This window comes from Thalassospira profundimaris, assembly GCF_003326755.1.
Classification (GTDB): domain Bacteria; phylum Pseudomonadota; class Alphaproteobacteria; order Rhodospirillales; family Thalassospiraceae; genus Thalassospira; species Thalassospira profundimaris_B.
In genome coordinates this window covers 1-57,671 of the sequence record NZ_JPWH01000024.1, presented here as the reverse complement: position 1 = coordinate 57,671, position 57,671 = coordinate 1, and the positions used below count along the sequence as shown (strand labels likewise).

Below are 57,671 nucleotides of genomic sequence, written 5' to 3'. Positions count from 1 at the left end.
GAAAAGCCACTTGAGAAGGAGACGGAACATGACACGCAAGACCACAAACAAGCAGGACGTTTACACCCGCGTCACCAACAAGATCGTTGCCGAGCTGGAAAAGGGCATCCGGCCCTGGATCAAGCCCTGGAGCGCCGAACACGCCGCCGGAAAAATCAACAAGCCCCTTCGCCATAACGGTCAAGCATATTCCGGAATCAACATCCTGATGCTCTGGGCATCGGCCATGGAGGCTGGCTTCAGCGCCCCGATCTGGATGACTTTCCGCCAGGCCAAGGCGCTCGGTGCCACTGTCCGCAAGGGCGAAAAGGGCGCGCTTGTCGTCTACGCCAACACGCTGACCCGCACCGAAGAAACCGACTCCGGCGAAGAGGTCGAACAGCACATTCCCTACATGAAAGGCTACACGGTCTTTAACGTCGAGCAGATCGACGGCCTTCCCGACCACTACTACAGCAAGCCCGCACCGCGCATGGATGCGCCGCAGCGGATCGAACATGCGGAGAGCTTCTTTGCTGCCCTCAAGGCTGATGTCCGTCACGGTGGCAATCGCGCTTACTACAGTATCACCACCGACTACGTGCAGATGCCTTACTTCGAAGCCTTCCGTGATCCCGAGAGCTATTACGCTACGCTCGCCCATGAGCTCACGCACTGGACTCGTCACGAGACACGCCTCGACCGGAGCTTTGGTCGCAAGCGTTGGGGCGATGAAAGTTACGCCCGCGAGGAACTTGTCGCCGAACTGGGTTCCGCATTCCTCTGTGCCGATCTTGAGATCACGCCGGAGGTCCGTGACGACCACGCCGCCTATATCGGAAGCTGGCTTGAAGTCCTGAAGAACGACAAGCGGGCCATATTCTCCGCTGCCGCACATGCACAGCGGGCCGCCGATTTCCTTGCCGCAAAAGCGGGCAAGGCCGCCGACGCCACCTCCGAGAAGGAGGTGGCGTAATGGCCGATCACAACGCAGACAAATACGATCGCCAGATTATCGACTGGCGCGGCTATCGGATCGAGATCGCTTATTGCCGGAGCTGGTCGCCGAGCTTCGAGGACATCTACGGCTATGCCATGTCCCATATAGAAGTGAGAACAATCGAGCCGGAGCGTGCGCCGCTTCCCATTACCGAAACCGGCTACCGGTCTCACTTCATTCATGAGCCCGTCGTCGCCGAGCATGGCGGAGCTGAAGCGGTTGTCCGGTTGATGCTTGAAGACGCCGCAAAGAGTCGCGAATGGCGCGAACTCGAAGAGAGCAGCAAGCAATTCTCGCTGTTCTAAAATGATGGCCGGACAGTTTCCTGTCCGGCCATCGGTGATCTACCCCTTTATGTGCTGTTCCCATTCCGCCTCATCTTCGCGGCTTAGGCGGTTGGGATCGTCGGCTTCTTCCATCGCTCTGCCGTTACCGGCGGGAAGAGCCTTCTGGTCGGCGGGAAGGGTTGTGGTCGTTCCCGCCGTCACCTGCCTTACGTGACCTCCTTCCATTTCTCTCAGCGCGAAGATCACCTTTCGCACCTGACCGAAAGACATCCCGTCAATGTCGGGGTCCGTCACGTTCCGTCCGTCCATTGCATAGGCAAACAGCATCAGGAGCATGATCAGCACCACGGGCATAAGGTCGAGCCCCATACCACCTGCCCAGTAGGGGAGCAGCTCACCCGCGTACAGCACCACCGCCTTGGCGACGCCGATCCGTTCGAACGCTTCGACTTCGATCCGGTCAGCTTTGCCGATCGCATCGGCGGCCTTGGCAATCCGTTCACCGGTTTGCGCAAGCTCGTCACTGATCCGTTGCAGCGCGGCATTCTGGGCCTTTGCGAGCCGACCGTTACTGATCGACGTACTGAAGAGACCTGTGCCGCCCTCCAGTCCGCGCATAGTGCGGGCAATGACATCGGTCAGCTCTCCGCTTCCCAGCTCCCCCACAATCTTCGCGACCTTTGCGGCTTCGGCGCTAAAGGCCGACCGCCGGGTTTCAATCGCATCGTTGCCGGTGATTGCGCCTTCCATCTCGGTGAGGGCCTTGCGGCCTTGGAGATGGAGGTCCTCGAACCGTTTGAGCTCGTTGCGGATGGCGCTTGCCAGTTCTCCGAAGGTCTTCTGCGTTGCGAGAAGACTGTCCGAAACACCACCGGCTCCTGCCGCACCCGTCAGAGCACCACGCCGGATTTCGCTGTCCGCAAGATCACGGTAACGCTTGGCCGCGAGATCAAGGTCCGAAACCAGTCCGCCGACAGCGGTTGCTCTCACATAGGCCTTGGTCAGCGCCGCATCGTGCTGCTTCAGGCCAACCCGCATATGGGCCTCGAACGCACCCGCCCCGGCCAGAGCCATGACATTCATCCAGGAGCTCAATGCCACAATGAACATGCAGCCAAGCCCGATGATCGCCATACCCATCCGCCGCGTCTTGTTCGTCGGCATGATCGGCACGATGCCGAGCGCATAGCGCCAGAACAGGAACAATGCCGCCGAGACGCCGGTCGCAAAGATCAGGGCCGAAGTGTTAATTGCGGCTTGCGCACTGTCCTGATCGAGGGCCAGCACTGCACCCTGATAGGTGAAATACGCGCTGACGCCGCTTAAGACCGCAAGAACAAGGTCGGTCGCGAGCTTGTTCGCGGACAAGAGTTTCTGAATTGTCTGGTTCATGTCTTACCTCACAATCAGCCCGTTGTTGATCGGGCGTCTGATGGCGAGGTTAGTGAGGATTAGCCGCGCTATTCCTCGCGGCTTCCTCGTTTGTCACAAGTACAACGTTAATAAATCGCGCACAGGAAAAATTTGGCGCACGGCTACTCGGACGATGCTTTTTCCTCATTTTCGAGCGCATCGAGGCGCGCTCGAATATTGTCGTTTGCTGCGCGCAACATTTTGATTTCGGCTCTGAGCGCATCGCGATCATCGCGTAGCTTGTCGATTTCGTCTTGCTGATTGTCGTTCGCAGCTTTGAGATCTTGAACAGATTTGACGATCAATGGCGTCAGGCGTCCATAATCAACAGACCACGGATCTTTATTCGGCTCTTTGCCTCCAACCGTCACAGCTTCTGGGTATACCTTGTAAAGTTCCTGCGCAATAAAGCCTTGATGTGATTCCTTTTTTGGATCGGCTATAAAGTTAAAATCCCTCACTTTGATTTTAAGAAGATCGGCCAGCCCGTCACCGCTGTTGACGATGTTCTCCTTCAATCGCCGGTCGGAAGTTGTATTATAGGAAACACTCGTCGCTCCTGTTTCTTCAACAGAACCAAGAAAAGTACCATTTGGTGAGTTGAATTCGATCATCCTGCCGCCTGTCGTGCCGTTATGGTTGTTCCCATCCGTCCCGGCCACGATCTTAATGCCCTGCGAGCCGGTGCCGCCGCCGTTTGACGTATTGAAAAAGCGCGCCACAAAATTACCGTTGTTGTTCGTTTGGACGTCAAGTGGATAGTTAGGATTTGTCGTGCCAATCCCAACATTGCCATCCTGATTGATAAACATGCGTGTGGTATTGGAAACACCGGCATGATGCGTGACAAATCCGATGCTATTGCTAGAGTTGTCTGATTCAGTCTTGAAGTAAATGTTACCCGTACCGCTATCATCGGCAAATGAACCGGCCGGGCTTGGTAAACCGATATAGTGATAAGTAGAGGCGCCACCGTTTTGTGCACCAAGGGCTATGTTTCCATTCGCACCTACGTCGAGCCTGGCGAGAGGACTCGTAGTCCCGATGCCGACATTGCCGCTGCTGTAATGGATATCATTGCCGCTTGAAAGCCACATAGACGAGGCGGAGCTGGAACTAGCAGCAGAGCCGGAAAAGGTGTACGTGCGTCCCTGCGCACTGAGATCATCGATCGACCAGGTATTAGAGACGCAATCGTAGCCATCCAAATTCAATTGGCTGCTATAGGTTCGAGCGGTAGCATCATAGGCTATGCGCCGATCAGCAGGCGCGTAGACGTGACGGTAGCCAATTTCAGTGGCGTTTTGCCAACTTAGGAACAAATATAGTTGGCCGCCGGATCCGTTGTCACACTGAATGACATCAGGCCAGCCATCGATCATGGTTCTAGACGATCCGGCATCCGTAGCCAGCCATTTTCCAGAGGCTGAGTCATACGTGATGACTTGGCCATCAATGGGCGAGGTGATATTTATATCGGACAAATCAGCAAGGCTAGATACTCCGCCGTTTGCGGCTTTCATATCCCACCAACTCGTGCCGTCGCAAAACTGCATGGTTTTGTACGACCCATTATAGACCTGCTGCCCTTCTTTGCCGCTCGGGATGGTGCAATCGGCTAAAGATGATTTCGGAAAAACTGCCGAAACGCTTAACAATAAAAACAAAAATGTGCAAAATATAATATTCTTACTCAAATCAACCCCGCTCAATATTTTAGTGTAATATAAAAATATTAATAATATTCAAATAATACTCGCATACCGTTTAATATTAAAAGGGAGAGAATCGCTTCTCTCCCCAGATTAATTTTTAGCTGTCCTGCCGGTTTCGATGCTCGATCAAATCAAGAAGTGCTGATTGGGCATCCTTCCACTTCCTCTCTGATGACCGGTCGACTAGCGCCGTATCGACAAACCCGGACTCTGACGCATGCGACCCTCTCATCGTGCGGAGCGGATAGGCTTTGTCGCAGCCCGGACAATGGTGCTCGAACTTTGAGAGATCGGTGCAGGACAGGAACCCGCATTTCCGGCAATGAAAGACTGCCTGCTGGCCGCAATAGGGACACCCCCGGTGGCTGTCGGTCCGCCGGATCGGCAAGTCGAGACCGACAACCTGGTCGCGCTTGGACCGCTTCTTCCCCAGCATCTCGTGATAGCGAAAGGGCAGACGCTCGATGTTCGTGACGACGGCGAAATCGTCGAACACGGCGACTTCGCGCAAGAACGATCGGGCCTTTGTCTTGCTGCACAAGATGATCTGATTGAGCTGTTGCATGACATGCTCTCCTTTGCCTCGGCCTATCAATCCGGGATTTGACCGGCGGACTTGCCTTTGTATTGGAACTGCGGATCGACGACCGTGCCCGCACCTGTGGCACTCCGGCCTTTCATGAACTGGATGGTCGTGTTCAGGGCGTCGGCGATGTTGCGCGCCTCTTCGAGCCCGAACACCGCGCCGAGACTGACCTGACCGAGAGTGGTTTCGAGCATGAGCTCGGCACTGAAGGGCTGTTTCAGTTGCGGATTCCGTTGCTTTCGATAACGCCGCCGTTCCTTGTCGATTTTCTGCTGATCGACCGGTTGGCGCTGCACGCCCACGACTTGTGTCATCGGGTAGGTAAATGTCCCCTCGGTCCGCTCGATTGTGAGCTCATCCGTTGTCACGGTGCAGACACGTCGTTCCGCCATGCCATCATGAAGGTAGTAAATGGCCAGCCCGGCCAGCAGGAACACCGCCCAGAATCCGAGCCACCCCGCACCGGCGGGAGTCACACTGGCGAAACATGCCAGAATGATCTTGGCGAGGAGCTTCCAGGCGATGAAGGCACCGACGATGGTGAAAAGAACCCGTCGCCAGAACCGCTCGACGCTCTCGGCCGATTTGGCGGAGCCATCGACGACGAGATAGCCGAGTGAGCCATCGGCATTGCTATGCCAGCACTCGATCAGGTCGTTTCCGGTGATCTGGTCCGGTAAGGGCTCGAAATTCTGCGATTTTCGTGCAAAAAGTTTCATATCCAAAGGGCTCCGGTGTTTGGTTTCCGGTGAGTCCTTTATCGGCTGAATAGGGAGAGGCGCTCCGCGTGGATTCCTCGCGTACGGATTTTGTCGAAGAGTTTGTCATCGGGCGCGATAGCTTCAGCCCGTGGCAGGTCGGTCGGTTGCGGGACCGGCTGGCAAACTACAAAAGCTCGGTCCGGCTCGGCTGGGAGCGAATTGCGCTCGATATTCTCGACGATGGCGACCAGGATGAGGACTACGTCGATGCCGAGGATGTACGGCCATTTTCGGAGTCTTTGCGCCGCCTCGTGGCCGGGTCACAAATCCCGACCGATGAGCGCCTCAATGCCATCCGGATTTACCTGAGGAACATCGGTTATCTCAGCCCGGGGGACTTGGACGAGGCGCGCGGCAGCCTTCAAACACCGGCGGCATTTATGGAATTTGTCGCGGGTGGTGACGCGAACGCGAAGAAAGCCGTAGAGGCGCTCAAGGTTTACGAAGGGACGTATTCCCAGATTCAGGAGGGCGGCCCGCTCTCCGAAAACCAGTATTTCCACCAGTGCCTGTCGCTGGATCACAGTGGCGGGGTGATGGCGGCACGGTTGACCGACTCCCGGCTCAACCGGATCGATACGCTCCGGCGGCTCAAAAACGATCCCAAAGTCAGAAAGCGCGCTTTGCAGGCCGAGTTCGTCCAGAACGGCTTTCTGGCAGGGCTGCCGGATGGGCGCTTCCTCGTCATTCTGCGGCCTGCCGTTTATGACGAGTTTTATCGGTCGAAAGTGCTTTTGCTTTGGGCCGTTCCTGAAGGGAATGATCAGGCGGCTTCAGTGTCCTCGATTCTCCTGATGGACTATCCTTGGGTCAGCAAGGTGAAAGACATAAACGAGGCAAAGGAAAAGCTGGCCGATCCGGGGGAGCTCGTTATTTTGTCCCCCAAGCGGCCGGATTTCTTTATTTTTGATCGCGACTAAGGCGTTTCGATGGCGGACAAAGACGATAAAAATTTACGGGAGCGGCAGGCCGAGCAGGCCGGTCGCGTTCGTCGTCCTGTCCGGCCACCGGACGACGATAGTGACATTGATCTCAATCTTGTCCTGTCTGCCAGCCATGGAAATTTACGGCAGGTAAAGCTCCTGATCGACAAAGGGGCGGATGTGAATTTCCGGGAGCCGACGACCGGCGCGACGGCGCTCCATTTCGCGGCCTCGCTGAAGGCCCGCGCCATGATCAATCTCCTCGCCAAGTGCGACGGGATCGATTTTCTCATTAAGGACAATGAAGGGCGGTTGCCTTCGGCACTCGCCTTCGAGGCCGCTGACGATCCAGCAATCGGGCGTTACCTCACCAAGAAGCAGGCCGAGCAGGCACGGGCGCGGGGGATCGACCTGAAGACCGTTATCAGCTCCTGATCAATCCCCGCGTCACTCAATCGTATTTTCCGGCAAACCATCCGTGCCCCGCACTGCCGGGATCGAAGTATCGAACCCGTTGCAGCACCATCGGGGCCACGTCCGGCCAGATCACCATTTGGCGCCCCATCGGATCGCTTCGCGCGAAATACATCATGACCTCTTCCGGCGTCATGAGCGGGTGCATCTCCTTCATCTGCACCTGCACCGGCTTGCCGTCCCGCAATTCGGTACGGCTCGTATCGACCGGTGTGTTGCCGAGACGACGGGATAAATAGTCCGCCGTCGTCCAGTCATTGACGGCAAAGGCCTGTACAATCCCGGCATTGGCCATGAAGGTTTCCCAGCGCGTGCCATACAGGTCCTTCAACTGGTTGAAGTCCTGAATGATCGTCCAGAGCTTGATGTGGTAGGGGTCGCCAGCCACGAGCCCTGCCGCCGTCTGGATGATGTTGAGCTTGCCGATGGCCGCCGCGAACTCGTCCAGTGCCACGAGTACCTGCACGCCGGTTGCGGGCATCCCGCGCACTTTCTCCATCTCGCTGAAGAACTGGTTGACCATCAGCCGGAACCAGCGATGGCAAAGGCCAAGCCGTCCGGCAGGCAGGCAGAGATACACACTCACGCCTTGCGCTTTGGTTTTCAGGTCACGCAGCGAGAAATCGTGTCCGGCGAGGACTTTCCGGATTCCGGCATAGGAGAGGAAGCGCGTATGCCGCCTGACCGTGGAGAGCACACTGCCACGTTCGTTGATGCCTTTGTCATAGAAGTCCCGCGTCGCGCCCTTGATCGCGCTGGCAACGACGGAGTCCCCATCCACCCGGAATAGCCTCTCCGCGTTTTCCATCATCTCGCGATCAAGCGCGATGACCGGATCACCGAAATCATCCGTCTCGCCGGGAAGCGGTGTGAGGGCTTCCTTGATCTTCTCATCGACCGTGACAAGCGTGCGCCGTCCCTTGAACGAGGGCGCGGTGATCACATGAAGGATCACGCCTTCGATGAAGTTGCGGGCGGACTCGTCCCAATGCGGGTCCTTTTCCGCACCAGACATAACGACCATCGCTTCGGCGATCGCACCGGCATCCTCGATGATGTTCACATCATTCGCATCGAGCGCGGCAAGGGGATTGAAGCGGGCGCGCCTCGCTGCGGCGATGCCGGTTGTGATGTCGAAGGGATCGAGGACGTAAACGTCTTGTCCCATTTCGATCCGCCGCCGCGCCGTTCGATTGGCAAGCTCGCCTTTGATGTCGGTGCAGATGACACTCGCATGCGTGGCCAGAAGATTGGCCGTCAGCATGACGGACTTGCCGGTCTGGGAACCGGCGACCGTCAGGACGTGCCGGGGATCTTCTATGCCGATGAGTTTCGGCCCGAGCGCGCCGACCAGAATGCTGCCGCCCGGATTGTCGGGCAGGTAGGTCATGGCACGACTCGCGGCGATATCCGCCGTGGACGCCCAGGTTGCCTGCGGGATGGTCTGTTCCTTCAGGAGAACCGAATGCACGCCGCGCGGCAATTCCGATTCAAACGCCTTGATAAATTCTGTCTTGCTCATTCCAAAGACCTCCGATCTGGCCTTTGGTTCTAGCCGGGGCCGCTTTAGCTGATCCTCGCGCGATCCTCGCGGCCTGACCGCTTTAAGCTCGGCAGGGTGATTCCCGTTCAGTGTCGTCGGAAGAGCCGCCTCCCTTGTCCTGGCTGCTGGTCTCCATCCCAGCCCCTACCCATGAAGCCGTGTAGCAAACAGCCATTCGCCGAAGCAGCCCATAGCGAAGCGCGAAAGCGCGTGCGCTTTCGTTGGGCTGCGTGGCGGCTCATTTCGGGAATGCCCTGACGGCGCGTCAATGGCCTGCCCGCTCCATTCGCCCTGCAAGCAGGGCTCCCGTGTTGGCCATGACTCGTTCCCGCCTGCCTGCAAAACGGCGGGTAAGGCTGGAACGGGTCCAGCCGCTAGACAAAGAAGGAGACTTAAAATGACGACTCAAATGAACGAAAACACTGCCACCAACCAGCCGGTCGAGAAGGCTACGAACAAGCCGGCGATGATCGCCAAGCAGCGCGTCGGCCGTGGCAAGAACGCCACCTACGAACGCCTTGGCGTCGCATGGCTGAATGACGACGGTTCGATCTACATCAAGGTGCACGGCACGCAGGTCATCACCGGTGGTTTCGTCCTGTACCCCATCGGCGAGAACGATCAGGCGGAGAATTAATCTCCGCCACCCTTTCCTCGACCACCGACAAACGGCTCCGGCATTCCGGGGCCGTTTTTCTGTTTTGCCGAAAACCCATTGATCCACTCGTTGCGCGTTTTGCGAGGCATGTCTTCGCCCCATCCGTCTCCCGTTCGTGTGCCGTCCCTTCGGCAGTGACGCGACGTTCGCGGCGTCCGCCTTGCCGTCAATGGTCTGCCCGCACCGGACCGGGTTGACCATGACGGCGTCGGCTTGGGTCGCCCGCTCCTTCGTTCCGCGTCCCTCGGGACGATCAACAACGAACGAAAGGAGACTTGAAATGGGACTTGATATGTATGCCTACGCAACGGACGAACTTCCGGCACGCCCGGTCGATTTCACGATCGACGAAAATGCCGAGCTTCACTACTGGCGCAAGCATCCGAACCTTCATGGTTGGATGGAAGAGCTCTACTACGAGAAGGGCGGCACGGCGGAATCCTTCAACTGCGTTAATGTCCGCCTCACGGTCGAGGACCTCGATCGCCTCGAAGCCGACATCAAGGACGGTGATCTTCCATCGACCAGCGGCTTCTTCTTCGGCGCATCGGATGGCACCGAAACCGAAGGCGATCTGCAATTCGTGGCCAAAGCCCGTCAGGCAATCGCCGAGGGCAAGGTCGTGTATTATTCGTCCTGGTGGTAACCCCCTTCACCGGGAACGAACCCGCCCGGCGCTCTTCGGAGCGCCGGGCTTTTTTTGTGTCTTGCTGCGATCGGTGTCGCGGTCCGGCATAGCCTCAATTAGCCCCGGTTCGGAATGTTGTGGAGAGTTTGATCCGGCGCGTTGACGCGGTGTCGGGACGGGGCGGATGATGGTCGGAGCGGGACAGGTCGGGCCGGTGCGGGTCGCGAGGCCGCCTGTTTAAAACCGCATTAACCACACTTCGATAGAATTATCGTAGGGCCAGAGGGCGCTTAAGTTTGAGTACAAGGTGTGCGCGGTAGTACCACGCCCACCTTGCTGAGGGGACATCCTGTCCCCCGCAGACCCCCCTTGGTCTCCCTAAGCTTATTCGCCGTTTGTCGCCGTCTTCGCTAAGGGAGATGTGTGGCGGGCTGAGCATCGAGCTCTTTCCGCCACAGGCATCGTTCCGCCGATGCATCACGGCCAGACCTGCGCGTTCTGGACTTGCGGCAGGAGCGTGTCCCTGCCCCTGCACCCTGGACCAAAGGGAGATTTCGACTCTCCCCTTGGACCCCCATCGACCGGTGTTTCGGCACCGGATTCGACCAAAGGGCATTCAGCGCCCCTTGGAACCCTCGACCAAGATACACGCGATCTTGGAGGCGCGGACCGCCGCACGAGGAAAGCGCGAGGAGGAACCGGCAGCAAAACCTTCATAAGAGGTGGCATGTCGGACAAAACGAAACATAAGCGTGAGGCTCCTATTTCGTATCGCCCGCCGCAGGCGTTGCGCGAGGAATTTTACGTCCGCGCCGACAAGTCCGGCCTCTCTGTTTCAGGTTTCATTACCGCTTGTGTGTTTGGACAAGGCGAAGGCCGTTCACGGCGGAAACCTTCCATCGAACGGCGCGAGCTTGTCCAACTCCTCGCCACTTGCGCGGCCATTCGTGACCAGCTTTCCCGGTTGGAGGACATGGCGCAGGACAGCGCTGACGTGCAGGTCGCCTTTGAAGACATGCATCGTCAACTCGGTGAGATGCGGGCGGCCTGTTTCAAAGCGCTGGGGAGGACGCCATGATCCCTTTCGCTTCCCAACGTGCTCTCGGTCAGGACCTGGCAACCCATCTTCTGAACGCGCAGGACAATGAGCAGATCGAACTCGCGCACGTGCGCGGATCGATTGCTCGGGACCTGCATGGCGCGTTTGCCGAGTGGGAGTTGCAGGCCGAGACCCTGACCAATTGCCGCAACTATCTCTACAGCCTGTCCATCAATCCCGATCCGGCACAGAACCGGCTCAGCCGTGAGCAATATCTCGACTATATCGAGAGGATCGAGAAGGCGCTCGGATTGGAAGGCCAGCCGCGCGCGCTCGTGTTTCACATCAAGCACGATCGCGAGCATGCGCATGTTGTCTGGTCACGGATCGACGCGATGCAAGGCAAGGCCGTCCATCTCGCCTTCGATCATGAAAAGCTGATGCGCGTGACCCGGCAGTTTGCCCGCGATCACGGGATCGAACTGCCCGACGGGTATTTCAAGGACCGCGAGGACCTCGAAAAGTCCGGCCAGCTCTCGCTCTATGAGAAGCATCAGCAGGAAACGACCGGGCTCACCAAAGAGCAGCGCGTGGAGCTCGTTACCGAGCTTTGGCGGAAGAGCGATTCCGCCAAGGCTTTCGTACAGGCACTCGGCTCACACGGATACATGCTTGCAACCGGCAATCGTCCTTATGTGCTCGTCGATATTTACGGCGACGTGAACGCGCTGCCCAAGCTCATCAATGACAAGCAGGTGCGGACCAAGGACGTGCGCGCGTTTCTGGAACGTGATTTCCCGCCGGAATCGTTGCCGAGCATCGAGGAGGCCAAGAAGCTAGCCGCCGACGATCGCAAATCGATGGAGGCCTTCGAGAAGGCGCGCGCCGACGAGCAAAAGGCGGATGAGGTGCAGGCGCGTGAGGCAGTGCGGCGGAAGGAGGTGCTCGAAAAGCTGCGGGCGACGAAGCGCCGTCAGCTCGCCGAGAAGCGCAAGTTTGAAGCCGCGCAGAAAAAAGAACGTATGGAGCTAAAGCGACAGCATCTCGCCCAGGCCAAGCGCATTCGGGAATTGAGGGCGAAGGCCAAGATCGGCGGTCTGGCCGCCTTTCTTGGTCGCGTCACCGGTATGGACAAAATGATCCATAAGGTGCGTCGTTTGAACGACAAGCGGCGCTTCGACAAATACAAGGCGGCGCGTGAGAAACTTGCCGAACGTCAGGCCCGCGCGATGGCTGTCTTGCGTGAACGCCATCGTATGCAGTTTGCCGATGTGAAGCGGCAGGTGCGATCGGTCGATAAAGTCGAGAAGCGTGAGCGGCGCTCGCGTGATGTCAGGCGTCTGAAGGAGGCCCGGCTCAAGGATCGGGCGCGCAAGGGTGTCGAGCATATGCAGGCGATCGACATGAAACGCTATGATGCCTTGCGGAAGCCTGTGCCCGAGAAAGAGCGTGAGCTTCAGACGGACCGCAAAAAGCAGCGCGGTCGTAGTCTCGATGATTGGCGCGGTGGTCGGACCAGGCTGTCACAGGTTTTTGCCGAAGCCGCCGATGAATTCGGGCAAAGCCGGAAAGGCGAGGGCGACGGGAAATCGCGAGATCAAGAGCTCAAGAGGCGCGAGGAAGCCGCGAGGAAGCGACGGCGCGACCGGGACCATGATCGGTAGGGCGGCGATATCCGCTCTACCGATTGCATGGAGGCTCTTATGACCGACGACGAAATCAATGAACTTCGCGCGCTCCTACGCGCGGAAGCGGAGGGGAATTTTTCCTTCGACCGTCTCTACAAGCCCGATGCCGAGGCTGTGTGTGCCGATTTTGACGGCTATGCGGTCACCGCTCATGAAATGAATGTTTTCCACCTCAACCCGGAATCGGTCCCCCGTCTGGCGGTCGCGCTCATGTATTACGAGGATATGTGCGAGCTCTGCACGCCGCCTTTGACGGAAGGCCGGACGCTTGAGCTGATCATGAAGGCAAAGGCGATTGCGCCGGTGGAACCCTTCTATGGGCAGGAATTGGCGTTCGACGGGAGCCTGTTCCACTTCACCTGGTTCCTGTGGTTTGCGAAGACGTTCGCCGACGTGTCCATGCGTGAGGCTTATGCCTTCTTCCGAAAGTACGAGGCCGCAAGTCTGCACCTGATGCAGTTTGCTGACGGATCGTAAGCGGGCTATGCCTTAGAGGTCTGGCGAATAGACTGTGGAACTTACAACTTACGGCTTAACAAATGTGTATCCATTGGGTACACTCGTCCGATGAAAGATGTGGGGCTACGTATCCGCGTTCAGCGCGAACTTCGCGAGCAATTCCTTGAGGCGTGCAAGGCGCAGGATAAACCTGCGGCTCAGGTCTTGCGGGAGTTTATGCGGGATTATGTGGCCAGTAATCCTGCGCCCGCCGCGGATACAGATAAACCGGTAAGGAAGAACGACTAAGTGAACGCCGTCGAAATCGAAGAGGCTATCTCCCTGCTAGCGGATCAACCTTTTGATCCGGAAAACTTCCCCTATGCGTTTTTGGAGGCGTTTGGGAACAAGGTCACGACGATCAAACGGCTGCGCTCGGGTACGTCTAACAAGTCGGACGTCGGTGGCGTTCTCCAGACCAGCAATATCCATATCAAGGTTGCCGACGAAGGTGCGGTGGCCGAAACCCTTGCCGCCCTAAAGGCCAGTCCGGCCACGGTGAGGGCACGCGCCAAGTTCGTTCTCGCTACTGATGGGAAGGAGTTTCAGGCCGAAGACCTGAATACCGGCGAGGTCATCGTATGCGACTACCCTGATTTCCCGGATCATTTCGGTTTCTTCCTCCCGCTCGCAGGTATCAGCACTGTAAAACAAATCCGCGAGAGCGCCTTTGACATCAAAGCGACTGGTCGCCTGAATCGTCTCTATGTCGAGCTTCTGAAAGACAATCCCGAATGGGGTACGGCTGAGCGCCGGCACGACATGAACCATTTCATGGCGCGGTTGATCTTCTGCTTTTTTGCGGAAGATACTGATATTTTTAGAGAAGCGGATCAGTTCACGGCGACTATCGATCGCATGAGCGAAAAAGATAGCTCGAACACGCACGAGATAATCAGTGAGCTCTTCCGATCAATGAACACCAAGATTGCGGATCGTGAGAAAGAGGGCATTGCCCGTTGGGCGAATAATTTCCCCTATGTGAACGGGGGCTTGTTCTCCGAGAGAGTTGATGTTCCCCGCTTCAGCCGGATCGCACGTTCTTACCTGCTTCACATCGGCAACCTCGACTGGACTAAGATCAACCCCGACATCTTCGGGTCGATGATCCAGGCCGTCGCCGACGATGAGGAACGCGGCGCGCTCGGGATGCACTACACAAGTGTCCCAAATATTTTAAAGGTGTTGAATCCGCTCTTTCTCGATGACTTGCGTGAGAAGCTCGAAGAGGCGGGAGACAATGCCAGAAAGCTGCTCAATCTTCGAAATCGCATGGCTAAAATCAGGGTCTTCGACCCGGCCTGCGGATCGGGAAACTTTCTGGTGATTGCTTACAAGCAAATGCGGGCAATCGAAGCGGAAATCAACAAACGGCGGAGTGAAGCAGATCGACGGTCAGAAATTCCTCTAACCAACTTTCGAGGAATCGAGCTCCGCGACTTCCCTGCCGAAGTAGCGCGGTTGGCTCTCATTATCGCCGAGTATCAATGTGACGTCCTTTATCGTGGGCAGAGGGAGGCGCTTCGGGACTTTCTTCCGCTCGATGCGATGAATTGGATCACTTGTGGTAACGCACTCAAATTAGATTGGCTGGACCTTTGGGGTAGTACTGGCGCGCCAGTTAAGGTCCGTTCTGACGATTTGTTTGGTTCTCCACTAGACCAAGCCGAGATCGATTTCGAGAACGAAGGCGGAGAAACCTATATATGTGGAAATCCGCCTTACAAAGGAACGAAGAACCAAACTAAGAAAGAGAAAGAAGAGCTGAAGCAGATTTTTGGCTCGTACACGAACCGTAGTGGAACACTTGATTACGTATCGGGTTGGTTTCTAAAGGCTGCACAATTCATGCAGCATTCCAGATCCGAGGCCGCGTTTGTCTCGACTAACTCAATATGCCAAGGGGGACAGGTTCCAGTTTTATGGCCTCTACTTTACGAGCTCGGCGTTGAGATCAATTTCGCTTATCACTCATTTAAATGGAACAACCTTGCTTCCAACAACGCGGGTGTAACCGTCGTTATAGTTGGCTTTTCAACGATAAATCGAACGAAAAAGTTACTCTTCCAGATTTCTTCGGAGGGGGAACATTACTCTACGTTCTCGACAGAGATAGGCCCCTATTTGATTCCAGGAAACAAGGTCATCGTTGTTGGCTCAACAAATCCATTGTCAAAAATTTCGCCGATGTCTTTGGGGAATGCTCCTTACGAGGGCGGGTATCTTATTTTCGAAAGTTCTGATGTTGAGAATCTTCCTTTGGATAAAGGTCGGTGGCTTCGGCCTTTGCTAGGCTCTACAGAGGTGATTAGTGGAACTAAACGGTATTGTATCTGGATAGATGACATCGATCTTGAGGCCGCAAATAAGAATGAATTTTTGCGTGAGCGAATTGAAGCTGTTCGATCGTGGCGCTTATCCAGCAAGGATGCTGGAACCAGATCAATGTCGGATCGTCCGCACCAATTTAGAGAAATGAAGCGCGGAAATAGGTCGTCGTTGATCGTTCCTATCAGAAGCTCAGAAAACAGAGAGTATCTGCCCGTCGATCTGTTTGATAGCCGCTGCGTTGCTACCAACTTGGCTTATGTGATTTATGACGGGCCTATAATGAACCTGGCGTTGATTGCATCCAGGATTCACTTGGTATGGGTCTCGGCAGTTTGCGGAAAGCTTGAAACTCGCTTCAGCTATTCAAACAAGATGGGTTGGCACACTTTTCCGCTGCCACTGTTAACTGAGAAAAATGTCGCAGATTTAACCAAATGCGCTGAAGATATTCTTCTGGCACGGGAGGCCCATTTTCCAGCGACTATTGCTGATCTTTACGAAGTTAAAGACGGCGTTAGCAAGATGCCCGACGATTTGCGCGCGGCTCATGACCGCAACGATGAGGTGCTGGAGCGCATCTATGTCGGCCGTCGTTTCAAGAATGATACCGAACGTCTCGAAAAGCTGTTCGAGCTATACACGAAGATGACTGGCGCAAACAGTACGGCGAAGAAGGCGGCAGGTGCGTCATGAGTGAGGCTGTGAGCTACAAACAAGGGGGTGACGCCAGAGCGATTAGTAAAATTGCCACGGAGGTCTATGGCGGCTTTCGCCCGATGTTTGACGCCCATGGTTGGGAGGCTGCTGGTGAGAAGCTGATGACGTCTGCGCCGAGGTTGATCGTCGAGCACTATGGAAGCATTCGCGCGTTCGAAGACGCTCATCTGGGCGGACAGCGCGTGGACGATAATTTGCCCGACGATGTCTGGGGTCAGGGGTACAGCGTTCTTTTTACGTCCTTTTGGGGATGGTCGCCCGAGACGTGGGGAACTGTCGGGTGGTCTGGCGATCGCGGTCTTTCGCGCCGGAGCAATTTGCTCGCGCAGCTGACCGATCCATTCATCACTGTCTGCTACGTCACAAGCAATAAGAGCTATATCGACACTGATCTTAAAGGGAAGATCGCGGGCTTCTACCTTGTCAGCCATCAAACCGGGGATCGAGACGAATTCACTCATCCGATTCATCACGGACGTGACACTGATAAGTGGCGTCATTCGCTGAAAGCCTTGCGCGCTTTCAGTTATCTTCCCGAACACCGCCTGAGTGTCAGCGATCTTGATCCTGAGCTTCTGGCGCGTGCGCGTTCCGTGTCGGCAATGGGTGAAATCCTCACCGATGCGCAGCAGATAGAGCTCTTGCGCAAGACCCCTTTTATGGAGGTCGATGTCTATACATCGCCAAGCAGTTCAGAGGCGAAGCCAAATGAGGCGGCGAGCCCGAAAGGCATGGTTCAGGCTGGGCCAGCCAGCAATGAAGGATACGTGGTGTCGGGGGGCACTCAATGGCTGCCGCGCGAGCTTTATATCTTGCGGCTGAGCGGAGACATCGGCGCTTATCTCGGGAAACCCGCCGACAATCGGGCAATCATTAAGGTCGGGCTTTCGGCAAGCCCCGAAATTCGCCGCCAAAGCATCCAGAAAGCCATGCCGCGCGGTTCCTTCCAATGGAAGGTTGACCGCACGACTACCTCATCCGGACACGCGCGCTATCCAAGTCATGCGATAGCCGTGCAGGGGGAGAATGCGATGAAGAGCCATTTGGCAACGCATGCAGAATGGCTCGGCGGGGAATTTTACCTCGCTTCAGAAGAAGACATTGAAACGGCGTGGCATCTCGGGTGCCTGGCGGCCGAGAAAGATATTGAGAGGCAATAATGACAAAAACCGTTCCCTCCGTTTCCGTTACTTACGCCCAGAATGGCGGCTCGACCAAATCGAACGAGCTTGGCATGCGCCCGATGCAGGAGCGCGCCTACGAGAAACGCGGCGAGCAGTATCTTCTGATTAAGTCGCCGCCGGCCTCGGGCAAGAGTCGTGCGCTGATGTTCGTCGCGCTCGACAAGCTGCACAATCAGGGCCTCAAACAGGCGATTATCGTCGTGCCCGAGAAGTCCATCGGGTCGAGTTTCTACGATGAACCCCTAAGCCAATTTGGCTTCTGGGCAGACTGGCATGTCGAACCGAAATGGAACCTCTGCAATGCCCCCGGTTCCGAAGGCGGCAAGGTCAATTCGGTCAAAGCGTTCCTCGATAGTGGCGATCAGGTGCTTGTCTGCACGCATGCCACCTTCCGCTTCGCCGTCGACAAATTCGGAATCGAGGCTTTCGACGATCGCTTGATCGCCGTTGACGAGTTTCACCACGTCTCGGCCAATCCGGATAACAAGCTCGGAGCCCATCTTGCCGAGTTCATCGCTCGCGACAAAGTGCACGTCGTCGCCATGACCGGATCATATTTCCGGGGCGATGCCGAGCCAGTGTTGATGCCACATGACGAGGCGAAGTTCGATACCGTCACCTACACCTATTATGAGCAGCTCAACGGCTACAAATATCTGAAGCAGCTCGACATCGGCTATTTCTTCTATTCCGGCGCTTACGCCGACGACATTCTGAAGATTCTCGATCCCAACGAGAAAACGATCATCCATATCCCGAGCGTACAGTCCCGCGAGAGTACCAAGGACAAGCACCGTGAGGTCGAGCACATCATCGACGAGCTTGGCGACTGGCAAGGCACTGATCCCAAGACGGGTTTCCAGCTTGTAAAGTCACCCGATGGCCGCGTTCTGCGGATCGCCGATCTGGTCGATGATGAACCTGCAAAGCGGGATAAGGTTTCCGCCGCCCTGAAGGACCCGACGCAGAAGGACAACCGCGATCATGTGGACATCATCATCGCTCTCGGTATGGCCAAGGAAGGCTTCGACTGGGTGTGGTGCGAACATGCGCTGACTGTCGGCTATCGCGCGAGCCTGACCGAGATTGTGCAGATCATCGGACGCGCAACGCGGGATGCGCCGGGTAAAAGCCGCGCCCGCTTCACGAACTTGATTGCGGAGCCCGATGCGTCCGAAGACGCTGTGACCGAAGCGGTCAACGATACGCTGAAGGCCATCGCGGCGAGCCTCCTCATGGAGCAGGTCCTTGCGCCGCGCTTTAACTTCACTCCGAAGAGGCCCGATAGCAGTCCGGTCGAAGGTTTCGACTATGGCGAAGGCGGTTACGATCCTGATAAGTGCAACATCGGATTTAGCGATGTCACCGGCCAGTTCCAGATCGAGATAAAAGGGCTTACCGAGCCGAAGAGCAAGGAAGCCGAACGCATCTGCCAGGAAGATTTGAACGAGGTGATTGCCGCCTTTGTTCAGGACAAAACAACCATCGAGCGCGGCCTGTTCGACGGGGATCACGCGGGCGGGGAAACGCTGCCCGAGGAGCTTACCCAGGTTCGAATGGGCAAGATCATCAAGGATAAATACCCAGAACTCGACGACGAGGATCAGGAAGCGGTACGCCAGCATGCGATTGCGGCCCTCAATCTAACGCAGAAGGCCAAAGAGACCGCCCTCGGTATCGATGAGGAAGAGAGGACTTCCAACACAGCACTGATCGATGGCGTGCGGAAATTCGCGATGGACGTGCGCGACCTCGATATTGATCTGATCGACCGGATCAATCCGTTCAGCGAGGCGTATGCCATCCTCGCCAAGACCATGAGCGAGGAAAGCCTCAAGCAGGTCGCAGCCATCATCTCGGCGAAGAAGGTGCAGCTTTCGCCCGAGGAAGCGCGCGATCTCGCAAAGCGCGCCTTGAAATTCAAACAGGAGCGTGGACGCCTGCCTTCGATCACCTCTCCCGATGCTTGGGAGAAGCGCATGGCCGAAGGCGTAGCCTATCTTGCCCGCATGAAGGCGGAGGCTGCCAATGGCTAAGCAGTTCACCGATGAAGATGATGCACTTCTTTCCGAGCTTGGTGTCGAGGTCGAAGCCAAAAAGGTATCTGCGCGCACGCCGCAGGAAGAGCGTGTCATTGCCGGGTTCGAGGAAATCCAGCGTTTCGTGGAGGAGCATGGGCGTGCTCCCCAGCACGGAGAAGACAGGGACATATTCGAGCGGCTTTATGCCGTCCGTCTCGATCGGTTGCGGGAGCTCCGGGAGTTCCATCCGCTTCTTGAGCCGCTCGACCACCAAGACCTGATAGCGGGAGTTGCTCCGGTCGCGCCTTCAGTCGATGAAGAGCTGGATGATGACGCGTTGCTCGCAGAGCTAGGAGTGGAAGCTGAAGCTGCTGCCATCACCGAGCTTCGCCATGTCCGTTCTAGTGCTGAGAAGAAGGCTGCAGAAGAGATCGCCAATCGACAAAAGTGCGAGGATTTCGAGCGTTTCAAGCCGCTCTTCGATCAGGTTCAGGATGAACTCGATACGGGCTTGAGAACGACACGTCCCTTTGAACGGAAAGCCGAAATTGCGCCAGGTAGGTTCTTCATCGTGGGCGGTCAAAAGGCTTACGTCGCGGAAATGGACGAGGCGTTTCTGACGGCTCAGGGCATGACCGACGCGCGCCTCCGCGTAATCTTCGATAACGGGACCGAGAGCAACATGCTGATGCGCTCGCTTCAGCGGGCTTTGCATAAGGATGACGCCGGTCGGAGGATCACTGACTCCTCGGCCGGACCATTGTTTGCGGATCACACTGCCGATGGAGATGAAGCGAGCGGCACGATTTACGTGCTTCGCAGTAAGTCCGACCTTCCTGTCGTGAAGGAAAATCGGCAGGTCCTGCATAAGATCGGCGTCACCAGCGGGAAGGTCGAGCGTCGCATCGCCAACGCCAAAATCGATGCCACGTTCCTATTGGCCGACGTTGAGGTCGTTGCGACCTACGAGCTTTACAACATTAATCGTACCAAACTCGAAAACCTTATCCACCGTATCTTCGATCCGGCCCGGCTCGACATTGAAATCAAAGATCGGTTCGGAAATCCCGTCGTGCCACGCGAGTGGTTTCTAGTCCCGCTCGCCGCCATTGACGAAGCCGTCGAGAAGATTAAGGACGGGACCATTACCACTTTCAAATACGATCCGAACTCCGCAACCCTTGTAAAGAGAGCGGGGTGAGAGATGAAGTTTCTCAAAGGAAATCGAGACGAATTCGAAAAACTCAAGGATGAGAGCTCTTTGGAAGACAAGGCCGAAATCATCCAGCGGCAGATGGCGGAGGTGTTCGGCTCCAAGAATCTTTCCTTCCTATTGGGTTCGGGGTGTTCATCCTTACGACATGACAACGCGGAGCTGGGAATTCCTACGATGAAGTTCCTGGCGGAAGAATTTCAAGCGTTACTTGTCGCTGACGCAGAGCAAGAATTCGTCAGCGCGGCACAAAAGACAGAACTCTACGACAAGCTCGGAATTGATCTTTCCGCGAATGACGTGAAAGGCAACTTGGAGCAGATGATGGCCGTTCTGATAAACGCCCATCAGTTCTGCAAAACAAGTGAGAAGGAAGAGCTGAGTTCCGTTGCCCCTCTGGTAGAAAATATCATCGTCGGTATTAAGGAGTTCGTTCTTCACAAGTGCACAACAGGGCCATTTTCCAACGGAGACGAAAGCGTCGTTGCCCTCTATCGTCGCTTCTATCAATCGTTGGCGACACGTGCGCGCGGTCTGGCGCCGCCGTGGGTCTTCTCGACCAATTACGATCTCTTCAATGAACGGGCAATGGATCGTTCAGGCATACCATACTCGAACGGTTTCTCGGGAACGGTCGAACGCAGGTTCAATCCTGCCACCTACAGGCTGGCGCTGGCAGAGCAGTTGGACATTACTTCTCGCCGCTGGGCCGCCGTTGATGGCTTCGTGCACTTCTGCAAGCTGCATGGTTCTGTAAACTGGATTGAAGAGGATACGGGTCTCTATCCCATCCGCGAGTCGCATACGCTGCTCGATCCCTCCAACGATCGAGTCATGATCTACCCCACCCCATCGAAGCAGACGGCGAGCTTTGGATCGCCATACTCAGATATGTTCCGCGAATTCCAAAGGCAGGTTGTGCAGGATCAGAGCGTTCTGGTGATCTTGGGGTTTAGCTTTGGAGACGAGCACGTCAACAACATCATATTCCAAGGACTGACCCTGCCGGGCTTCCGGGTCGTTGCCTTCATGGACCCCGAAACGAATGACATTACGCGTGAGCTTGCGGCGCTCGGCGACCCGCGCATCTGGTTCATTTGGGGCGATGGGGACGCAGCGGGGAAAAAGGCTCATTACTTCGAAAGCGTTGTTAATCATCTAATGCCCACTAGCGCGGATCAGAAGATTGACCAGACAATAGAGAGGGCATTGCAGGCACTTCTTGCCAAGGAACAGGACACTAAAGATGGCGAGGGATGATTCGAGCCGCGCCATCGGGAAGATCGTCAGCGTTTCGGCTGACCGATTGGTTGTCGAGCTGCACGGGGGCAGTGACAATTTCACTATCGTCGGCTTTGACGATATCCATTACGTGGCAACCCTTGGATCGTATCTTACGGTTCCGATGCAGGCTGAATATGTGGTTCTAGAAGTCGTCGGTCTTCGCGAAAAGGATAGCGCACAGCCCCACACCTCTCAGACCGAATTAGACAAGGCCTCTTCTGCCAAGTTCCTTGACGTAGTGCCGGTAGGCTCAATGCCCATACAGGGCGGGAGCTTTCGCTTTGGGGTTTCGACATTTCCGCCGCTCTATGCAGACGCGCTTTATGCGCGGGATGAAGATCTCGATCGTATCTTCAATGTCGAACTGCCGTCTAAAATCGAGACGAAAAAGGACGCAGCGGGCAACGAGCAACAGGGTAGCGTCCCGCATAACATCGAAATCGGTACGTCCGCTGTTTTCAAAGACTATCCCGTAAAATCGCGCCTCGATGAACTGTTCGGTGGTCATGTAGCCGTGCTTGGGAACACGGGAAGCGGCAAGTCTTGTACCGTTGCATCTATCTTCCAGTCCGTGTTCATGAAGCCTGAGGCATTTGCCGCACTGGGCGCAGCTTTCGTAATCTTCGACGTAAACGGCGAATATCGGCAGGCGCTCGACAACGTCCCTGCTTGGATCAAGTCCTGCTATCTAAAGGCGACAGAGCCGGATATGCCGATTCTTGATCCTTCTGAGAAGAGGCAAGAGGCAGAGATTAAGGACAGATTCAAACTGCCGCACTGGTTCATGAGTGTCGATGAATGGGCCTTGCTCTTGCGGGCGAGTGATAGATCGCAACTCCCTGCTCTTCGAACCGCACTTGGTTTAACGACTCTGTTTCAGGAAACGCCTGAACAAGAAGCGGTAGAAGGCGAAGGAGCTGCGGAAAATCTCCAAACGATACGCAATCACGTCTTGGCGAAGATAATTCTTTCCATTTTGCATAGTGATGCTAGCTCCCCGAGCAAAGCAGATCGTATTCAGGCGCTTCTGAATACGTTTTCGACCGATGAGATATCGAAGGAAACGGTCTCGGCGGGGTTGACTGTATATTACGGCCAATTCCGGGATGGGCAGCACCAAGAAACGACAGTCAACTATGATGCGCTCTTAGAACTTCTCAAGGGGCACGAACAAGACGAACCCGTGCTTCCAGGTTACGGGAATACACCGTTTTCATTCGAGAGGCTTCAGGCCGCGCTCGACCTTGCGCTTTTCTACGAGGAGGCGAACGGTAACAAGCAGATTCGAGAATATTGCTCGCAGTTAGTCACACGGCTCAAGTCTGTGATCGACAATCCCGATTATGAGTTTCTGCGGGCTGATATTGGCGCATTGCAAGACCATGATCGTGAGCCGACGCATTATGTGGATCGCTTGCTCGGGATCGCAGTCGACGGCGGTCGCTATAAAAAGGAGCGCCAGATTTGCATTATCGATCTCAACGATGCTTCTGACGAGATCGTAGAGCTTGCCTCAGCGGTTGTTGCCCGCCTGATTTTTGATCGCATGCGCCGCGCTGATCCGCGAAACACGATGCCGGTTCATCTGATTTTGGAAGAGGCGCACCGATATATTTCGGAGAGGCCAAGTCGCTTTGCAATTGATGCGGGCATCACGTTCCAAAGAATTGCAAAAGAGGGAAGGAAATACGGTGCTTTTCTGATCGTGGCGTCCCAGAGGCCGAGCGAACTTTCGAAGACGGTTCTATCTCAGTGCAATAATTTTATTATTCATCGCATTCAGAACCCAGACGACCTTTCCCAAATCAGGCAGATGACCCCCTTCATTTCGGAAACGGTGCTGAGGCGGTTGCCGTCATTGCCGAAGCAGCATGCGCTCATTTTTGGCAACTCGGTGAATATTCCGACTACGTTCCGTGTGCGGAACGCAGACCCGACACCGTACAGCAATGACACCCAAGTCAGGGACATCTGGTACGTGCCAACTGACCCAAAAGTCAGTTGGACGGTGTGAGTTATTCGAAAGCTTCGAAGTTTCGCTCGCCCTCTATTTGCAATTTTGCGCACCCTTTGGGCCGGGCTGTCGTGAATCGAACGCCGTCTTCTAAAAAATGTGTCGGGTTTCGGCCATTCGGCTTCGATCCCTCGCGCAATGAGTGGTTTTGGACATTACTTACTTGTAACCTCACAGCACTAAAAACTTGCGATTCCACGGTCGGTGTTTGAAGCCGATGGCCGCCTTTAGTCCGTAGATTGCAGCGGAATTCAGGCCGTTCGGGTCCATTATGTATTAGAGGTTTCGGTGATGACGAGGCTATCGAGCCTCTTCTCCATCGCTGCTTTCACCGAAGCATGGATGGCTTCCGGAAAATCATTCGGCAGCGTGGTTTCGATCTGGTCGATGGCGATCCCGGCGGCATCCGCTATTTCGTCTATCGCTGATTGAATCAGGGTTTTCGGCAGTCCGGCGCGGTCGCTTGTCTGGACGAAGTGACGGCCCAGGATTTGGTCGATCCGGTAGTGCCGGTTGTCACCGACCGACATGGCAAGGCGCATTTGCTTGCGTTCGATCTGTCTTGCATCAAGGCTCGGTTGTGCGGTCAGGACATCGTAAAGCGGCGTCATTGAGAAGCTTCCGCCCGGCCGCAGAAAGACGCTGAAGTTTTTGGCGTGTCCGTCAGTTGCACCAATCAGCCAGAACAGAATTTGCGCCTTCAGGAAAAGCTTCTGGTCGTCAGCAGGCGTGTCGCTGCCCCTCAGGAAGGTCAGGATATCGACCATGCCGGGGCCGTGATCGCTCTGATATTTTCGCGATGGCGGGATCGAAAGCGCCTGGCAGCAGTCTTCCTGTGGTAGTCGCAGGAGTCTTCCGTCCTTCGCCTTCAGGCGGTCGAACCTCTCGATCACAAGGGCTTTGGTTTCGCCGAAGGTCAGGATTTCGGCCTTGTTGACGGGAAGGCCGAAAGCCTCGAACAGCTTCAGGCAATAAAATTCATTCTCGACGCTATTCGAAAGGTCGATCCCGTTCGGCAGTTGCCCGATCTGGGTCTTGAACAGATGCGTCGTCGGTGTCGTGCCGTGCGGTTTGAGCCACTTGCCCTTATGATAGAGAAGGGCGGTTTTTTCCTGCGCGCCCGCGACCGAAATCCGGAATTCGTCCTCGCGGTCTAATCCGAGAGGGGCCAGCGCAAGGTTGCGGAGGATTTTTTCGATCGCCGCGTCATCGACCGGCTCGCCGTCGATTTTCGTGCTGTCGGTATTCGGCTCTGCGTCGCCAGCTATAAATTGTAGCGCACCGACGCAATCATGGCCGATTGCTTCCAGTAGGCTATAGGCGTCCGTCCCCCGTGCGCCGACTTTTTCAGCAACGCGGCGGCGTAAGTTGTCTGAATCAGGAAGCAGGTTTTCGAATACGGCGACCACCGGTTCGCCTCTGTATGTATCTTCCTGAAGGGGCAGGGATAGTGAAACCGGAAACGCGTTTTCCCAATCGAGCCAGCTCTGGTCATAGCGGAATTCGATAGCTCCGCTTGGTTCCTTCAGAAGGTGTCCGACAAGCCGGTTATTCAGGTAAACGCGTAAGGGAGCGTATTTGGGACGGCGCGGCATCAGAAGATATCCTCGATATCCGAGGACTGTCCTTTGGAGCGGGGGCAGACCCGTAATTCGAGGTCGAGCGCGGCCAAAACGGACAGGATGGTTTCCAGCTTTGTTGCCGGATTACCGTTTTCGATCAGTGAGATGGTCTCCTGGCGCAGGCCAACCCACATCCCTAGTGCGCTCTGGCTCCAGCCGAGTCGCTTACGGGCCCGGCGGACGAGGTTACCAATCTGCTTCGGTGTGCGGGCTAAATCATTCATGGGTTTATTATGCGTTGAATCCGATAAAATGTCAATATCGGAATTGTCGCATAAATTTGAAATATGCGGCGAAAGCGATAAATATGATTTATCGGGATTGACTCATAAAAGCCTTGTCAATCCTTCAGACCGGTTGTGGACAGATATCCCTTAAGGGTTGTGCCGGTGGCCATATCCTCGGATTATTGTACTTATGGGGCTTAAAGTTGAAACTGAAACTAGGCGTGGGGGCGTCGAAGAGATTTATGTCTTCGACGATGAAGACGAGGGCGGAGAACGGCCTCTCGTCTTCCGCATCCGAAAGCGCGCGAAGGTCGTCGAGTACTATCCCCAGGGTCGCTTCTTCCCAATAGACCTCATTACCTTCGAGGGATTTGCCCAGCGCCCGGATGAGTTGAACGAAAAGGGCTTCTTCAAAACAAACGCTCTGCGGTCGGCTCTATCGAGAAAACTCAAAGAGGGCAATGTGTCAGAGCTGACGATCAGCCGGAGCAAGCCGTCCAATGCGCGCCGGCACAAGAAGGGTATGCGGCTTGTCCTGAGCTATGCCGACTTTCAGCGCCTCGCCACGCAGGTGCGTACGATGAACACTGCTTTGCAGTCCGACATGCGGGACATGGCCGACGGCCTGTTTCACGACTTGTTGCCCCGGCATTTCTCGCGCAGCTCTTCCTCCCCGCGCAGCCGTTTGACGCGCCTTCTGGCGTCCCTTGATGACACGATCATCCCCGAGATGAGTAGTCAGGAGATCGAGCGCCTGATGGATTTCTCGTCGCGCGTCGTCGAGCGCCGCTACGTTAGGGCCGATCACAAGAGTCGCCTAATCAGCTCAGCGAAGTTGAAGATTGACGATGTGGCCCTGTCCCAGGTTATCGACGAATTCGAGGCTATGCAGGCGGGTAACCACAATGAAGCGGAGTGGGGCCGCTTTCTGCGGCGGAACCTCTATCTCGTCGAATCCCGCTACGTACACGTCTTCGATCGCTTGAACGTCATTACGGGCACGTCCAGAGAGGTCGATTTCGGACTGGTAGATACGCACGGCTTTCTCGACATCTTCGAAATCAAGACCCCAGAAACGCGCCTTCTCTCCGCCAGTCAGGATCGGGGCAATTACTACTGGCATTCCGATGCAACGAAGGCCGTCACGCAGGCCGAGAAGTATCTTTACAACGCAGAGCAGCGCGGACTTGCTCTGGAGCAGGACATTCGCCGCGAACTGAAAACAGACGCGCATGTGACGCGACCGCGCGCCTTGCTTCTGATAGGCCATAGTAAGCAGCTCGATAGCCCGGAGAAGCGTGAGGATTTTCGTGTCCTGCGCATGTCCCTCAAGAACATCGAGATCGTGCTTTACGACGAGCTGCTCGATCGTCTGAAAAACCAGAAGAGCAAAGGGATATTGTGACAGAAGCTTTTTGCCCATAGCCACGGGGCAGAGCAGACCGAGAGCGACGAATGGTATTTGGAACGGACCCCTATATTCAGCGGGCGCAGGATCATATTAAAAGCAACGATCCGGATCGGTTGCCATATGCCTGTCTTGAACTCCGCTATGCGCTGGAGCGTGTCGCCTATCAAAAGCTTCAGCTTCGGCTAGACAAAATCACCATAGAAGAGATCGGTGCATGGCAGCCCCGCCGGGCCATGGATCGCCTGATGGAGTTAGTGGACGAGCATCTGACCAAAGATTCGACGCTCAGTGTTGCGTCTGAATCCGAACCCGGGACACCCGCCACGGACGGCTTTGTGACTGTCGGCCAAACCAAGGGCATATCGCCACGCGAGCTCGGCAAGCACTGGCAGAAGCTGAGCTCGTTCCTGCATATCCAGATGCCGAAAAAAAAGGGGCAGCATGCCCCCAAGACGGATGAGGCCGCGTTGCGCACTTATCTTGGAGAGGTGATTGAGTACGTCGAAGCGGTAACCAGTACCGCATTCGATGCTCATTTTTCCGAGACCGTGACTTTCACTTGCGGAAAGTGCGGTCAGAGCATCGTCCGCAACAGTGAACTGCTCAAGGAGGAGACCGTCGTCCAGTGTCAGAACGAGCAGTGCAACGCGTCCTACGTCACACATGTCAAAGACGACGAATTTACGTTCGAACCCTATTTGATCCCGCTGGATTGCAAGAGCTGCGGCCATAGAGATCGCATCGAGGCCAATGCTTTTATGAAGATGAAGACCAATGAGAGCGTCATATATGTCTGCGACGATTGCGGGACGCGGCATATCGTACGCTGGCTTTTGAAATACGGCCTCGAATCTGAAGCCTTGAAGGAGGAAGAATAAGCGCGCGCGGCCCGGTGCGTGCGCAAAAGGAACAGAGAGATAGCGATGAGCGATGAGGAAGATTTTGAGCCGGACGATGCGGACCAACCCCGCTACAAGCCGCTTTCGGAAATTGATCCGTCTGCAATAAACCAGGCGCTTTCCGGTCTCACGTTGCTGGGAGACGATCCTTATCTGCGCATGCAAGCCATGAATCTCGGGGCCGTCGATCCGTTCATTGCCGATCTTGAAGAGCGTCTACTCAGGAGGTTGATAGAAGAAGAGCGGACGCCGCTGCCCGACGCTCTATTTGTCTCAGCGCAGTCGCAAATGTGGATATTCGCCGCCTATGAACTTCTGCGAACATGGCGGCAACGCGCTTCCGACATGATTAAATGGCACGACAATAGCGGCCTTGAAATCAAGCTTCGCGCTCTTGAGGAAGATCAGGGATATAGACATTTCGGACGTGCCTATCGCGCTTCCCAGATCAAGAAAGTAATCGAGGACCCTTCGATGATTCCCCGTATCCGCGACGATCTGCGGCGGGTTCATATCCTTTTCGGCCGTTTGGAAGCCCTCCGTGTTTCGTTGGCTAAACACGAGGTGCGCGGGCGGATCGGATCGGTTGCATTAGCTCCCGGGTATGGACGGATCAATCAATGGTGTGGTGCGCTGGATTACGAACTGGAGAACGGCCGGTATTCCATGGGTTACGTCAATCGACGCGAAATTGCCGACGATATTCGCGGCCTTCTCACCATGGACGAATTACCAACCGGCGAGGAGCTGGCCTCTTTCGATGAATATATGAAAGGGCCACCGCATGATCTGCTTGATTAGTGACGCGTCCGCTATTGCGGACCGGGCTCTCGTGAACCGAACCCCGTGAGCGGGTTTCGGCCGTTTGGCTTCGATCCCTCGCGTGTGGGACTTTGACACCTACTGACGGAGGAGTGCCGGAACGGCTACCGTTATCGAGCAGTTGTTCAATCCTGCCTTCCGTAGGTGGTACAGCATCGCTGCTATCGTTTTTCCACTTGCGAAGGAGTCGTCGACAATCAGGAGATTTCGAAATACCCCTTCATCACCTTCGGCCATATAGGTTATTGCATCGACAACGTCTTGCTGGCTGGAACCAGACGAACCTGATTGTGTTGATTTTGATTTCGAGAACCTTTCGCTGATATCTGTGGCACAGAGGCGGTTCATAATGCACTCATGGTAAGGCACAGCATCGTCGCGGCTACTAGGAGCCATAGCGACGACGTCAAATTCTACCCCGGTATGGACTACGAAATCTGCCAATCGCTGAGCGTTAACGCTCAGCATCGCTCTGTATGAGACTGCGATGCTGGAATTCTCATCGATCCTCCCAGACCTAATCGACTGGAGATACAGCAAGTCTCCGAGGTTTTTCCAGTCCCGCAAAAATACGAGGTCAATCCCCTCTCCATTGGGTAAAGCTTGATTGGTACAGGGCAATAGGAATTCCTCAAATTCGTTCGTTTTCAAAATTTTATAGGATTCGGAAGGCGTTGAGCAGCAAAGAGTAGATAAAATTGGTTGCGTGCCCCCGCAACCAACGATACTTGCGAAACCTCCAAGGCTCCCGCCGCGGAGGTTTTTGCATTCCAGGACCCATTCCGCAGAGATCGTTGGTTGCGCCCTCCCGCAACCAACGATCCCTGCGATAGCAGGTTGTCAAAAGCCTCGGCCTCCGAAAGGAAGTCGGGGTTTTTCTTTCCTGCAGCAAAGCGCAGGATGGCACCCAGATCTCCACGCAGTACAATGGCAAGTTCGCCGTCCTCCGGGATAAGGGTCACCTGATCCACAAGGGAACGAAACACCTCGGCAGCTTGTGCTCGCTCTTCTTCGCGCTGGAGATTCTCATAGAGCTGTCTAATTCGGTCCTGGTAGATCTGCGCCATGTTCGGGTGCAGAAAGGGCGGTGGCTCGTCGGCATTGGCCAAGAGTTCGGTTAGTTCGGCTTTGCGCGCCTCAAGCTTCTCGGCCTTGTCCTTCAGCTTGGCTGGCGGAAATCCCTGCAAAATGGCATCTACCATTTTGTCCAGCTCCCGATCGGTGCGCTCCAGCTCACTCTTCCATACTTCCAGATCAGCTCCGCGTTCCATGCGAAGGCGGTTTACCTCCTTTGTGAACTCGGCACAGAATTCCTTGAACAGTTCAGGTCCCATCAGATGCTTCCTGAGGCCGTTCAGTATGGAAGCCTCCAGTGCATCGCGTCGGATGTTCACTCGGTTGTCACAAGTGCCCTTGTTGCGGGCTGTTGAGCACCCCATGAGGTCTTTTGAGATCATCGAGTACCCCCCTCCGCAGCAGCCGCACTTTATCAGCCCCCCGAACAGGTGCTTTGGGCGACGCCGGTTGTTCATAGGGTTTGAACTCTTCTCGGATTTGTCAAAGGCAAGGCTGGCTTGCCGCGCCTTCACGGCATCCCATAGGGACCGGTCAATGACTGAGAGCTCCGGCACCTCTTGAACGACCCATTCGCTCTCCGGGTTTGGGCGCGAGACGCGCTTGCCGGTATCCGGATCCTTCATGTAGCGCAGGCGATTCCAGACCAGCTTGCCGATATAGAGCTCATTGTTCAGGATACCTGTGCCACGCTTGGGGTTTCCGTGGATTGTGGAGGGCCCCCATTCTTTGCCTTGCGGCCCAGGGACGCCCTCACGATTCAGCGTCATGGCAATGGTGCGGGAGGACTTGCCTTCAAGATAATCCTTGAAGATGCGCTGGATGATGCTTGCCTCGGCGGTGTTGATCTCCCGGTGACCGCGCTCGTCCGGATCGGCGGTGCGTACGACGTTATATCCGTAGCAGAGACCGCCTCCGGATTTTCCGCTCTCAACCCGGCCGCGCAGGCCACGGCGAGTCTTGTCGGCGAGATCCTTGAGGAACAGCGCGTTCATTGTACCCTTAAGGCCGACATGCAGATGCGTGACCTCGCCTTCGGAAAGGGTAACGAGCTTCACATCAGCATAGGACATGCGCTTGAAGATACCGGCGATATCTTCTTGGTCCCGGGAGAGTCGGTCCATCGCCTCTGCGAGGATCACATTGAAGCGGCCGTGTGTGGCATCGGAGATTAGGGCCTGAATGCCTGGACGGAGCAGTGAGGCGCCCGAGATTGCATGGTCCGAGTATTCCTCGACGATCTGCCAGCCCTGCTTCTCGGCGTAGAGCCGACACATCCGGAACTGATCTGCGATCGAGGCATCGCGCTGATTGTCGGACGAATAGCGAGCGTAGAGCGCGACCTTCATACGGCGGCCTCCTTACTTGGGGAGGCGGTCCTGTTCATGATGGGCCGTCTCGGCGTTGACAAAGTCGCGGGCGGCCTGACGGGCCAAGAGGCGGACCAGATCGCGGAGGCGGGCATCAGGCTCGGCGCCCGCGAGACACGCGGCGTCGGTGTCCGCCGCTTCGACGGAGAGATGCAGTGTCTCCGCTTTGGTTTGTCGCTGTCGTGCCAAGAGGTCGCCATCCGTTTCTCGCGCGTTGAGGTGCGCAAGACAAAGAATGACATCTCGAAGTGATCGCTCAAGGAAAAATAGTATGTAAAAACAGCGTGTTGTCGGTTTTTCTGGCGCATTACGTCGTGCCGGATCGTAGAAACGGATATAGCCTCGTCGTGAATAACGGCGGGCAAAATCGCTATTGTCTGTTTGATCGCGATGTACATCTAACCCATGCTGCCTTGACGTCGGACCCTGTGGCACATTCCGGGCTCGCGTCCATCTTGGCGTGACTGCTTGCTCTTCGGCACGGCAGTTGAAAAGCCAATGTTTCTTGGTATATATATCCTGATATAGCATGGAGATCGGCGATGAGCAACGCTGCACAGAAACGAGCGATCAAGAATTACCGCGCGCGCCTGACACAGCGCGGCTTCAAACGTTTCGAAGTCATGGCTCTCGAATCCGACCGCGAACTGATCCGCTCGCTTGCTCGCCGTTTGGCCGAAGAGGGGCCAGAAGCGGAAGAGGCGCGCGCCGCGGTGAAGGCCGTCGTGGCGGAGGAGCCGCCGAAGTCCGGTAGTATTCTGACCGCCTTGCGCCGTTCGCCCCTGGTTGGAGCCGAAGTCGAGTTCTCGCGCTCGCGCGATGAAGGGCGAAGGGTCGATCTGTGAGCCGTTACCTTCTAGACACCAACATCATCAGCAATATCGTCAAGCCGAAGCCATCTGAACTTCTGATGAAATGGATGGCAGCTCAGCGGGATGAGGACCTCTTCATCGCATCGCTGACCATAGCCGAAATCCGACGCGGCATTCTGGAAAAACCACGTGGCAAGAAGCGCGATGCACTTGATGCTTGGTTTTCAGGGCCGGAAGGCCCGCAGGAATTGTTCATGGACCGAATCTTAGCCTTTGACGACAAGGCTGCCTTGATATGGGCACGACTTATGGCGGATGGGACGTCTACGGGTCGTCCGCGGAGCACGTTGGATGTGATTATCGCCGCCGTCGCGGGAGCCAACGATTGCGTGGTGGTAACAGAAAACGAAAAAGATTTCTCCGATATCCAGTTCATCAACCCGTTACGCGGTACTGACTGATGTGCTGCCGGAACGATGAATGCGCGGGAGGCCGACATGGCTGAAACACAGATTGAATGGACAGATGCCACGTGGAATCCGGTAGCGGGGTGTTCGATCGTTACAGCCGGCTGCACCCATTGTTATGCGATGGAAATGGCCAAGCGGCTCGAAGCGATGGGTGTCCAGAAATATGCAGGACTAACTCGCAAGACGGGTCGGAGGACCGTTTGGAATGGAGTCGTGCGTGAGGATCGGCAGGCACTGACGATTCCCCACAGATGGCGCAAGCCCCGAAAGATCTTCGTTAACTCGATGAGTGACCTCTTCCATGACCGGGTGACTGATGAATTCATATTGGACGTTTGGCAAGTCATGCGTGAAACGCCACGCCATAACTACCAGATTCTGACTAAGCGTCCCGAGCGTATGGCAGAGTTGGTCAGCGACCGCATCGGAGAGGTCCTGCCCAACGTTTGGCTTGGTACGAGCATCGAAAACGCTGAAGTCGTTGATCGCATCGATGACCTCCGCCGGTCACCTGCAGCGATCCGCTTCATTTCTTTTGAGCCGCTGATTGGTGCCGTTGGCGCAATTGATCTTCAGGATATTCACTGGGCGATTGTGGGCGGCGAAAGCGGAAAGTCCGCCCGTCCAATTCGCGAAGAATGGATTGATGAAATACATGCCCAATGCCTTAAGGCAGGGACGGCATTTTTCTTCAAACAGTGGGGAACTTGGGGCAAGGACAACAAGAAGCGCTCGAAGAAGGCCAACGGGCGAGAATATCGTGGACGCACCTGGGACGAAATGCCTGCCGCCCCGCAAGCGGTTGTGTAAGAGTTTAGAGATAGGCGGGGAGGCAACATGGTCGAAAAAAGATACGAATGGGCAGATGGCGCGAAGCTCGAAGAGCATTCGCGGCGCAAACACAAGATTCTTCGTGAGTACGTCTTTGATTATCTTACCGTTCGCTGCAAATTACCCCAACAGGAACGTTTCAGGCTTGCAATAGTCGATGGTTTTGCTGGTGGGGGGCGTTACCAGTGCGGAACGCCCGGGTCCCCGCTGATTTTCATTGAAGAACTCAGGCGCGCGACTGAAGCGGTCAACACACAGCGGGCGGCGCAAGGCTTGGGCGCTATTGAGGTCGAGTGTCTTCTCATTTTTAATGATGCCAGTCGGGATGCGATTGAACTATTGAAGACCCATGTCGCACCACTGCAGGCAGATATCGCGGAAACATGCCCGAAGCTGCATCTTCGCGTAGAGTACTTGAATGAGTTCTTCGAGAAAGCTTACCCGAAAACCAGGGCGTTGCTGGAGCAGGGCCGTTATCGAAGCGTATTGTTCAACTTAGACCAGTGCGGGGATAGCCACGTCGAGCGTGACACGATCGTCGACATCATGCGGACCTATCCAGCGGCTGAGATCTTCTACACGTTCATGATCAGTTCTCTTTTGGCCTTTTTGAAAAAGGACCAACCAGATCAACTCACTGCCCGACTGGACTATCTTGGGCTCAAGACCACCGATATCGGTGAACTGAACGGGGTCATGAGCAAGAATGACTGGCTCGGCACGGCTGAAAAAATCGTTTTTGACGTCTTCAGGAGATGCGCTCCCTATGTAAGCCCGTTCTCGATTAATAACCCTGGTGGCTGGCGGTATTGGCTCATTCACTTCGCCAACGCTTGCCGTGCGCGGCAGGTCTACAACAACATCCTGCATGACAATGCAACGATGCAGGCACATTTCGGTCGGTCTGGCCTCAACATGCTGTCTTATGATCCGCGGCATGACGAAGGCATGCTCTATCTGTTCGACAGTGATGCCCGTGCGTCCGCGAAGAGCCAACTCCTGGGAGATATTCCGCGTCTTGTGACTGAGACTGGTGATGCGATGCCCGTCATGGATTTCTACGAGAGCATCTACAACGTCACACCTGCTCACGCTGATGACATTCATACGGCGATTATCGAGAACCCCGATCTTGAAGTCATTACACCTGCAGGCGGTGAGCGACGGAAAGCAAACACGATTGGGGTCAATGATGTCATCAAGGTGAAGACACAGCGCAGCTTCTTCCCGATGTTCCTCGATGCCGGTGCGGACGGAAAGCGTCGCAAAAGATGAGCGCCAGCGAAGGCCAAGATCCTGAATGGCGTGAATTCGAGCGTCTGGTTGCGCGAATAGAGGCTGATGCAGACCCCGGAAATGTGACTGTTAACTCTCCTGATCGTATCAGATGCAAGATTACAGGTCAGCTACGAGAGGTCGATGCAAGTATCCGTACGCGGATTGGAACCGCCGAAGTCCTTTTGACGATCGAGTGTCGGCGAAGGACTGCAATTCAGGATGTCACCTGGATCGAGCAACTGGCCGCGAAGAAAAAGGCGATTGGTGCAGATCGTACGATCGCGGTGAGTGCGTCTGGTTTCACCGACAGTGCCCGGAAGGTCGCCGAGCAAAGCGGTGTTTCTCTTCGAGAGCTCTCGGAAATCGCGAGTGAGGATGTCAATTCATTGCTGCAGGTAGACTTCGTGCTCTTCTGGCACAAAGCGTGCGTCATCTCACGAGTCGGCATTCGAAAATTTCGCTCGCTCGATTGGAAGATGCCAGAGCCGTCGGATGTTGACTGCACGCTACCCGAGGATACGGACCCTTTCGCATCCATCTTTCGTAACGAGGAGACCGGCGCGGCCTGGTCTTTGAACGATCTTTGGCTCCAGCTTCAGGAGGCAACTGATCCGTTTGAAGGCATAGAAAAGGCCCAGTCACCCGTTTTCCGAACGGTGTGCTTTCCCTACCCCGGCGAGGTGACCGTCACGACTCCCGACGGACCCGTTCGGTTGGGAGACGTAATACTCACCGTTGCTCTCTGGGTAGAGGCAGAACACATTCCTTTCGATGAGGCCAACAGGGTCGAGTATTCATCCGGCGATATCGATGCCATCCAGCGCGTAGAATTTTCTTCGCAGCGGCGGATGGGAAAGAATCAGCGCATCTCCTTGCAGCTGCCTAAGCACTCGGAAAGTATTCGTGACCTAAGAGCAGGATTTTTTCAGCCTTCCAACGAAAAATAGCGGAAATTATCTCGTAGGTTCTCCTCTACGTGTTGGCCCGTGGCCAGCGCAGTTTCCCACGGCCGACGCGCAACGCTTCCACCAACCTAGTATTGCCCGGCAGCCGCCCCGAGAACAGGCTGGGCTTCGGATCAAGTGCCGATTTCTTGAATGCCGCCACCCGCTGATAGTCAGGCGTCGCCATCCAGGTCCGCCCATCTCCATCGTCTGTGACAATCCGATAGAGGCCGGCAGGTGGGGCGGTCGCGGTGTCGAGCAGGCGCTTGTAGTGTTCGACCGACCATTTCTGAATGCCGCCACTCAGGGCCTCCGTTCGGAACCGCGCCCATAGCGCTGCCGTGTCGGGGGTCGGCCAATCACCAGCATCGGTGTAAGCTGTGATCTCGTCGGATTCGAGCCAGGCCCTCATCTCCGCGGGCGTGACGAAGGCTGGCTCGGCATCCTCGATTGCCGCCATGGCTGCGCGCCGTGATGGAAGGCCCGCGCGGATCAGCATCGACATCATGAATTGTGGAACGCCGGTTTCGACCGCTGCTGCGGCGCCCCCCACCACTGTTTCTGGAGACCAGCCGAGGGACATGCGGCGGGTACGAACAGCTTCCAAGGCCCAGACCAAACGATAGGTGAAGGCCTCTTCGACAGCCCGCATATTCTGAGGCCCAATATTGGCGACATCGTCGCCAGACACCCAACGGCGCAGGATGTCCTTCCAGTTGGCCGGTAGCGCGTTGGTCTTGTCGGGAATGAACGGCCGCATAAACAGCAGGCGTTCCCCGAGACCTGAAAGGGCGTCGACAAGTTCGCCGACATCTCCACTCAGCGCGGCAGCGTCAGCTTGATCGAGGAGATCGGCCAACTCGTCTGCCATGGCATCAATGGCGAGCCCAGCCTCAAGCCCGACACCCATCGCGAAATGTCCGCGCCGCGCCTCCGTTGTAGTGGACTTCCATATGAGTTCAGCGCGCGCCTCGAACACCTTCTTGTGCAATGGCGCGATGTCCTCGTCTTCTCGGGCTATCTGGCGCGCCCAGAGCGACCCTTTGAGCGCCTCGTCCAAGAGCGTTGGCAGATCCGCCCGGTCGGAGTCCAGCGCTTCAATCAATCCGAAGACAGTCGCATCGAGACGTTCGACGATTTGCGAAAGCGGTTCCTCGTCGATTGTCTCCCCCTCGTCATCACCGCCTTCATCTTCACCGTCATCTGCGTCATATTCCGCGCCGGCCGCCAAGCGCTCGGCGACTGCGGCTTCCTCCGCGGGCGATCTCCAGGCTTCGCGGGCGTTGGCGAGATATTCCCATGCGTCATCGCGCTCCAGAACGCCTTCACGGGCCAGGCGCTCAAGGATCTCTGCGACGATTTGGATGAGGCCGCTCTTCAGTGTGCGGGCCTTGGCGGAGGCAACCAACTCACGCCACTCTCTTTCTCGCCATTTGATCTTGTCGAACATCACGTGAACGATGAGGCCTTCGACGTCCACGAAAGCGCGGCCGGCTCGCCCGGAGACATTTGCGAACTCCTCGCCTTTGATCTTCTCGCCTCTGCGGACCAGATACGGCACCAGCATAACTGCAGCGTTGAGATTGAGGCCTTGCGAGAGCGTCGGCGATGCAACGATGACCTTCAAGACGCCCTCGGACAGCAGCGTTTCCAATTCGCGCAGGAATGGGCTCGGAAGCCGACCGTGATGGATTGCGACACCTACCTTCAGACTGGCAACGGCGGGGTGGTCTTCTCCCAACCACTCCTTGCCGACCTCAAGAGCGCGGGCAATCGGTGCCTCATCCTCCAGCAGCGAGCCCAAATATCCACGCTTGCAGAGGTCAACGACTTGTTTGCCGAAGCCTTCGACCCAATTGGCTTGGGTTGAAAAGATCAGCGTCCTCTTACCTTGGCCGGCGAACTCCCATGCAGCGAACAAGGTGAGATGCGACGTCTTGCGCGGATAGGGTAGTTTTTCTTTGCCTCTAGCCGGTCTCTGCACTACGAATTTATCGATGAACGGACCATTGCGATTCAGATCGAGGCGAAGCAGTGCGTCTTGGCCCCGCCAAGTAAGCGTGCCAAATCGTTGTCGGGTCGGACGCCAGTCTGAGAGCACCGGCGCGCCGGGTTCGTCGGAGCGTATCCATGCCGTGAGATCGTCTAGCTCTTCGCCACTGGGCAGAATGGCGGACAAACAGACAATCCTACGGCTCTCCGCGTCCGAGCGCCGAAGCAGGCGTTGGACCAGCGTCTCATAACGGATTTCACGCTCGCTCGGGCCGATCATATGGCCTTCGTCGAGGACGATGAGACCGACATCGTCTATCAGAGATGGGTCGCTTCGCAGTGCGAAGTCGAGCTTCTCAGGTGTCGCGATGATGATTTCGCGAGTGCGCAATGCGTCTTCATCGCCTGCCGAAAGGCCGCTGGCACCGTAAAGTGAGGAGACGCTGAAGCCGAGGGGCGCGAAGGTTTTTCTGAAGGATCGCTCGGTTTGTGCGGACAGCGCACGCAGCGGCGTGACGATCAGGACCCGGCGCGCCGACGACAGGGTCATCAACGCGGCAATCTCGGCTACCCGCGTTTTGCCTGCGCTGGTCGGTAAGGCGACAACCAGATCGTCCGTGACGTCGGTGGAGCGCCGGGCTGCTTCGCGCTGCGATGGCCACAACTCCACCTCGGAATTCTTGCGAGCATAGAGCGATGAGATGAATAGCCTGCGCAGGTCCGGGTATTTTTCCTCCGTTCCCTCCGGTGGCTCGGTCGGCAGACTTTCGTGCAGGGAATGCTGCCACAGGTCATCGATAAGGTGGCGACAGAGGTTCGATATCCACCACAGGGGGACATTCTCCGCATTGTCTGCAAGACTGACCGCGGCGTCGAGCAATGCCCTTGCTGTCTCGATCGGCTCGGCTTCGCCCGTCTCAAGCGCGAAATCAAAATACGCCAGCGCCCGGCAGATCGTCGTGTTGAGGATGGTCGACAGAACCTCATCGACATCGGGCTTTTCACCCCGCAGCATCTCGGCGATCTGCTCATCCTTGTGATCGTCGTTGTCCAGCCACTCGCGAACGAAGCCGCGCAATTGGCCGAGATCGCGCAGGATCAGATGTTGGATCGCTGTTTCGCCGGGTGAGGTGTTGAGATCGCCCGCAGTCTCATTGAAGAGCGAATAGGCAACGGCTGAAAATCCGGCGAGATGATAGGCTGCGGCAGCGATGGTGCGGCGGAAGCCTCGATCAGGCGACCCCGCATCACCATTGCGAACAAGGGCTTCGAAGGCATTGGCTGCACGCTCGAATGCCTTACTGGTCAGGTCCGAGGTGCCGGCCTGAGCACGCAGCGCCATTGCGCCCCTAAGCAAAGCAAAGCCGTGTTCCGCAAGATCCGTTTCGATCGTCGCGCCGAGCGGCGGCGCATTCGGCGGCAGTACACCGTTTTCGCGCATCAGCGACCATGCCGCGCCGCGATACAGGAGGCGTCCGAGGATGCCATCGACGGTCGCGTCCGTCAGGAAAGTTGTCAGCTCGTCAATCGTCTCCAAGATCTTCCGCCTCCTGGTACATGGCCGCGATGAAGTCCTGGTGGTCTTTGACGTGAATGTTCACGACATACTGGTCTCGATTGCTGCCGGTCGCCTCGAGATCCTGTTTCAACGAAGCGTGTGGACCGTTGCCCGATATAGTGAAAAGCATGTGATCGATGCGATCCGCCCGGAGAGACTTCAGGCCCACCTCGTCGCGAAGGCTGCGGCCCAGTGCGTTGTCGTCCGGGTCGTTGCTTTCCAGCAGGCGGTTTGCAACGAACAGCAGCGAGTCCGGCGTACACCGACCGCTATCGCGGTTGAGTACCTTGCGGGCGCTCGTGACCGTTGACTTTCCCAGTACCTTGTTGCTCTTAGCTTCCCCTTTCAGGAGCCAGAGTTTCTCGCCTTTACTGTCATACCCGGCCCCGATGAAATCATCTCCGCGCATGGCCATGTTGCGCCCGTCCTTGTAGCGGAGACGGCGCACAGGGACACGCAGGCCAATCTCCTCCTCGACGAGCTCAGTCGCGAGAATTTCGCCGAGATCGCCCGAACGACCCTTGGACGTCTGAGGCATCGCCTCGCTGAGGATCTCGGCGGCGACCTTGTATCCGAGCCGGTCCACGTCCTCCGCAATGCGTTCCAGTCGGTCGTAATGCGAACGGATCGTTTCAGCCAAGTCCCCCTGGATTTCATCGCGGCCACCATGCTTCTCGACATAGGTCCAGTAGTACTTGCGTTTGTCTTTTTCTCTCGTGGCGTCGCACCACCTCTCATACAGGCTCACGTAGGCCTCCCACGATCATTGCATCGCGAAGGTTGATCAGTCGGCAATCTTTGCACATCCGCTCAACTCCACAGACAGGACAATGGCGCCGCAGCCAGCCGGTCACCAAATGGCACAACATCCGTGCTGTCATAGAGCACGGTGCCAAAAGCAAAGCGGTCTCCGCAGGCTTCGGCCAAGGCGCGCAGCCCAGCGAAATCGCCGGACTTGACCGTGGCGCTCGCCTTCACCTCGATGCCGGCGATCATGCCGTCGTCACGCTCCAGCACGATGTCGACCTCGCGCATGTCGCGATCGCGGAAGTGATAGGGTGTCAGTCGCAGGTCCGAGGCTGTCGTCAGCTTGAGCACTTCCGAGAACACGAAGCTTTCCAGCAGGGCGCCGAACGTCCCGCGATCCGCCTTCACCCTGTCGAAGGTCAGGCCCCGCGTGCTCGCCAGCAGGCCGGAATCGAGGAAATATAGCTTCGGTGTTTTGACGATGCGCTTCAGCGCGTTGGTGAACCAGGGCTGCAGCGTCGCGATCAGAAAGACCTGTTCGAGCAGCCCGACGTAGCGCTGTCCCGTCTTGTGGCTGACATTGATGCTGGCTCCGAACTGCGAATAGTTGACCAATTGGCTGGAATGCTCGGCCAGCAAACGCACGAATTTCGGGAGCTCGGTCAGCTTCTCGACCTCTGCGATGTCCCTGAGATCGCGGGTGAGAACCGAGGTGAGATAGGATCGCGCCCAGTCCTGCCGGCGCCGCTCGCTCTCACGGGCGATCGCCTCGGGAAAGCCGCCGAGCAGGACGGAGTGGACGAGATCGTCGCCGACGATCGCTTTGCTTGGCTTTTGCAGCTTTCCCTCGAAGAGACGCTCCAGAAAGGTCGGCGTCCTGCCCTCGATCTCGGCCCGTGCCAGCGGCAGCATCTCGAGCGTTTCCATCCGGCCGGCGAGACTATCGGCGACCCGTGGCAAGGTCAGCACATTCGCTGAGCCGGTGAGGAGAAATCGGCCCGGACGATAGTCCTCGTCGACCGTCTTCTTGATCGCCAGCAGCAGGTCGGGCGCGCGTTGAATCTCGTCGATGATGGCCCTATCCAGTCCCCGGATGAACCCGGCCGGATCGGACCGCGCAGCCTCCAGCACGGTCTGGTCGTCCAGCGTGATATAGGTGCGGCCGGCTTCCCCCATCTTCTTGACGAGCGTGGTTTTGCCAGCCCGCCGTGGCCCTACAATGAGAACCACGGGCGTATCCGAAAGGGCTTCCTCCGCCCGGCGCTCTACAAACCGCTTGAACATCCCGTCCTCTAGTCTCCGACATTTGGAACTATCTGTCTCGGCTGATTGGAAGTCAATGGGTCGCTAATTGGAACCAAGAAGGTCGCGATCTGGAAGGGGATGGGAGGGGAAAGCCTTCTCCCTGGTCGGCACTGGCATTGCCGACACACCCCCATCAGCGGGGAGGCCCCGCAACGCCCCCTGAGAGTGAGAGTGCGGGCGGGTTTTCCGTGACGGGTTGAGGGCTGGAGGAGAGGCCTCCGGCGCCCGTCGCGGAGATCATTCCGATGACCATGGAGCATCGCGCGGCCCGCAAGAGCGGCCCGCGAACGAACCTTTATGACGACATTACCGACAAGATCATCGCCGAGCTGGAGGACGGCCGGCTGCCATGGGTCCAGCCCTGGGGGACGGCGGCGGCGCAGGCGCCGCTCGCCATGCCGCGTAACGCGGCCACCTCCCGGCAGTATTCCGGGATCAATGTCCTGATCCTCTGGGGCGCCGTGATCCAGCAGGGCTATCCAACCCAGCACTGGCTGACCTTCCGCCAGGCGCTGTCACTCGGCGGCAATGTCCGCAAGGGCGAGCGCGGCACCACCGTCGTCTACGCCGACCGTTTCACGCCTGAAGACGAGAAGCGCCGCGCCCGGGAGACCGGGGAAGACGCCAATAGCATCCCGTTCCTGAAGCGCTTCACCGTGTTCAACGCGGCGCAATGCGAGGGTCTGCCCGACGATATCACCGTCGAGGCACCGCCACCGCCGCCCGGGCTGATCGAGCCGCGGGTCGAGGAACTGATCGCCGCGACCGGTATCGACTTCCGGATCGGTGGCAACCGCGCCTTCTATGTCCCTTCGCAGGATTATGTGCAGGTGCCACCTCCGCAGGCTTATTTTGAGCCGATCAACTGGCACAGGACCGCCCTGCACGAGATGGGGCACGCAACGGGCCATGCCTCAAGGTTGGGGCGGGACTTCTCGGGCGCTTTCGGCACGAAGAAATACGCCTTCGAGGAACTGATCGCCGAGATTTCGAGCGCGTTCTGTTGCGCCTCGCTCGGGATCGTCCCGACTGTGCGCCATGCCGATTACATCGGCTCCTGGCTGGAGGTGATGCGCGAGGATTCGCGGGCCATCGTGCGTGCCGCCTCGCAGGCCAGCAAGGCGGCCGACTGGCTGCTGGCCCATCTGCCCGACGCCGGCACCGATGTTGAGCGGCAGACCCCGACGGAAGGGAGGACTGCGGCATGATCCTCCTGACCGACACACAGCGTGACCGTTTGCTGGCGAATGGCCGCGATCGCGATCAGGATCACATTCCGATCGTGAAATTTTTCAATCCCTTTGGCGCCGGTGTCTGGCTCGCGACCGAGCTCGACGAGGACGGCGACATCATGTTTGGCCTGGCCGACATTGGCTACCCCGAACTTGGCTCATGGAGCCTCAACGAACTGCGTTACATTCGGCTGCCCTTCGGCATGGGCATCGAGCGGGATCTGCTCTTCACGGGGGACTTCCCGATCTCGGTCTGGGCCGAGGCCGCCCGCGATGCCGGCAGCATTCGCGATGCCGAGCGCCTGCTTTATCGCTCGGGCCGTCTGCCAGGCGGGACACGCCCCGATGCGGAGCCCCGGCGTTCCTGAGATCCACGCTCTTCAGCTTCGGCGCCGCTCTCTTCGAAGGAAGAGGGCGGCGCTTCTCCTCGTGACACGGTGAAAGTTCGGCGCCCGGCCGACTGCCCGTCGGAGAACAGCACCATGACACGAAACACGAGAACACCCGCCATCGAACCGCAGCCGCTGCGGTTCTCCGCCCAAGAGCAAGCCGTGGTCTACGAGGCCCGGCAGATCCTGCTGCGCCACCTCAATCAAAACCCTGTCCTGTCGTCCTGGCAATCGGTGCTCGATTATTGTGCCCTCACCATCAGGGGCGATGTGGAGCGTTTCCATGCCCTCTATCTCGACCGGAGGAACCGGCTGATCTCAGACGAGTGCCTCGCCATCGGCACCATCGATCACGTCCCGGTCTATCCCCGGGAGGCGCTGCGGCGCTGCCTGGCGCTCAATGCCTCGGCGCTGATCATCGTCCACAATCATCCGGCCGGTGATCCCGAGCCCTCAGCCGCCGACCTCGCGATGACGAAGGAAATCCGAAATGCCTGTGCGTCCCTAGGGGTGATGCTGCACGACCACATCATCACCGGTGCTGGCCGGGAGATCAGCTTGCGTGCCCGCGGTGAGTTCTGATGGGTCTGCGTGTTCATATGCGGCTCGGCCATGAGAGGGAAAGGAGGGTGGAGGTTTCATGACGGGCTGGTTGCCGGAGAGAGAGGCTCCCCGGCGTCCGTCATGGAGACACTGACATGGCCACTGCCACGCAGAAAATCACCCTGTCGTCCTCGCGCGACATCCCCTTCAACAAGCTGGTGCTCAGCCAGTCCAACGTCCGGCGGGTGAAGGCCGGCATTTCGGTCGAGAAACTGGCCGAGTCCATTGCCCGGCGTGGGCTGATCCAGTCCCTGCATGTCCGGCCCGAGCTCGATGCCAAGGGGCAGGAAACCGGCCTTTTCGAGGTGCCGGCTGGCGGCCGCCGCTACCGGGCGCTGGAACTGCTGGTCAAGCAGAAGCGCCTCAACAAGACCGCACCGGTGCCCTGCATCGTCTCGGACGCCGGAGACGATATCCTGATCGACGAGGTCTCACTCGCCGAGAATATCGAACGCGCGCCGCTGCATCCGCTCGACCAGTTCCGCGCCTTCCAGGTGCTGCGAGAGAAGGGCATGAGCGAGGAGGAAATCGCCGCCGCCTTCTTCGTCGATGCCAAGGTGGTGAAGCAGCGCCTGCGCCTGGTCTCGGTCTCGCCGGCGCTGCTCGAGATCTATGCCGAGGACGGCATGACGCTTGAACAGCTCATTGCCTTCACAATCTCCGACGACCATGCCCGGCAGGAACAGGTCTGGGCGGCGATCAAGGATGGTTGGCAGAAGGAGCCTTACACGATCCGGCGTATGCTAACCGAGACCACGGTGCGGGCCTCCGACAAGCGGGCTCTCTTCGTCGGCATCGAGACCTATGAGGCGGCGAGCGGCTATGTGCTGCGCGATCTCTTCCAGCAGGACGATGGCGGCTGGCTCCAGGACCCGGTGCTGCTCGACCGGCTGGTCGGCGAGAAGCTGAAGGCAGAGGCAGAAACCATCGCCGCCGAGGGCTGGAAGTGGATCGAGGTCGCGGCGGATTTCCCTTATGGCCATACCAGTGGCCTGCGTCGCCTGACCGGCACCACAGTCGATCTGACCGATGACGAACGCGCCGAGCGCGAAAAGCTGCGGGACGAGTTCGACGCGCTGGAGGCGGAATATGCTGAGGCTGACGAGTTCCCCGACGAGGTTGATGCTCGCCTCGGCGAGATCGAGGAGGCGCTGGAGGCCTTCGAGGCCCGTCCGATGCGGTATGACGCGGACCAGATGGCCCGTGCCGGTGTCTTCCTCAGCATTCGTCACGACGGCCAACTCGCCGTCGAGCGCGGCTATATCCGTGCCGACGACGAGGCGGTGGAAGGTCAGGAAGGGCAGGGTGCCGATGGGTGTTCTCCCGAGGGCGGCGAGTCCGGTGGTTTGCAGCGCGCTGTCATTACGGTGGGTGGTACGGCCACCGAACCCGAGGAGGACGAAGAGCTTGAGACCATCCGGCCGCTGCCCGATCGGCTCGTCAGCGAACTGACCGCGCACCGCACGCTGGCGCTCCGGGACGTTGTGGCGATGAACCCGCATGTGGCGATGACGGCGCTCCTGCATCGGTTGGTCACCGATTGCTTTCTGCCGCATTCCACCAGAGGTTGCCTGGAGGCCCATGTCCGGGAAGTTCATTTCCCGGCACAGGCCGACGATCTGGGCGAAAGCGCCTCGGCGAAGTCCATCCAGGATCGGCATGAACGCTGGGGCGATCATATCCCCGCTGACGATGCTGCGCTCTGGGACTGGCTGGTCGATCAGGACGATGACACCCGGATGGAGTTGCTCGCCCATTGCGTCAGTTTCGGCGTCAACGCCTTGCACGAGAAGCCCAACCCCTATGGCGGCATGGGCGTCAGCCAGCACGGGCTCGACCTGCGCCTGTCCCAGGCCGACCGGCTGGCGCGGGCGACGGGCCTCGACATGGTGGCGGTGGGCTGGCGCCCGACCGTCGCCAACTATCTCGGCCGCGTGACAAAGCCTCGGATCATCGAGGCAGTGCGCGAGGGCGCTGGCGAGCGGGCGGCCCAGCTCATCGACCATCTGAAGAAGAGCGACATGGCCACCGAAGCCGAGCGCCTGCTGGCCGAAACCGGCTGGCTTCCGGAGCCGCTGCGCATGGTGGATCGCGATGCCGATATCGCGATGGATGCCGGGGTCAACACTGAGGCGGATGATCTGCCTGAATTCCTTGCCGGCGATGGCGAGGATGAAGACGCCACGGAGGACGAGGAGCAGCCAATGGTCGCCGCCGAATGATCTTCAGGTGGGGCGGCGTTCGCTGCCCCGCCTCATCTCTTCCGTTTCCGCAACTTGTCTGGTCCTCGTGACCGGGCTTTTTCTTTGGAGAACCCTGATGCCCGCAGATATCAAAAATGATAAGTGCTTCCCTAGGTCTGACATCAGAGCTTTTGATCTAATGTTCGCGCCAGTTGGGCGAAGGGCGCGTTGGATTGCTGGGCAAAGGCGATGATCCACGCCCCTTGGAGTTTGCAGTGCAAAGAAAAGGCGGCGTCGTTGGGCCGGGGATGACCCAACCGTTTGGCGTGTTTCTCGATACATTTCGTCCAGCTGCCATAGACCTCCTGCGCGGTGATCTGGAGACGCGGTTCCAGCGGGGCGGCTTGCAGGATGCTGAGCACGGGACAGGCCGGGACATGAGGTTGCGACGTCACCTCGGAGGCAATGGCGTCGCAGACCATGAGCGCACCTTCGTCAAAGCTTTCGGCCTGCGCGAAGGTCGTATCGAGCAACCGTTCCAGCCACGCCCCGGCCCAGCGTGTCGCGGCTTCGGCCAATTCCTGTTTGCCGTTCGGGAAATGGTAATAGAGCGACCCTTTCGGGAGCCCCGCCTCTTTGAGAAGCTCCGAAAGACCAACGCCCGAATACCCCTTCTGGCGAAAGAGGTTCGAGGCGGTGCGGATCAGCTTGTCGCGAGACGTTGGGTCACTCATGACAAAACAGATAGCGCCATTGGACCGATTGGTCTATTGATTGCGTAGACCAGTCGGTCCAATACAGAGGAAGAATGCAAGGAAAGCGAGAGTTTTGGAACAGGCCGCGCAGACAATCACCATTCCGGCGGACGGAGCCACACTTATCGGGACCTGGTATCCGGCATCCGATGCACCCCGGGCCAGTCTGCTGCTGCACGGGGCCACTGGTGTGCCGCAGCGCTTTTACCGCCATTTCGCCGCTTGGGCTTCCGCGCGCGGGATCAATGTCCTGACCTATGACTATCGAGACTTCGGCGCGTCCCAGACCCGACCGATGCGCGAAAGTCAGGCGAATTTCGCGGATTGGGCCGTGCACGATCAGACCGCAGCACTCGATACGCTGGCCAAACTGGCTCCGACAGGCCCCTTGTGGGTGCTCGGGCACAGTTTGGGCGGGCTTGGTCTTCCGTTCCAGAACCTGCCCGACCGCGTCACGCGGATCACCACCATCGGAGCCGGGATCGGACATTATACCGACCATCCCTGGAGCTACCGGCCCAAGGTTCTAGCCTTCTGGTTCGCGCTTGGCCCCGTGGCGACCGCCCTTGCGGGCTATATGCCGGGTAAACGATTGTCGCTAGGGGCCGATCTGCCCGCCGGTGTCTATTGGCAGTGGCGCAGATGGTGCACCCGGCGCGATTTCTACGCCTCGGACATCGGTGTCACCCTGCCGGAGCCGAATTACAGCATCGAGGGCAAGGACATCCGTATTTGCGTCGCCGCCGACGATGTCGTCGTCCCGCCGGTTGCGGTGCGACGCTATGCGGAGGTCTTTGCCTCCTCAGATGCCGAATTTCGCATCTTCGATCCCGCCAACTACGGTCTGCCCGCGCTCAAACATATCGAAGCCCTGTCCAAAGAGAGCGCGCCCGTCTGGGCCGACCTACTTGATCTGCCTCAGCCCGATCTGACCTGCAAGGCCCGCCCATGACTGATAGTGCGACACAGGATGGAACCTGCTCAGAAGTCCTGAGCACCCGCGCCCGGAAAACCATTCTCTGGGCCAATATCGCCATGATTGCGATGATCGTTATCCACGACAGCGATCACGTTCGGCAGGCCGCGAACTGGTGCTATACCATCAGCGCGCAGCTTTGGCTGGTGAATGTGTCCGTCTATGTACCGAGCCTGATCGCACTGGCGCTTTTGTGGCGCGGCAAGGGCGCGGGCGTTGCGACAATGATCAACGGTCTGCTGGTCGGCGCGGCCTTCTCCGAAGTTCACCTGTGGCGCCCCTCTATTCCGGTCTGGGGCATCTGGAATGACAATTTCTTCATTCTGGGCGTGGACTGGATCAGCTGGACGATCCTTGCGCTGACGGTGCTGGTGGGGGCGCTGGTGAGTGCTGCCGGGGCCTATGCGCTTGGCCTGCAATGGGCGGCGAGGCAGGGTGGATGACCGTTACTGTTCGTTGTCGCTGTCAGTCTGGCGCCTAAAGGCCTGCGAAATGTAGCCTAGATGTAAAAGGCGTCATTTTGCCCGTGATGTCAGATGTTAATGACCCAAAGGCGCTCGCAGAACAGAGCATGTCGTCTCAGCAAGAACACAAACTAGATTTCGATATCAACTCCAGTTTGAAGCAACGCCGCAACTTCGGTCTGGATGGGCGTCATCAGATCGACGTCGACCTCCGCGGTCTCGATGCCGACAACGAGCGCATAACGGGCCTTGCTGTCCGCTCGCCCCAGGGCTCGCCTTTCTCGCCACCAGCCCGAGATCGGGTAGACATAGAGGAAATCGCGCTCCACGAGCTCGACAGCGCTGCCCTCCCAGATATCCATGTGAATGGAGCCGGCTGAGATCGACTTCGGTCCGAAGAACCAGCCGTCATTGCCTTCGTTGATAGGGCGAGGGTCGTTTTCGCCACGGTCATCCTTGTTCACCCGGCGCAGGAAATTCCCGTCAGTTTCGCGTGCCCGCTTGAGGTCGAAGCGCAGCCCAAAAGACTGATATCGGGCAGGATCGATCGCGCTTGCAAAGCTTGGGTTCGGCTCGACAAAATATGAGAGCGTCACCTTGAGGCGCACAGGCTGGTCGCCCAAATCCTCAAGGACTTGTCGGGGCCAGGGCAAGCGGTAGACATGAGCATCCGAGAAGCGCACGCTGCCATTCTCGACCCGGAACGGTTGGATATATTGCTCGGCGACCAACGCAAGATCATCGCGGGCCGAAGCAAGGGCGCGCCGAACATCCGGTACCCCGTATCCGTATTTTCTTGCGAGCGCCTTTCTGTCCGACTTTGACGCGGTCGCGTTGAATTCCGTAAGCATATGCGGCGTCCACCGGGCGCTGTGCACGGTCAGGGCGCGGATGGTCTCTGGCCAATACTCCGGGTGCTCAGCCATGATCCGCGTCGTAAGCCGTGCCGCTTGCGCTGTCGCTGCGCTGGTTGCCCAGAACGGTGTCACCGGATGCGGAGCGATCGATTTCGCCGTGGTGAGCACCGAGAGGGAAGGGAGGCCGGACAGTGCTTCGAGCCCTGATCTGCTCAGCGCGCGGTTTCCAGCTTCAAAGACGATCTCCGGCTTGATCGGTGACTGCCCCGCGCGCCAAAGCGCGCTCGTCCGACTGTAGGGGCTGCGGTCCCCGGGAGGAGACCATCCGCGCCAGTCTCGGTAACCGGCTTCTGCGATTTCTGATTTCAGAGTTGTGCCGCCGACCGTTAGGACATTCCATGCCTGTGCAGGATCTTCTCCCGGAAACGCGTCGCCATCGGCAATGTCCTCGGCGCGCGAGCTGTCCGCGATGTTGCCGATCGCCTGGACGAAAAGGCGCCGAATATGGTCCGGGCCTTCCTCGATTGCGTCCACGCCCGCCGAGATCTGGTCGAGAGCAGAGCTCCAAGCCGTTGGCTCCGCTCCCGACCGGTTTTCATTCGTCACGGCCATGCAAAAGACCCTCGGCCGCTCGGCAGCCGATATCTCCGGAAGCGAGCTGGCGGAGGTTGTGATCGCACCATAGGAGCCGGGATCATTCTGCTCGAAGCCGTCCGGCGGAAGGATTTTGACGGACTCGAGGCGATGCGCAAGCATTGGATGCGACGCATCTCCCAACGGCATTGTCAGGTCGCCGTGGAGCGCCAGCCCGGCCATTCCGGATCCATGCCCGCTGGGACTATCATCATCCACCCCCCAATCTGCATGCACAGCGTGCATGTCACCGGGAGCTAGGGCAGGTTCAATCAGCGGATGGCCGCGGTTCACACCCGTATCGAGGAGGCAAACCGCGGGCACGTCGCGGCCTGGCCAGGTGATCCTTTCGGCCAGATCATCCACGAACGCGTTCGCCATCTCCTCGAGTTCATCCGTGAATACCGTCGGCGTATCGCTCGCTCGCCGGATCTCGGAAATGCCTCCCGTTGAAAACAGCAGCATCTCGATCGCTGCTCTGCGCCCATGCACTGGAAGAACCACGACTTCGGGGAAGTGCAGCCAGCTGTCTTCTCCCCCGACGGTCAGGCCGAGCCGCTGAGCGCTGGTCTCAACACGTTCGAGGCGGTCGGCAAAACACCATAAGGCCCACCACATTTCCGCCTGCGGATCATCGGGCAGAGCCAGAGGATCGTCGCGCCAGAACGTTCGCAAGCGCGCGGCGCGGATATGCTCGACAGGCTCGACGCGGGACTTCTTCGGGGCCTCGGCACCTTCGTCTACTTCCGTAAAGGCGTAATCCCTGAAAACCGCCTCAAAGACATCTCTGGTTTCGTCAGGGACGAAGAGGGCGATGCGACGGGCGCCTGTTTCGGAAAGTGTGACGGCGCCCTGGCGTGTCCCCTCGCGCGTCTTCTCCAGCGTGGTCGGCCCCACAGAGGGTGCGAGCTCCACCTCAAGGTAGACGCCGTCCGATGCTGGAATTCCCTCGGGTGCCCCCAAATCCTCTCGTCCGAGATCAGACGCCTCGAAGGCGGCTTCCAGCTCGCCGACAATGCGCTGCCCATGTTCCTCACGGATACGCTGAAGCGGCCGTTGTCGGGCGCTACTGCCTGGGGACTTGTAATTGCGGATAGTCGAAAGACCGCTCAGGTCGATATGTCGGTGCTCGTACTCAGCCAATGTGTCCCTGTTCTTCAGAGAACACCGTTCTCATGGCCTGGCGTTTGCGAAGTTCGCGCGTCAGATCGGCGGTGGAAATCTGATTTCGTTCTGAAAGGATTGCCGCTTTCACGGTCTCTTCTGCTGCATGGACAATCTCCGCCTGACTGAGGCAGGTGGCCGCGGCAACAATGGTTTTCCAATTGATCTTGGGATATTTCATCGGCGACAGATGGGCCTTGATAATGGCGCGCACTTCATCTGCTGATGGCATCTCGAACTGCAGAACTTCATCGAAGCGCCGTAGTAACGCGCGGTCGAGAAGAGAGGGGTGGTTCGTGGCAGCCACCAGAACACTGTCGGTCGCAGAAGGCTCTTCCATGAACTGCAGGAAGCTGTTCAGTACCCGCCGCATTTCCGCGACATCATTCGTCGCCAACCTGTCGCTGCCCACGGCATCGAATTCATCAAAGAGATAAACACCTCTGCGCTTCTGCGCTTCGTCGAAAACCAGACGCAGTTTGGCGGCCGTTTCCCCCATAAAGCGCGTAATCAGGGTTTCTAGGCGGATCACGAACAGAGGAAGATGGAGTTCGCCCGCGAGCGCCTCGGCGGTCATCGTCTTCCCCGATCCCGGAGGTCCGGCAAAGAGGAGGCGGCGGCTCGGTGTCTTCCCATGTTCCCGGAGCCAATCCCGACGCTGTTGCTGAAGCACAACCGCTTCGAGATGACCTTTCACGTCTGCATTCAGCACCACATCGGCAAGATGGATCTGCGGGTCCCGCAGATCGAGAAGGCTGTCGAGGTCTCCACGGGGTCGAGAAAAGGCGATCGGGACAGACGCCCGCGTGCCGCGCTGTGAACGTGCGGCATCCACTGCCGCACGGATATCCTCTGCGGTCGCACGGTGTCCTTGGCGCGCCTCGCCAGCCGCAACCTGAAGCGCGATGGAGAAGAACTGTTCTTCATCGCCTTCCGCCTGGCTTCTGAGCATCGCCAGTATCTGTTTCGCATTTGACACCGCGTCGCCCCAGTCGTCTGTCTTTTCGTCGAATCCTAATTGACTCTCGCGGTTTTGGAAAGATCGGCGTGATCGAAACAAGTCGCACATGGGCATATTTGTTGTGCCCACAGGTGCGCGTTGCGGGGCTTTGCCCGGCGGATCGCCCTGTATTTACATCATTCGAGCGCTGTGACCTGGCCTTCAGAACCACTGTCGCACCTCCGTCCATCAAACGGTCAGGTCGCATGACCGTCATACCGTGTACAGGGGGCGGAGGGTCACGCGGCGGCTCCAGTTCCAACTTCACCATGTCCCCGTCATCCCATGAAGGCGCGTGCCATGGGTTCGGTTCCGTCTCGGGCTTGTAACGCGGTTCCTCTGTTGATGCGGCGGCAAGGGTTGGCCGGGCGAAGCATCTGCAAGGGATATCCGGCACCTGTCAGATGCGAAAAACCAACCCCGCTTCCATTCGCAAACCTTGGTCCGATCCGTCTCTTTGACATTCAACCCCGAAGGGGTCGGCTTGACGCTTCGCGTGCCGCCCTCGGGGATTCGGAAAAAGTCCGAACGCCCTCGGGTGATTGCAGATCCGGTCAGACACTTCGGGCACCTGTCGCGCGGGGGATGGTCCCTCGCCTCCAAAGACAGGAGCCGGAACCCATGTCCTATGCAGATGCCACCGCCTTCGCCGCCAGCCTCGCCACCACTCTGATGGTCGTGATCGTCGTGTTCCAGGCCGGAGACGGCACCCACGCCGCTTGCCCCGCCGCCGAGTTCGACGGCGACGACGACATGGTGAAGCTGGAGCTGGACCCGTGGGAGTAAGGCGCGAAAGCGCCTCATCCCCGACGGCCCGAGCGCGGAGACCCGCGCTTCGGGCCGTCGGCGCCTCACGATGGTCCCCCATCGTCGGCGGCGGAACCGGGAACAAGCCCGGTCAGAGAGGAAGAGTGTGGGCCGTTCGGCCGTGACGGGTTGAAGGCCGGAGAGAGAGGCTCACCGGCGCCCGTCATGGAGTGATCCCGATGACGTTTGCCCGTTCCGAAACCTTCCGCTCCATCGGTCATATTCTGGCGGCCGATGTTCTGCCCGCGCTTTATCGGTCGCAAAAGCTGCCGCTGCGCATTTCGTGCCTCGGTGTGGCCAGCTATGACGCCAGTGACGCGGCGAATAGCTTTGACCGCGTGATCTCGCTTGGGGAACGCCCATCACCGGAAGAGGCCATTCAGGCCGGGGCCTTGCGCCTGTCGTGCGGTGATATTTGCACGGGGCCGGACAGCTTTCCGTATTTCCAGCCGCGCGTCATGCTCATTCAGGACCGCGATCAGCGCCTGGTCCTCGCCGGTGAAATCCGCGCCGGCATTATCCTCTGGCAACAGCCGGTCGCATCCGATGCCGAGGCACGCAGGATCGTGACCGAGGCCAGCCGCCTGCGCGGTATGGCATTCCGGGCATCAGATCCCGCCGAGGCGCGACGGCTGCGTTACCGCGCCGCTGCGCTGGAGGCCCGACTGGTCGATCCCTTCTGGCGCGACGCCGCGGCTGATTTGCTCCGCCTGCCACAGGTCGCATGAGCTTCATCATTTTTTACCCATTCGGCCCGGTCGTGCATCGGGCGATGTCTTCTCAGGAGACCATCATGGCCGACTATTTCACGCACTTTTCTTGCCTGCTTGACGTGGGCACCCCCGAAAACGCTGCCCGCGCACTCGATCTCTACAACGCACTGGCGGATGACACTGCCGCCGAAGATCCGCCATCGGACGGCTTCGTGCTCTCCATCCAGCCAGAACATGGTGGCACTCAGCTCTGGATGGGTGATGACGTCACCGGCGATCCCGAGCATGTCATCCAGTTCGTCAAACGCTGCGCCACCGAGTTTGGTCTGACGGGTCTATAGGGCCTTCAATACGCAAACAGTTGCTCTCGGCCGAGAATCGACGGCTTCGGCGGCGGCGCGCATGTCCTTGATCTTGCTACCGGCGAAACGGTGGACTGGATCTATACCGATGGCTGGCTGTCCACTGTGCTGGACGGAGGCGACCCCTATGCCTGACATCATCGAAACCACCGTCTATCGGTTCGACGAACTGTCCGATGCGGCGAGGGAGAAGGCTCGCGCCTGGTATCGCGAGGGCGGCTTAGATTATGACTGGTACGATACCGTCTACGAGGATTTCCAGCGTATTGCGGAAATCCTCGGGCTGAACCTCAAGACCCGAACCGTCCGGTTGATGGGCGGCGGCACACGGCAAGACCCCTGCATCTGGTTCCGGGGCTTTTCCTCGCAGGGGGACGGCGCGTGCTTTGAATCCTGGTATTCCTACCCGAAGGATGCTCCGCGCCTTATTCGGGAGCACGCACCACAGGACACCGAATTGCATCGCATCGCCGATGCCCTGCAGACGGTCCAGCGGCGCAATTTCTACCAGCTTCGCGCCGAAGTCAGTCATCGCGGCCATTATTACCACGAATACTGCATGTCGATCTCGGCCGAGCGCGACAGCCCGACCGGGCAGGACATGACCGCCGATACCGAGGAGACGATCATCGAGGCGCTGCGCGATCTGGCCCGCTGGCTCTACCGCCAGCTTGAGCGCGAATATGATTATCTGTCCTCGGACGGAGTGGTCGATGAAACCATCGCTGCCAATGAATACACCTTTACCGAAGCCGGTCGCCGCTTCGGATGATCCCGGGAAGACACTGCCAAGCGCCCCGCCGTCCGGTGGGGGCGCTTTTTTTATGCTGCGCTTTGAGAGTGAGAGGTGGGCCGGAAGTGGTCAGGTCAGGGCGGTCGAGAGAGAGAGCGCCGTCCGGGCTTGTCCTTCCCACTCTCCTGAGGTTCCCGACATGAACATGGTTTTCCCCGTGGCCGATCCGGTCACGCCGCTGGCGGCTGCGCCAGCGATCCTGGCTGCGGCCAATCATCTGCTCCCCCATCTCGAACGCGGTCAGCGCGTCGATGCCGTGACATTGCGCGGTGCGATGGAAACGGCTTTCAGCGCGTCGGACGCTACCGGCGCCTGGGACTGGAAGCTCGCCTATGAGGCCGGTGAGGTCGCTACCGTCCTTTTCTTACGCAAATACGGAAAGGCGCTTTTCCGTAAAGCCGCGTCTCCGGCTGCACGGATTTCCGTGTTGGCAAAGATCGCGGCGCTGTTGCCCACGCAGACCCGGCGTTCCGAGGAAAGCCAGAGCTTCCAGCAGTTTTCGACGCCGATCCCGCTCGGCCTTGCCGCTCTGACGGCTGCCGCCATCACGCCTGATGATAGGGTGATGGAGCCCTCGGCTGGCACCGGCCTGATGGCGATCCTGGCACAGACTGCCGGCGGTTCGCTGATCCTCAATGAACTCGCCGAGATCCGCGCCGATCTTCTCTCGTCCCTCTTTCCGGCCTGTCCCGTCACCCGATGCGACGCCGCCCAGATCGACAATCATCTGGCACCGGAGGCCGTGCCGTCGGTGGTGCTGATGAACCCGCCATTCTCGGTAATGGCCAATGTCGAGGGACGGATGGCGGATGCTGCGCTTCGCCATGTCGCCTCGGCGCTGGCCCGTCTTGCTCCGGGCGGTCGGCTGGTGACGATCACCGGCGCTGGCTTTGGCCCCGAAGCTCCGGCATGGCGGGACGCGTTCATCCGCTTGCAGGCCCGTGGTCGCGTGGTGTTCAGCGCCGCCGTCGATGGCGCGGTCTATGCAAAGCACGGCACCACGATCGACACGCGGCTGACCGTGATCGACAAATTACCCGCCGAATATCCGGCGAGTTTTCCGACCTCACCGGGAATCGCCCCCGATGTAGCCACGCTGATCGGATGGATCGAGGCGCTGGTCCCGCAGCGCCTGCCGGTATCACTACCGAAGATCGTCTTTCCCGCTTCGACCGCCGCGCCGAAAACCGTGCGGGGCTATCTGGCCCGCGCGACTGCTGCTCGGCCTGTCGCTGCTCCCGCCAAAGATCCCGAGGGCGTCGAACTCGCCTATGAGACCGTGGACTGGACGCCACCCGAAGGCGCTCGCCTGTCCGACGCGATCTATGAGGAATATGCGCTGCAATCGCTGCGCATTGCTGGCGCGCAGCCGCATCCGACCAAACTGGTGCAATCCGCCGCCATGGCCTCGGTCGCACCGCCGAAGCCCTCCTACCGGCCCATGCTGCCCGCTGACATCTGCGCGCGTCTGTCGAACGCCCAGCTTGAAACGGTGATCTATGCCGGTGAAGCCCATGCCGATCATCTCGCCGGCGCATGGACCGTGGACGAGCATTTCGACAATGTGAGCGCTGCGCCCGAGGATGCTGCGGGATCAATCCGCTTTCGCCGGGGCTTCATGCTCGGTGATGGAACCGGCGCTGGCAAGGGACGCCAGTCCGCCGCCATCATTCTCGACAACTGGCTGCGCGGTCGGCGCAAGGCGATCTGGATCTCCAAATCCGATAAGCTGATCGAGGACGCGCAGCGCGACTGGTCGGCGCTCGGCATGGAACGGCTGCTTGTCACGCCTCTGTCACGCTTCCCGCAAGGCAAGCCAATCACGTTGTCGGAAGGCATCCTTTTTACCACCTATGCCACGCTACGCTCCGACGACCGGGGCGAGAAGGTTTCGCGCGTCAAGCAGATCGTCGAATGGTTGGGGTCCGATTTCGATGGAGCCATCATATTCGACGAGAGCCATTCCATGCAGAATGCCGGTGGCGGAAAAGGAGAACGCGGTGATGTCGCCGCCTCGCAGCAAGGAAGTGCGGGCCTGCGGCTTCAGCACGCGCTGCCCGACGCCCGCGTGGTTTATGTCTCGGCGACCGGCGCCACCACAGTTCACAATCTCGCCTATGCGCAGCGCCTTGGCCTCTGGGGCGGTGAGGATTTTCCGTTCCAGACCCGCGCCGAGTTCGTTGAGGCGATCGAAGCCGGTGGCGTTGCGGCCATGGAAGTGCTGGCCCGCGATCTGCGATCCCTCGGCCTCTATACCGCCCGCTCGCTCTCCTATGATGGCGTTGAATATGAACTGATCGAGCATCAGCTCACGGATGAACAGCGCCGCATCTATGATGCCTACGCCGGGGCTTTCGCCGTCATTCACAACAATCTGGACGCGGCAATGGAAGCCGCCAACATCACCGGCAGCGAGGGAACGCTGAACCGGCAGGCCAAATCCGCCGCCCGTTCGGCCTTTGAGAGCACCAAACAGCGCTTCTTCGGCCATCTGCTGACTTCCATGAAAACCCCGACCCTGATCCGGTCCATCGAGGCCGATCTGGAAGCGGGCCATGCCGCCGTCATCCAGATCGTCTCGACCGGCGAAGCCCTGATGGAACGGCGGCTTTCCGAGATCCCGACCGAGGAATGGAGCGATATTTCCGTCGATGTCACCCCGAGGGAATATGTTGGCTCGTATTTGCAGCATTCCTTCCCGGTACAGCTCTATGAGCCGTTTACCGATGGCGAGGGGAACCTCTCGTCACGCCCCGTCTTCCGCGATGGTCAGCCGGTCGAAAGCCGCGAAGCCGTAGCGCGGCGCGACGAGATGCTGGAGCAGCTGGGTTCGCTTCCCGCCGTGCCGGGGGCGCTCGATCAGATTGTCCAGCGCTTCGGCACGGATATGGTGGCGGAGGTCACGGGCCGCTCGCGCCGGATCGTGCGCAAGGGCGACGGGGCATCGGCGCGTTTGGCGGTCGAGAACCGTGCACCTTCTGCCAATCTTGCCGAGACCTCGGCCTTCATGGATGACCAGAAGCGCATCCTCGTGTTCTCGGATGCGGGTGGCACGGGGCGCAGCTATCACGCCGAACTCTCGGCGAAAAACCAGCGGCTGCGCGTGCATTACCTCCTGGAGCCGGGCTGGAAGGCAGATGCCGCCATTCAGGGGCTGGGCCGCACCAACCGCACCAATCAGGCTCAGCCGCCGCTGTTCAGACCCATCGCCACGGACGTCAAGGCCGAGAAGCGCTTTCTCTCTACCATCGCCCGCCGCCTCGACACGCTGGGCGCGATCACCCGCGGCCAGCGCCAGACCGGCGGTCAGGGGCTGTTCCGGCCCGAGGACAATCTGGAATCCGCCTATGCCCGCGATGCGTTGCGCCAGCTCTATCTGCTCCCACATTTCCCATGTATGGACGGCCCACTGAAAGCAAGGA

49 protein-coding genes are annotated in these 57,671 nt (G+C 58.2%); 35 read left to right on the top strand and 14 right to left on the bottom strand.

All coding sequences use genetic code 11. The features are described from left to right. The first annotated feature begins 28 nt into the window (after positions 1-28). Both TH25_RS20420 and TH25_RS20415 read left to right on the top strand, forming a co-directional pair. Positions 29-955, top strand: a complete 927-nt coding sequence (locus TH25_RS20420) for an ArdC family protein (protein ID WP_114090129.1) — start codon at positions 29-31, stop codon at positions 953-955. Next, positions 955-1,284 (top strand): hypothetical protein, encoded by a 330-nt coding sequence (locus TH25_RS20415; protein WP_114090128.1) that lies wholly within the window; start codon positions 955-957, stop codon positions 1,282-1,284. Before TH25_RS20420 ends, TH25_RS20415 begins: the two co-directional genes overlap by 1 nt. Before the next feature lie 39 nt (positions 1,285-1,323). Here the strand turns inward: TH25_RS20415 and TH25_RS20410 are convergent, their stop codons facing one another. From TH25_RS20410 to TH25_RS20395, 4 genes are all read right to left on the bottom strand, one after another. After that, positions 1,324-2,658 carry a hypothetical protein gene (locus TH25_RS20410; RefSeq protein ID WP_114090127.1) on the bottom strand — a complete coding sequence of 445 codons (1,335 nt, stop codon included), beginning with the start codon at positions 2,656-2,658 and terminating at the stop codon, positions 1,324-1,326. 143 nt (positions 2,659-2,801) lie between these two features. After that, complete coding sequence (locus TH25_RS20405; protein ID WP_147253056.1) at positions 2,802-4,376, bottom strand: tail fiber domain-containing protein; 1,575 nt, start codon at positions 4,374-4,376, stop codon at positions 2,802-2,804. Between the two features lie 115 nt (positions 4,377-4,491). Next, entirely contained in the window at positions 4,492-4,959 is a 468-nt protein-coding gene (locus tag TH25_RS20400) for a hypothetical protein (protein WP_114090125.1), read from the bottom strand. A 26-nt stretch (positions 4,960-4,985) separates the two neighbouring features. Next, positions 4,986-5,699, bottom strand: a complete 714-nt coding sequence (locus tag TH25_RS20395; RefSeq protein WP_114090124.1) for a hypothetical protein — start codon at positions 5,697-5,699, stop codon at positions 4,986-4,988. Positions 5,700-5,767: 68 nt separating this feature from the next. Between TH25_RS20395 and TH25_RS20390 the strand changes: the two genes are divergently transcribed. Both TH25_RS20390 and TH25_RS20385 read left to right on the top strand, forming a co-directional pair. After that, positions 5,768-6,661, top strand: a complete 894-nt coding sequence (locus TH25_RS20390) for a hypothetical protein (RefSeq protein ID WP_114090123.1) — start codon at positions 5,768-5,770, stop codon at positions 6,659-6,661. A gap of 9 nt (positions 6,662-6,670) precedes the next feature. Beyond that, on the top strand, positions 6,671-7,099 hold the full coding sequence (locus tag TH25_RS20385; RefSeq protein ID WP_114090122.1) for an ankyrin repeat domain-containing protein: 429 nt from the start codon (positions 6,671-6,673) through the stop codon (positions 7,097-7,099). A 16-nt stretch (positions 7,100-7,115) separates the two neighbouring features. Here TH25_RS20385 and TH25_RS20380 read toward each other — a convergent pair whose 3' ends face one another. Continuing rightward, positions 7,116-8,660, bottom strand: a complete 1,545-nt coding sequence (locus tag TH25_RS20380; RefSeq protein WP_114090121.1) for a type IV secretory system conjugative DNA transfer family protein — start codon at positions 8,658-8,660, stop codon at positions 7,116-7,118. 418 nt (positions 8,661-9,078) lie between these two features. Here TH25_RS20380 and TH25_RS20375 point away from each other — a divergent pair, with 418 nt between their 5' ends. The 11 genes from TH25_RS20375 to TH25_RS20320 all read left to right on the top strand — a co-directional run bounded on the left by TH25_RS20375 (position 9,079) and on the right by TH25_RS20320 (position 23,956). Next, positions 9,079-9,318 (top strand): hypothetical protein, encoded by a 240-nt coding sequence (locus tag TH25_RS20375; protein ID WP_220151468.1) that lies wholly within the window; start codon positions 9,079-9,081, stop codon positions 9,316-9,318. 301 nt (positions 9,319-9,619) lie between these two features. Next, positions 9,620-9,985, top strand: a complete 366-nt coding sequence (locus TH25_RS20370; RefSeq protein ID WP_114090120.1) for a phosphoglycerate kinase — start codon at positions 9,620-9,622, stop codon at positions 9,983-9,985. Between the two features lie 709 nt (positions 9,986-10,694). After that, positions 10,695-11,045 carry a hypothetical protein gene (locus TH25_RS20365; RefSeq protein WP_114090119.1) on the top strand — a complete coding sequence of 117 codons (351 nt, stop codon included), beginning with the start codon at positions 10,695-10,697 and terminating at the stop codon, positions 11,043-11,045. Continuing rightward, on the top strand, positions 11,042-12,670 hold the full coding sequence (locus tag TH25_RS20360) for a relaxase/mobilization nuclease domain-containing protein (protein ID WP_114090118.1): 1,629 nt from the start codon (positions 11,042-11,044) through the stop codon (positions 12,668-12,670). Before TH25_RS20365 ends, TH25_RS20360 begins: the two co-directional genes overlap by 4 nt. Positions 12,671-12,709: 39 nt before the next feature. Beyond that, the gene (locus tag TH25_RS20355) at positions 12,710-13,171 is read left to right on the top strand and encodes a hypothetical protein (protein WP_114090117.1); all 462 of its coding nucleotides are present in this window, start codon (positions 12,710-12,712) and stop codon (positions 13,169-13,171) included. A 270-nt stretch (positions 13,172-13,441) separates the two neighbouring features. Further along, the gene (locus TH25_RS20345) at positions 13,442-16,216 is read left to right on the top strand and encodes a class I SAM-dependent DNA methyltransferase (protein ID WP_114090115.1); all 2,775 of its coding nucleotides are present in this window, start codon (positions 13,442-13,444) and stop codon (positions 16,214-16,216) included. Next, on the top strand, positions 16,213-17,400 hold the full coding sequence (locus tag TH25_RS20340) for a hypothetical protein (protein WP_114090114.1): 1,188 nt from the start codon (positions 16,213-16,215) through the stop codon (positions 17,398-17,400). The genes TH25_RS20345 and TH25_RS20340 overlap by 4 nt, the downstream gene beginning before the upstream one ends. Further along, a complete protein-coding gene (locus TH25_RS20335) occupies positions 17,400-19,460 on the top strand; it encodes a DEAD/DEAH box helicase (RefSeq protein WP_114090113.1) in 2,061 nt (686 codons plus the stop codon). Before TH25_RS20340 ends, TH25_RS20335 begins: the two co-directional genes overlap by 1 nt. Then, entirely contained in the window at positions 19,453-20,646 is a 1,194-nt protein-coding gene (locus TH25_RS20330; protein ID WP_114090112.1) for a GIY-YIG nuclease family protein, read from the top strand. Before TH25_RS20335 ends, TH25_RS20330 begins: the two co-directional genes overlap by 8 nt. Positions 20,647-20,649: 3 nt before the next feature. After that, positions 20,650-21,918: an SIR2 family protein gene (locus TH25_RS20325; RefSeq protein WP_220151467.1), complete on the top strand. Its 1,269-nt coding sequence runs from the start codon at positions 20,650-20,652 to the stop codon at positions 21,916-21,918. Then, positions 21,905-23,956 carry an ATP-binding protein gene (locus TH25_RS20320; protein WP_114090111.1) on the top strand — a complete coding sequence of 684 codons (2,052 nt, stop codon included), beginning with the start codon at positions 21,905-21,907 and terminating at the stop codon, positions 23,954-23,956. Before TH25_RS20325 ends, TH25_RS20320 begins: the two co-directional genes overlap by 14 nt. 269 nt (positions 23,957-24,225) lie before the next feature. Here the strand turns inward: TH25_RS20320 and TH25_RS20315 are convergent, their stop codons facing one another. Beyond that, positions 24,226-25,551: a type II toxin-antitoxin system HipA family toxin gene (locus TH25_RS20315; RefSeq protein ID WP_114090110.1), complete on the bottom strand. Its 1,326-nt coding sequence runs from the start codon at positions 25,549-25,551 to the stop codon at positions 24,226-24,228. Next, positions 25,551-25,802 carry a helix-turn-helix domain-containing protein gene (locus tag TH25_RS20310; protein WP_114090109.1) on the bottom strand — a complete coding sequence of 84 codons (252 nt, stop codon included), beginning with the start codon at positions 25,800-25,802 and terminating at the stop codon, positions 25,551-25,553. Before TH25_RS20310 ends, TH25_RS20315 begins: the two co-directional genes overlap by 1 nt. Positions 25,803-25,995: 193 nt before the next feature. Here TH25_RS20310 and TH25_RS20305 point away from each other — a divergent pair, with 193 nt between their 5' ends. Genes TH25_RS20305 through TH25_RS20295 form a run of 3 tightly spaced genes read left to right on the top strand, consistent with a single transcriptional unit; the run spans position 25,996 to position 28,916 of the window. Then, entirely contained in the window at positions 25,996-27,210 is a 1,215-nt protein-coding gene (locus TH25_RS20305; RefSeq protein ID WP_114090108.1) for a Shedu immune nuclease family protein, read from the top strand. Between the two features lie 50 nt (positions 27,211-27,260). After that, positions 27,261-28,094 carry a hypothetical protein gene (locus tag TH25_RS20300; protein WP_114090107.1) on the top strand — a complete coding sequence of 278 codons (834 nt, stop codon included), beginning with the start codon at positions 27,261-27,263 and terminating at the stop codon, positions 28,092-28,094. Between the two features lie 45 nt (positions 28,095-28,139). Then, the gene (locus TH25_RS20295; protein WP_114090106.1) at positions 28,140-28,916 is read left to right on the top strand and encodes a hypothetical protein; all 777 of its coding nucleotides are present in this window, start codon (positions 28,140-28,142) and stop codon (positions 28,914-28,916) included. Positions 28,917-29,584: 668 nt separating this feature from the next. Here the strand turns inward: TH25_RS20295 and TH25_RS20285 are convergent. Beyond that, positions 29,585-31,360, bottom strand: coding sequence for a recombinase family protein (locus tag TH25_RS20285; protein WP_114090104.1), 1,776 nt, complete (start codon positions 31,358-31,360; stop codon positions 29,585-29,587). 36 nt (positions 31,361-31,396) lie between these two features. Between TH25_RS20285 and TH25_RS25125 the strand changes: the two genes are divergently transcribed. The 6 genes from TH25_RS25125 to TH25_RS20255 all read left to right on the top strand — a co-directional run bounded on the left by TH25_RS25125 (position 31,397) and on the right by TH25_RS20255 (position 35,719). Next, a complete protein-coding gene (locus tag TH25_RS25125; protein ID WP_009573741.1) occupies positions 31,397-31,633 on the top strand; it encodes a hypothetical protein in 237 nt (78 codons plus the stop codon). A gap of 290 nt (positions 31,634-31,923) precedes the next feature. Continuing rightward, a complete protein-coding gene (locus tag TH25_RS20275; RefSeq protein WP_009573742.1) occupies positions 31,924-32,226 on the top strand; it encodes a hypothetical protein in 303 nt (100 codons plus the stop codon). Then, complete coding sequence (locus tag TH25_RS20270; RefSeq protein WP_009573743.1) at positions 32,223-32,654, top strand: PIN domain-containing protein; 432 nt, start codon at positions 32,223-32,225, stop codon at positions 32,652-32,654. The genes TH25_RS20275 and TH25_RS20270 overlap by 4 nt, the downstream gene beginning before the upstream one ends. 36 nt (positions 32,655-32,690) lie before the next feature. Then, positions 32,691-33,473 carry a DUF5131 family protein gene (locus TH25_RS20265; RefSeq protein ID WP_064790352.1) on the top strand — a complete coding sequence of 261 codons (783 nt, stop codon included), beginning with the start codon at positions 32,691-32,693 and terminating at the stop codon, positions 33,471-33,473. Positions 33,474-33,500: 27 nt separating this feature from the next. Beyond that, entirely contained in the window at positions 33,501-34,769 is a 1,269-nt protein-coding gene (locus tag TH25_RS20260) for a three-Cys-motif partner protein TcmP (RefSeq protein ID WP_009573745.1), read from the top strand. After that, positions 34,766-35,719, top strand: a complete 954-nt coding sequence (locus TH25_RS20255) for a restriction endonuclease (RefSeq protein ID WP_064790290.1) — start codon at positions 34,766-34,768, stop codon at positions 35,717-35,719. Before TH25_RS20260 ends, TH25_RS20255 begins: the two co-directional genes overlap by 4 nt. Before the next feature lie 25 nt (positions 35,720-35,744). On the opposite strand, the gene TH25_RS20250 is transcribed toward TH25_RS20255, so the two are convergent. The 3 genes from TH25_RS20250 to TH25_RS20240 all read right to left on the bottom strand — a co-directional run bounded on the left by TH25_RS20250 (position 35,745) and on the right by TH25_RS20240 (position 41,297). Further along, a complete protein-coding gene (locus TH25_RS20250) occupies positions 35,745-39,245 on the bottom strand; it encodes a DEAD/DEAH box helicase (protein ID WP_064790291.1) in 3,501 nt (1,166 codons plus the stop codon). Next, positions 39,232-40,014 (bottom strand): HamA C-terminal domain-containing protein, encoded by a 783-nt coding sequence (locus TH25_RS20245; protein WP_064790292.1) that lies wholly within the window; start codon positions 40,012-40,014, stop codon positions 39,232-39,234. Before TH25_RS20245 ends, TH25_RS20250 begins: the two co-directional genes overlap by 14 nt. A gap of 62 nt (positions 40,015-40,076) precedes the next feature. Then, entirely contained in the window at positions 40,077-41,297 is a 1,221-nt protein-coding gene (locus tag TH25_RS20240) for an ATP-binding protein (protein ID WP_064790293.1), read from the bottom strand. 266 nt (positions 41,298-41,563) lie between these two features. Here TH25_RS20240 and TH25_RS20235 point away from each other — a divergent pair, with 266 nt between their 5' ends. The 4 genes from TH25_RS20235 (at position 41,564) to TH25_RS20220 (ending at position 45,764) form a co-directional block, all read left to right on the top strand. Next, on the top strand, positions 41,564-42,526 hold the full coding sequence (locus TH25_RS20235; RefSeq protein ID WP_064790294.1) for an ArdC family protein: 963 nt from the start codon (positions 41,564-41,566) through the stop codon (positions 42,524-42,526). Further along, positions 42,523-42,918 carry a DUF2958 domain-containing protein gene (locus TH25_RS20230; RefSeq protein WP_064790295.1) on the top strand — a complete coding sequence of 132 codons (396 nt, stop codon included), beginning with the start codon at positions 42,523-42,525 and terminating at the stop codon, positions 42,916-42,918. Before TH25_RS20235 ends, TH25_RS20230 begins: the two co-directional genes overlap by 4 nt. A 114-nt stretch (positions 42,919-43,032) precedes the next feature. After that, entirely contained in the window at positions 43,033-43,521 is a 489-nt protein-coding gene (locus tag TH25_RS20225; protein WP_064790296.1) for a JAB domain-containing protein, read from the top strand. Positions 43,522-43,637: 116 nt separating this feature from the next. Continuing rightward, on the top strand, positions 43,638-45,764 hold the full coding sequence (locus tag TH25_RS20220) for a ParB/RepB/Spo0J family partition protein (protein WP_064790297.1): 2,127 nt from the start codon (positions 43,638-43,640) through the stop codon (positions 45,762-45,764). A 143-nt stretch (positions 45,765-45,907) separates the two neighbouring features. Here TH25_RS20220 and TH25_RS20215 read toward each other — a convergent pair whose 3' ends face one another. Beyond that, a complete protein-coding gene (locus TH25_RS20215; RefSeq protein ID WP_064790298.1) occupies positions 45,908-46,459 on the bottom strand; it encodes a TetR/AcrR family transcriptional regulator in 552 nt (183 codons plus the stop codon). 94 nt (positions 46,460-46,553) lie between these two features. Here TH25_RS20215 and TH25_RS20210 point away from each other — a divergent pair, with 94 nt between their 5' ends. Beyond that, on the top strand, positions 46,554-47,432 hold the full coding sequence (locus TH25_RS20210; RefSeq protein ID WP_082923592.1) for an alpha/beta hydrolase family protein: 879 nt from the start codon (positions 46,554-46,556) through the stop codon (positions 47,430-47,432). Then, positions 47,429-47,899, top strand: a complete 471-nt coding sequence (locus tag TH25_RS20205; RefSeq protein WP_114090103.1) for a hypothetical protein — start codon at positions 47,429-47,431, stop codon at positions 47,897-47,899. Before TH25_RS20210 ends, TH25_RS20205 begins: the two co-directional genes overlap by 4 nt. Positions 47,900-48,051: 152 nt before the next feature. Here the strand turns inward: TH25_RS20205 and TH25_RS20200 are convergent, their stop codons facing one another. Beyond that, positions 48,052-50,553, bottom strand: a complete 2,502-nt coding sequence (locus tag TH25_RS20200; RefSeq protein ID WP_064790299.1) for a S8 family peptidase — start codon at positions 50,551-50,553, stop codon at positions 48,052-48,054. Further along, the gene (locus TH25_RS20195) at positions 50,546-51,643 is read right to left on the bottom strand and encodes an AAA family ATPase (RefSeq protein WP_082923596.1); all 1,098 of its coding nucleotides are present in this window, start codon (positions 51,641-51,643) and stop codon (positions 50,546-50,548) included. The genes TH25_RS20200 and TH25_RS20195 overlap by 8 nt, the downstream gene beginning before the upstream one ends. Before the next feature lie 552 nt (positions 51,644-52,195). Between TH25_RS20195 and TH25_RS20190 the strand changes: the two genes are divergently transcribed. The 5 genes from TH25_RS20190 to TH25_RS20170 form a co-directional block, all read left to right on the top strand. Then, on the top strand, positions 52,196-52,360 hold the full coding sequence (locus tag TH25_RS20190) for a hypothetical protein (RefSeq protein ID WP_165374935.1): 165 nt from the start codon (positions 52,196-52,198) through the stop codon (positions 52,358-52,360). Positions 52,361-52,560: 200 nt separating this feature from the next. Continuing rightward, entirely contained in the window at positions 52,561-53,109 is a 549-nt protein-coding gene (locus TH25_RS20185; RefSeq protein WP_064790355.1) for a hypothetical protein, read from the top strand. A gap of 65 nt (positions 53,110-53,174) precedes the next feature. After that, complete coding sequence (locus TH25_RS25785) at positions 53,175-53,435, top strand: hypothetical protein (RefSeq protein ID WP_425451885.1); 261 nt, start codon at positions 53,175-53,177, stop codon at positions 53,433-53,435. A 148-nt stretch (positions 53,436-53,583) separates the two neighbouring features. Further along, the gene (locus tag TH25_RS20175; RefSeq protein WP_064790302.1) at positions 53,584-54,228 is read left to right on the top strand and encodes a hypothetical protein; all 645 of its coding nucleotides are present in this window, start codon (positions 53,584-53,586) and stop codon (positions 54,226-54,228) included. A 160-nt stretch (positions 54,229-54,388) separates the two neighbouring features. Then, on the top strand, positions 54,389-57,671 hold a 3,283-nt coding region (locus TH25_RS20170), incomplete at its 3' end, for a strawberry notch-like NTP hydrolase domain-containing protein (RefSeq protein ID WP_114090101.1).

Bases quoted from the DNA above. Each gene is read 5' to 3' on its own strand.
- TH25_RS20370 (WP_114090120.1), top strand. From the start codon at position 9,620: ATGGGACTTGATATGTATGCCTACGCAACGGACGAACTTCCGGCACGC.
- TH25_RS20325 (WP_220151467.1), top strand. From the start codon at position 20,650: ATGAAGTTTCTCAAAGGAAATCGAGACGAATTCGAAAAACTCAAGGAT.
- TH25_RS20185 (WP_064790355.1), top strand. From the start codon at position 52,561: ATGACGTTTGCCCGTTCCGAAACCTTCCGCTCCATCGGTCATATTCTG.
- TH25_RS20310 (WP_114090109.1), bottom strand. From the start codon at position 25,802: ATGAATGATTTAGCCCGCACACCGAAGCAGATTGGTAACCTCGTCCGC.
- TH25_RS20255 (WP_064790290.1), top strand. From the start codon at position 34,766: ATGAGCGCCAGCGAAGGCCAAGATCCTGAATGGCGTGAATTCGAGCGT.
- TH25_RS20195 (WP_082923596.1), bottom strand. From the start codon at position 51,643: ATGTGCGACTTGTTTCGATCACGCCGATCTTTCCAAAACCGCGAGAGT.
- TH25_RS20360 (WP_114090118.1), top strand. From the start codon at position 11,042: ATGATCCCTTTCGCTTCCCAACGTGCTCTCGGTCAGGACCTGGCAACC.
- TH25_RS20380 (WP_114090121.1), bottom strand. From the start codon at position 8,660: ATGAGCAAGACAGAATTTATCAAGGCGTTTGAATCGGAATTGCCGCGC.
- TH25_RS20335 (WP_114090113.1), top strand. From the start codon at position 17,400: ATGACAAAAACCGTTCCCTCCGTTTCCGTTACTTACGCCCAGAATGGC.
- TH25_RS20285 (WP_114090104.1), bottom strand. From the start codon at position 31,360: ATGAAGGTCGCGCTCTACGCTCGCTATTCGTCCGACAATCAGCGCGAT.
- TH25_RS20340 (WP_114090114.1), top strand. From the start codon at position 16,213: ATGAGTGAGGCTGTGAGCTACAAACAAGGGGGTGACGCCAGAGCGATT.
- TH25_RS20385 (WP_114090122.1), top strand. From the start codon at position 6,671: ATGGCGGACAAAGACGATAAAAATTTACGGGAGCGGCAGGCCGAGCAG.
- TH25_RS20215 (WP_064790298.1), bottom strand. From the start codon at position 46,459: ATGAGTGACCCAACGTCTCGCGACAAGCTGATCCGCACCGCCTCGAAC.
- TH25_RS20365 (WP_114090119.1), top strand. From the start codon at position 10,695: ATGTCGGACAAAACGAAACATAAGCGTGAGGCTCCTATTTCGTATCGC.
- TH25_RS20415 (WP_114090128.1), top strand. From the start codon at position 955: ATGGCCGATCACAACGCAGACAAATACGATCGCCAGATTATCGACTGG.
- TH25_RS20190 (WP_165374935.1), top strand. From the start codon at position 52,196: ATGTCCTATGCAGATGCCACCGCCTTCGCCGCCAGCCTCGCCACCACT.
- TH25_RS20230 (WP_064790295.1), top strand. From the start codon at position 42,523: ATGATCCTCCTGACCGACACACAGCGTGACCGTTTGCTGGCGAATGGC.
- TH25_RS20220 (WP_064790297.1), top strand. From the start codon at position 43,638: ATGGCCACTGCCACGCAGAAAATCACCCTGTCGTCCTCGCGCGACATC.
- TH25_RS20420 (WP_114090129.1), top strand. From the start codon at position 29: ATGACACGCAAGACCACAAACAAGCAGGACGTTTACACCCGCGTCACC.
- TH25_RS20175 (WP_064790302.1), top strand. From the start codon at position 53,584: ATGCCTGACATCATCGAAACCACCGTCTATCGGTTCGACGAACTGTCC.
- TH25_RS20300 (WP_114090107.1), top strand. From the start codon at position 27,261: ATGGTATTTGGAACGGACCCCTATATTCAGCGGGCGCAGGATCATATT.
- TH25_RS20330 (WP_114090112.1), top strand. From the start codon at position 19,453: ATGGCTAAGCAGTTCACCGATGAAGATGATGCACTTCTTTCCGAGCTT.
- TH25_RS20315 (WP_114090110.1), bottom strand. From the start codon at position 25,551: ATGCCGCGCCGTCCCAAATACGCTCCCTTACGCGTTTACCTGAATAAC.
- TH25_RS20235 (WP_064790294.1), top strand. From the start codon at position 41,564: ATGACCATGGAGCATCGCGCGGCCCGCAAGAGCGGCCCGCGAACGAAC.
- TH25_RS20395 (WP_114090124.1), bottom strand. From the start codon at position 5,699: ATGAAACTTTTTGCACGAAAATCGCAGAATTTCGAGCCCTTACCGGAC.
- TH25_RS20410 (WP_114090127.1), bottom strand. From the start codon at position 2,658: ATGAACCAGACAATTCAGAAACTCTTGTCCGCGAACAAGCTCGCGACC.
- TH25_RS20240 (WP_064790293.1), bottom strand. From the start codon at position 41,297: ATGTTCAAGCGGTTTGTAGAGCGCCGGGCGGAGGAAGCCCTTTCGGAT.
- TH25_RS20205 (WP_114090103.1), top strand. From the start codon at position 47,429: ATGACTGATAGTGCGACACAGGATGGAACCTGCTCAGAAGTCCTGAGC.
- TH25_RS20225 (WP_064790296.1), top strand. From the start codon at position 43,033: ATGACACGAAACACGAGAACACCCGCCATCGAACCGCAGCCGCTGCGG.
- TH25_RS20265 (WP_064790352.1), top strand. From the start codon at position 32,691: ATGGCTGAAACACAGATTGAATGGACAGATGCCACGTGGAATCCGGTA.
- TH25_RS20355 (WP_114090117.1), top strand. From the start codon at position 12,710: ATGACCGACGACGAAATCAATGAACTTCGCGCGCTCCTACGCGCGGAA.
- TH25_RS20305 (WP_114090108.1), top strand. From the start codon at position 25,996: ATGGGGCTTAAAGTTGAAACTGAAACTAGGCGTGGGGGCGTCGAAGAG.
- TH25_RS25785 (WP_425451885.1), top strand. From the start codon at position 53,175: ATGGCCGACTATTTCACGCACTTTTCTTGCCTGCTTGACGTGGGCACC.
- TH25_RS20275 (WP_009573742.1), top strand. From the start codon at position 31,924: ATGAGCAACGCTGCACAGAAACGAGCGATCAAGAATTACCGCGCGCGC.
- TH25_RS20400 (WP_114090125.1), bottom strand. From the start codon at position 4,959: ATGCAACAGCTCAATCAGATCATCTTGTGCAGCAAGACAAAGGCCCGA.
- TH25_RS20295 (WP_114090106.1), top strand. From the start codon at position 28,140: ATGAGCGATGAGGAAGATTTTGAGCCGGACGATGCGGACCAACCCCGC.
- TH25_RS20320 (WP_114090111.1), top strand. From the start codon at position 21,905: ATGGCGAGGGATGATTCGAGCCGCGCCATCGGGAAGATCGTCAGCGTT.
- TH25_RS20260 (WP_009573745.1), top strand. From the start codon at position 33,501: ATGGTCGAAAAAAGATACGAATGGGCAGATGGCGCGAAGCTCGAAGAG.
- TH25_RS20375 (WP_220151468.1), top strand. From the start codon at position 9,079: ATGACGACTCAAATGAACGAAAACACTGCCACCAACCAGCCGGTCGAG.
- TH25_RS25125 (WP_009573741.1), top strand. From the start codon at position 31,397: ATGATGGGCCGTCTCGGCGTTGACAAAGTCGCGGGCGGCCTGACGGGC.